The following is a 57,671-nucleotide window of genomic DNA, read 5'->3' as shown; positions in this document are numbered from 1 at the left end:
AATTAATGCTGATTTATTTGCTGCTACATTTTCTAAAATTACCTGCATCAGAGTAGCTAATAATTTATCTATTTTAATTTCTGAAGAAATAGCTAAGGATGCTTTAGTCACTGTTTCTAAATCTAATAATGCTGATGCGCTTGTCATTCTAGAATCACTGACTAATATACTAATTTGATTTTTATTAACATCAGTTTTTGCTGGAGATATGAAATTTGCTAATAACTCAGGATAGGTATTTTCTAATTGATAAATTCTGGCTTTTGCATTCCAATTACCATAGCAATAATAAGCATCTATTAAATAAGTTTTAGCAATTTTTTCTTTATGATGACTTAAATAAAATTTAGCTGCTAATTCATTTGCTAGTGCTTCCTCTTGGAGATATTTATGTTTTTTAGCTCCTATAATGGCTTGATCATAAAGTTCCATTGCTTGCCAATAATTGCCTAATACTCTAGCTTGTTCTGCTGCAACTAAATTATATTTATGTTGATAATTACTAGGTGCATATTTAGCCCAATTTAACAGTTGTTTTTGATTATTACTGACTATTTCTAAATATTCTTGTTGTAGGGTATTACTTTGATGGGGATATGCTGCTAATAAAGATAAAGAATAATAAAAATTATAATGACTAATGGTAACTTGTCCCACAACAAATTTTAAATATTCACTACCAGCAACAGAACTATTTATTGCTAATTCAGGATATCCAAAGAAATAGTAAAAGATGGTTTTGGCTAAAAACAAAGAAAATAATACAGTGGAACTTTTACTAGTTAATAGAATTGGTAATGTTTGCGCTTCCTGGAAAAATTTCCCAGAAAATTCGTGTTTATTAAGATTATCTTCGTCAATTTGGGAAAAATTCCATACTAATTGTTGCCATATATTCAACAGGATAATTGTACCTCCTTGTTGAAATTTATCTACAGTTTTCACATAAATATCTGCTTGAGAGGATACATATTCTAAATTTTCACCACTGAGAATTAAACTAATAATATAAATAGCTGAAGAATAGGAAAAATATTCTAAATCTCCAGTTTCTATTCCTGATTGTAAACCTGCTCGTAAACTGGGTATGTTCTCTCTTAATGGTTTTTTCCAAAATGCAATATTAGCATTCCACATTAATAAAACTCGACATTTAATAGTTTTAGCATCGAATTTTTCTAATAAACTTAATGCTATTTCTCCCAAACGATATCCAGTATCAATATCTGATAAAAAACCGCAAAGGATCACGCCATAATTAATATATCCATGGGCGGAAAATGAACAATTACCATATTGATTGGATAGGTGAATCATGGTAAATATAATCTGAGGAAATAAGGAAGCATCTACAAAATAACTAGCAGCAGTTAAGTTGGTTAATATTCGCATTGTGGCAATTTTGTCAGCCCCATTCATGTCTGGTAAATTGATTAATTCATCTACATTTAAGTGAGGAGGAGGTGCTTTTTCTAAGTTAAATCCTAGTAATCTAATTAAGTTTAATCCTGTATCAATTCCTAATTTTATTTGCATTTGTGCTATATAGATGGCAATTTTAATTTCTTCAACTTCGATAGTATCAATCAGTTGTTTAGTATTTTCTTTGACTATTTTAATATAATTTTCTGCCTGGGTAAAGTTGATGTTTAAATATTCTGTTTCTGTAGCTTGAATATAGAGATTTAGTGTTAGTTCATATTCATTGTTCCAGCTATCTGGAGGTAGTAGTTCTAAACCTACTTGTAAATATTTGATAGCAGCATCATAAGCTGTGGAAGATTTAGCTTTAGAACCTGCAATTAAATTTAATTTTGCTAATTCATATTTTTCTGCTTGACTATTAATTAAATTTCTACCAATATTTAATTGATTAACTATGGCCAATATATTTTCCTGTTGTGCTTGATATTGACTGTTTTTTAATAAAAGTTGACCTATTTTTAAGTGTGTTGCTAATTTCTCGTTTTCTGGAATTAAAGAATAAGCTGTTTGTTGTACTCTGTCATGTAAAAATTTGTATTCTACTAATATTGTTTGTATTTGTTGTGAATATTGATCTATATTATCTCTGTTATCTGTGAAGAATTTATAAGTTTCATTCTCTGGGAGAATAAATTGTTCTTGTAAAGCTGTCCATAATTCCTCTGATATTTCTGATGGAGATTTTTGACAAACAATAGATAGGGTAGTTAAATCAAATCTGTTGCCAATACAAGCAGCTATTTTTAATATTTCTTGTGTGCTGTGGGGTAATTTTGTTAATTGACTGGTGATAAATTTAATAATATCATCATGATGATATAATATTTTAGCTGCATTAATATCACATCGCCAATAACCTAGTTTTAAATCAAAGGTAATTAACCCATCTTCATGCAATGATTTCAATAATTGATTGATAAAAAATGGATTTCCTTTTGTGGTATTAACTATAAGTTCACTTAATGGTTGAATATCCGCTTCTGGACAAAATAGGGTATCTTTAATTAATTGTTTAATGTCAGATTCTTTTAAGGGTTCTAGGGTAATTTGATTAATAGTAATTTCAGTTTGTTTAATATCTTCTAACGCAATAGTTAAGGGATGGGTAGGGTTGACTTCGTTATCTCGATATGCTCCTATTAATAGTAGATATTTAGGTTCATTGTCTGTGATTAATAATTTGATTAGTTTTAAGGATGCAGGATCAACCCATTGTAAGTCATCTAGGAATATTACTAAAGGATGTTCTGCTTTAGCTAATACTTGAATGAATTTACTAAATAGTAAGTTAAAACGATTTTGGGAAGCATTTCCTGTCAATTCTGGTATGGGAGGTTGTTTACCAATGATATTTTCTAGTTCGGGAATAACATCAATTATGACTTGTGCTTGTTCTCTTAATGCTGATAATATTTGGTTTTTCCATTGTTCTAGTTGTGTTTTACTTTCTGTGAGTAATTGTCTCATTAAACTGCGAAAGGCTTGCAATAATGCTGAAAAAGGAATATCTTTTTGAAATTGATCATATTTACCTGAGATAAAATAACCTTGTTCCCTAATAATAGGTTGATGAATTTGATTGACTATGGTAGTTTTGCCTATACCAGAAAATCCTGTAATTAATATGAGTTGTTTATGGCCATCTCGAATATATTCAAAAACATTTAATAAGGTATGAATTTCCTCTTGTCTACCATAAATTTTATCAGGAATGATAAAGCGATCGCTGATGTCTTTTTCTGCTAATGTAAATTTAGTAATCTCCCCTTTTTCTAATAACATTTGTTGACATTTTTCTAAATCATAGCCAATTCCTGCTGCTGTTTGATATCTGTCTTCAGGATTTTTCTCCATTAATTTGATAATAATATCTGCTAAACATTTAGGTATTTGTGGATTAAGTTCTTTAGGGTTAATTGCTGCTTTTGCTAAATGACAATATACCAGTTCTAAACTATTTTTACTATTAAAAGGTAATTGTCCTGTGAGTAATTCATAAAAAGTTACTCCCAAGGAATAAAAATCTGTACGATAGTCTATACTTTTATTCATTCTTCCTGTTTGTTCTGGAGACATATAACTTAATGTTCCTTCTAAACCGTTAATGATTTTCACATTTGTATTTTCTTTAGGTAATAATGAGGAAATACTAAAATCTATGATTTTGATTTGCTGATTCTCTGGATTAATGATAATATTTTTAGGTTTAATATCTTTGTGAATTATCTTATTTTGATGTAAAACTTCTAAAATTCTCACAATATCAATCCCTATTTTAAAAAATAAGTTGATATCTAATGGATAAGTTTTCACATATTCACTTAATGATATACTGTGACAATCTTCTAAAATCAAAGCATAACTATTACTATATTCCACTAAGTCATAACATTTAATAATCCCAGGATGTTGGATTTTTTGCATAATTGCAAATTGATTTTTAACGGCAATTAAATTGCGTAACCTGGGATATTGATCATTTAAAATTTTGATAATTACGGGAGTTTTTGTTTGTTGATGATAACCACGATAAACGGTGGTTTTACTACTGACATAAATAATTTCAGTAGCTTGATAACCAGGAATAGAAATTGCACTTATATTATTTTTTAAGAAGTTTAAATTATTTTGATTCATTGGTTTAAAATGGGTATATTAAACGGTTATCTTCATAAATTGAATCATCATAATCATTACTATATCAAATATAGTGTTGCAGGCATCTTGCCTGCAAAAATTATCAAGTTACAACAATCAACAAAATTAAATGCTATCAACCTTAACACATAAATGTATTAACTCATATCTGAAAGGTGAAAGCTGACTACTGATAACTATTAACCTATTAACCAAAAGTTGTACTATTCCAACCCCACATTGAACCTTTAGCATCAGCAAATTCTATATAAATACGATTCTTTGGTACAGATAATAACTGACTAATAGTTTCACAAAAGTCAGCACTCATCGCTTTAGTTTGTTCTGGTTTCATAGTACCCACACTTTTAATTTCTACATAACAAACTGGTTCTGTATTACCTGCAAATGTCATCGCAACTTCAGATTCAAATGCAGTCATTACATAAGACTCAGGTTTACCTGTATGTTGTGCTAATTTCGCAGAAAGACTTTTCAACATAGATTCAATTTCAGTCTTTTCTGGTGCTGATACAGAAGTTTGAACTTTAATTAAAGGCATATACTCAAAATTTGGATTTTCAAAATGTCAAGATAATTACAGCACATTCTATCTACATGAGGTACACTATGAACACAGCAAGATGCCTGTGTTACAAGGGTTTTATCATTAACATCTGTATCTCATAGTAACGGAAACTGCTGTATAACTATTTTATCCTCAGATCCCTGACTTTTGGAAAAAGTCGGGGATCTTTATCTCATCTGCGCGAAATAAATGTTGATGTTCAGGATTATATAAACATGAACGGTTGTTAACAGGCAATAATGCCGGACTAATAATATATAATGTGGTTCTAATTAGCTGTTGTTGATGAGTAGTAATGGCCATTTCTGTTAAGGGAACAATAGATATTTTTTCATCTGGCCAACCGATACGATAACAAATAGCAACAGGTGTATTTTCAGGATAATGTTTTAATAGTTTATTCTGTGCTTCTTGAATATGACGCGCACTCAAGTATAAACATAAACTCGCTTGATGTGCTGCTAGACTTGTCAATTCCTCTGTATTAGGAACATGAGTACGTCCACTAATTCGTGTCAGAATAATAGTTTGTACTAAATTAGGTACAGTCAACTCTACTTTTAATTTAGCAGCAGCAGCCTGAAAAGCACTAATACCAGGAATAACTTCAAAAGGAATATTTGCATCTGCTAATAATTGCATTTGTTCATGAATAGCACTATAAAGACTAGGATCTCCTGAATGTAATCTTACCAACGATTTATGCGATCGCACACATTCAATCATTAAAGGTATAATCTCTTCCAAAGTCTTATCTGCTGTCTTAAAAATTTCCGCATCTGCACGACAAATGGCTAAAATCTCTTCAGGAATTAAAGAGTCGGCAAAAAAAATCACATCGGCACATTTTAACATCTTTTGGGCTTTAACAGTTAATAAATCAGGATCTCCAGGTCCTGCACCAACTATATAAACCCCTGGTTTTAACGAATCTTGATAGTAAATATTACCAACAGTATTAATATTTTCACTCATATTTTTCCTAATAGAACACTGATAAAACAAAGAATAGGAAACAATCAGAAAATAGTCCATAGAGAACAATTAAAAGTCTTTCCGGATCAAGTTCCCAAAAGTAGTAAACTTAGATGGTAGATGCACCCTGGTTAAGCCCTAGAGATTACTCTGGGGCATTTTTTTTGATTATAGGACTTACGCAAGTGTCAGACTAAAAAATCTGTTGTCGGGTGCGTCAGATATCAACAATTTGGTTATTTACATGATTTATAAGCTAATGTGCAGCACTCACTGTATAATTAAAAAACCTGAAGTTACAGTAGCACAAGCATCTTGCTTGTATTAATTATTCAAGTTAAAGGCACAACAGCTTACTGTCGAACCACACCCTACCAATGTGCCAGTTGCCTAAGTCCTGTATTATCTTTGCGGTTGACTATCTTTGTTTACAGAATTTGGCGCAATTACATCAGGTAAAGGATGATTAAGTACATAAAGCCAAGCTAAACCCAATAATCCTAAAAATATGCCACTAAAACTGACTAACTGAGCGATACGCACAGTACCCAACATTAAACTATCTATGCGTAAACCTTCAATCCAAATACGGCCAAAACTATAGGTAACTAAATAGACTAAAAATAAAGTACCTAGTTTCAAGCGTAGTTTTTTAGATATGGCACGAAAAAATAAAGTAATAAGTAGAGCAAATACCATTAAATTCCATAGAGACTCATAAAGAAAGGTAGGATGGAAATATTCAAAATTAGCTAAATTTGGTGGACGATGTTCCAGGGGAATATATAATTTCCAAGGTAAATTAGTAGGACGGCCAAAAGCCTCAGAATTAAAGAAATTACCCCAGCGGCCAATAGCTTGGCCAAGAATCAGAGAAGGAGCGACTAAATCAGCCAATTGCCAAAAAGAGACTTTATGAACCTTAGCAAAGATCATAGCAGCGATCGCTCCCCCAATAATAGCCCCATGAATAGCTATACCACCCTGCCAAATAGCAATAATCTTTTCAGGATGTCCTGCATATTCTGGCCATTGAAATAAAACATAATATAATCTAGCCATAGGAATAGCGCCAATGACCAGCCAAATAGACAAATCACCTAACAATTCTGGATTAACATGACGACGTTTAGCCAGATTTTGAGAAATAGCCACACCGAGTAAAACAGCAGAAGCAATTAGCAAACCATACCAACGAATAACAATCGGTCCTACTTCTACCAGAATTGGACCTGGAGAAGTAAACTGGAAAGCTAAGGGTAAAGCAGAAAAATCTAATATCATGAAAAATTACCAAAGAAAAAGGAGTTAGGAGTCAGGAGTATGATATTTTACCCAATTACCATTTTCACCTTAAAATCATCAGAATATCATCACCTAAGATAACATTGTGATTGCCATTTATCCCGGTAGCTTTGATCCCATCACCTTGGGACACCTAGACATAATTGAGCGCGGTAGCCGTCTATTTAAGCAGGTAATAGTAGCGGTACTGAGAAACCCCAACAAAACACCATTATTTACAGTAGAGAAAAGATTGGAACAAATTAGTCTATCTACACAACATTTACCTAATGTGAGGGTAGACAGTTTTGATGGTTTAACCGTAAAATATGCCCAAATACAACAAGCGCAAGTTTTACTACGGGGGTTAAGAGCAGTTTCCGATTTTGAAATTGAGTTACAAATGGCGCATACTAATAATACCTTATCTACTGAAATAGAAACAGTTTTTCTGGCAACATCTAATGAATATAGTTTTTTAAGTAGTAGTGTGGTAAAAGAAATTGCCAGATTCGGTGGTTCTGTTGATCATCTCGTTCCTCCACACATTGCCCTAGATATATACCAATGTTACAACCTCAAGTCTCTAATTTAGAATCTAACCATAATGGACATCATTTACATCCATTAGATCATGTTAATGGGCATTTCCCCCAGGAAAGTCCTCCATTCAAACCAGAGGTAGATATTCAACAAGAATTAAATAACCTCGAGGAAATGGTTTTGTCTAGTTTACACATTCCTCTCACTGGCCGTACTCTCGTAGATGAAGATAAGTTACTAGAACAACTGGAGTTTATTCGTGATTCTTTACCATTAGTATTCCAGCAAGCACAGGAAATCCTGGAGCAAAAGGAAGAAATACTCTTGCAAGCGGAAGAATATGGACAACAATTAGTAGACGTAGCCCAAGCCAAAAGAGCGCAAATCTTATCAGAAAGTGATATTATTAGACAGGCACAACGAGACGCTGATCAAATTCGGAGACAAGTACAGCAAGAGTGTGAAGCCATGATGCAAGACACCATTGCCGAAATTGAGCGTAAACGTCATGCTTGTGAAGAGGAACTAGCAGAAATTCGTCAAAATGCGATTTCTCAAGCTCAAGATATAGAAGATGGTGCTGATAAATATGCTGACACTATCTTAAGTAACCTAGAGCAAGACCTTCAAGAAATGCTAAAAATTATTAATAATGGTCGTAAGCAACTTAAAGGAGATTCAACATATAAGAATAATTCTCATAGTTATACACAAAAGAATGCTAACGGGCAGAAAAATCAGCGTAATTCCCCAAATTCCAAGAAAAAATAACTTCAAGCTATTTAGATAGTCAAATAAATAACGTCAATTGGCGGAAATAAACGAACTATTCTAAATCCTTAAAAAGCCGATAATGTCTTAGTTTTGAATGCATGACTTGTGACGACTTCCGCTTTGCGTTACTAATCTATATTTACTTAGCTATCATTGATGGTATTAGTAGTCAAAGCGGATATGGTTTTTCTATAGATAAATTGTGAATTGCTGACAAAAAAACCCTGCTCTTGGCACTTATGAAAGTGAACAGAACAAGGTTTTTCAGTGAATTTCGGGTAAGTGGGCAGTACCAGACTCGAACTGATGACATCCTGCTTGTAAGGCAGGCGCTCTACCAACTGAGCTAACCGCCCGTTTCCTTCACTTCAATTAATATAGCACAACCTTCTAAAATTTTGCAACCCCCTAAACAAAATTTTTTTGAAGAATATTTTCCGGCTCATTTGGTGCTGAGTTCAGAGTAAGATTTATACGAGGAAATGCTGATAATTCCTGACTTGTGTATTTTTGAGTTTATCCTTGAGTTGTCCCATGCCTTCTGGTCAAACGCACGATCGCATTACTATTTGGTCTGTTCCTGTAGTAGCAAGTATTACCTTAATTACTACTCGTAGTAGTAATATAACCTTGTTAGTGGCTGGGGGGTTCATGTTCGGGGGGTTGATGTTTGGACCTGACTTAGATATTTATTCCCGTCAGTTTCAACGCTGGGGTTTTTTGCGTTATATTTGGCTACCTTATCAAAAAAGTTTACGTCATAGGTCTTTTTTATCTCATGGTCCGATTATCGGCACAACTTTACGAGTTGCGTATTTAATGACTATTGTGGCATTGACAACAATATTATTATTATTAATTTGGACAAAAATAGGCAATTTTTCTTTAAACTGGGATCATGTATGGTTAAATACAAAAAAAAATATTAATGCTAATGGAATAGAATTTATATCTTTTGTAATTGGTTGTGAAATAGGAGCAATGAGTCATTCATTAAGTGATTGGATTGGTTCTAGTTACAAAAAATGGCAAAAACAGGGTTTTCAAGGATTATTAAATCAGGGTAAAATGAAAAAGCCTAAAGTTACTAATCGCAGTAATAAACCTAAACCAAAAATTACGAAAAATCGCAAATCTCGATAATTAAGGGAGTAAAAAATCCGATGGAAAATGAAACATTAATAGCATTACAAGAACTAATAGATGTAGTGGAAAAATTGCGATCGCCTGATGGTGGATGCCCTTGGGATTTAGCGCAGACTCAAGAAAGTTTGATACCATACATTATAGAAGAAGCCTATGAAGTAATAGATGCCATTCACAGTGGAGATCAAAAAGCGATCGCTGAAGAATTAGGAGATTTACTATTACAAGTAATTTTACAAGGGCAAATAGCAAAAGAGTCAGGAAATTTTTCCATTAAAGAAATTGCCCAGGGAATTTCTCACAAATTGATTCGTCGTCATCCCCATGTATTTAGTGATTTGAGAGTAGAAAACATAGAAGAAATACATGAAAATTGGGAAAAAATTAAAGCCCAAGAAAAAGGGGAAACACCAGAAACCACTAAAAAATTAACTACTAAACTTCATCGTTATCGTCGGAGTTTACCACCATTAATGGGAGCAGTAAAAATTTCTCAAAAAGCTGCTAAAGTAGGATTTGAATGGGATTGTATTGAGGATGTTTGGCAAAAATTTGAGGAAGAATTAGGGGAATTTAAACAAGCATTAGCCCAAGAAACACCAGAAAGACAAGAATCAGAATTAGGAGATTTATTATTTGCCATTATTCAAATTGCTAGATGGTATAATCTTGATCCTAATGCTGCATTAAAAGGTACAAATCAGAGATTTATTCAAAGATTAGCTAAAATGGAAGATTTCATAGATAGACCTTTTGAAGAATATACAGGAATGGAACTAGAAGCATTATGGCAAGAAGCAAAAAAGAAATTAGCCAATAGTTAGCTAAAGATACGTAGGATGCGTCAGAGGGCATAAATTTTATCAATAAACAGATTTATAATATCTGACACACCTTATAATACTAATAGTGAAAAATAAGATCCCCGACTTCTTACAAAAGTCGGGGATCTCAATCTTGAATTAATAAAACAATGTAGAGACTGTTCATGCGTATTTAATTTTTACCAGATATACAATATATCAATAAATTATCAAAATTGATTGACAATGCAGGGGTTTAGCATTGCTAAACCTCTGCAAATTTACAAGAAATTAACCTTATTTTACTAAAGTTAACACAATTCCCACCAAAGAACCCAAGATTAATCCTATACTACTTAAAGAACTAATGGCAAAACCTAGACCTCTTTTTTCTGCCGCTTGATAATACCCTCAAGCGTAGGCAATACGTCCTATAATCCAAGTAGTACCTAAAACACTACCCCAAACTGGACTAACGTAAATAGAAAATAACCACAAAGCAGGTAAGAATAAAGCCAATTGTTCTAAAGTATTTTGTTGTACTCTTAGCACTCTTTCAAAATCTACATTTCCTGTGGTTTGTGGTACAGGAATTTGATATTTATATCTTGCTCTACCAACGTTAATAGTAACGATAAAATACAAGAGTAAAGCGGAAACTGTAACTAAACTAGGATAAGGAGACATAAACAAATTTCAGGAAAATGAAAATTTTGATCGTCAAAAGTTGACAAATATATTATATAGTATAAGATACCAACCTTAAACGAGTCAAAGAAGAAAATCCCCGATTTCTGGTAGATCTGATCTATCAATTATCAGTTAATGTGAAAAATTGGGGATATATCCACTTAAAAAATATCCAGTAAATGAGTTATCAAAAATGACAGAACCATTGATTGAATTAAGGGGAATATCTAAATCTTTCGGAAAAAATAAAGTTTTAGATAATATAGATTTAAACATCTATCAAGGACAAGCATTAGGAATTATTGGACCATCAGGTACAGGAAAATCAACAATTTTAAGAATCATAGCAGGGTTATTAAAACCTGATGCGGGAGAAATTTATATCCAAGGAAAAAAACGTAATGGTTTAATAGAAGATGGTGGTGATCCTATAGGCATAGGAATGGTATTTCAACAAGCAGCATTATTTGATTCCTTAAATGTAGAGGAAAATGTGGGATTTTTACTTTATCAGAAATCGAGATTAAAGCGATCGCATATTCGAGAATTAGTTAATGAAAAATTAGAAATGGTAGGATTAAAAGGTATAGGCCATCTTTATCCATCGGAATTGTCTGGAGGCATGAGAAAAAGAGTCAGTTTTGCCCGTGCTATTATGTCTAATCCTCAAAATATTACAGATAATCCACAGGTTTTATTATATGATGAACCTACGGCTGGATTAGATCCCATTGCCTCCACAGTCATAGAAGACTTAATTCGTAATTTACAACATACCCAAGGAGTTTGTAGCACTTATGCCATAGTTACTCACCAAGATAGCACCATTCGCCGCACTGCCGATCAATTAGTATTTCTTTATCATGGCCAAGTACAATGGCAAGGTAAAATTAGTGAAATAGACGGCACACAAAACCAATTAATTAGACAATTTATGAGTGGTAGTGTCAAAGGTCCAATTCAAGTTTTAGGTTAAACAATGAATTAATAATTGATAATTGAGAGATAGAAGATTTTGCTATAATTTGACTACAAAGTTCTTATTTTGTTATTTTGTTGTAAATGATGATTCAACTGAGGGGGGAAAATGCGAGACTTTATTAATCGGTTTACATCAGCGCGGACATTGCGCGAAGGTGCAGTAGGATTATTATTAATAGTAGGACTAGGATCATTTGTGGGGATTTTCCTATGGTTAAACAGAATTAGTGTGGGGAAAAAATCCTATTATGCTACGGTAGAATTTGCCAATGCTGGAGGAATGCAAAAAGGTTCAATAGTGCGTTATCGTGGTGTGACAGTGGGTACAATTAGAAAAATTAACACAGGTTCTAACTCTGTTGATGTAGAAATTGAAATTAGTAATCCTAATTTATTAATTCCTACTAATTCAACAATTGAAGCAAATCAAAGTGGTTTAGTCAGTCAAAATATTATTGATATTACTCCTCAAGGAAATGTTACTCTTGCTCAAGATATTCCCGGACCATTAGATCAAGATTGTAATGCTAAATTAATTATTTGTAATGGCTCAAGATTAAGAGGTGTAATTGGTATTAGTGTAGATGAATTAGTGCGTCAATCAGCCAGTTTTGCTGCTCAATATAGTAATGATCAATTCTATAAAAATGTCAATAAAGCCTTAGAAAGTTCTGCTTTAGCTGCTACCAATATCGCCAATTTAACTAAGGATCTGCAAAGTTTAACTAAAACTGCCCAAGGACAGGTAGGAGTATTTTCTAGTACAGCATTAACAATACAAAAATCTACAAATCAATTAACAGCAACTAGTCAAAAAACCGCCGCACAATTAGCAACCACAGCTAAAGATTTTAGTGGAACTGCCAAACAAGCAAGTCAATTATTAAATAATTTAGATAATCTGTTAACAGCTAATCGTACATCTTTGGTAACTTCCTTAAATAATATGACAGAAGTAAGTAACCAATTGCGAGTCACAGTTAATAGTTTATCACCAGCAGTAAATCGTTTAACCCAAGGAGAAATATTAAATAATTTAGAATTACTTTCTGCCAATGCAGCAGAAGCATCAGCAAATTTAAAAGATGCTTCCAAAACTTTGAATGATCCTAAAAATATTGTATTATTACAACAAACTTTAGATGCCGCTAGAGTGACCTTTGAAAATACCCAAAAAATCACATCAGATTTAGATGAATTAACAGGAGATCCTCAATTTAGACAAAATTTATTAAGATTAGTTAATGGTTTAAGTAAATTAGTATCTTCTACCCAAGATATAGAGCAACAAACTAAAGTAGCAGTAACTTTAGACTCACTTAAAACTTCTATGAATCAGCCAGAAACAACTAAACAAGTAACCAAAAAAGTAGTAATTAGTAAATCCATGAATCCTAGTACCGAAAAACAGGATTTAGTAATAGATACATCAACTAAATCATTAAATAAAAATGTAGAGACAACGGAAATATTACCAAACCCAACTATAACCAATTATCCTAGTCCTGCCCAGGAAAAATTATTAAAACAGCTACGGGAATATAGAGATAAAAAAGAATAGGAAAGCCAAATGATTGTCCTTATTTTGTGGTGTTATTTGCAGAGTATGTGAGGTGCTAAAATGATCAAGATATTTCAAAATCTAGTAAATTTGTTTCTGAAATCTAATTGTGCCTTGTGCCAACGTTCTACCCCTCAAGAACTGTGCCCATATTGTACTAAACAACTGCAAAGTTGCCATTTAGAAAATCCGGGATATTTATGGAAACAAACATTACCGATATTTGTCTGGGGAAATTATAATGGTTCTGTAAAAAGAGCGATCGCTGCCATGAAATATGAAAATCAACCCCAAATAGCTAATATCTTTGGCAACTGGTTAGGACAAACGTGGTTATTAAATCAACCCCAAGAAACATTAAAAGAAAAATTAATTGTTATTCCTATTCCCATGCACAGCAAAAAACAAAAAGAACGAGGTTTTAACCAAGCAGAATTAATTGCCAAAAGTTTTTGTAATATCACAGGTTTAAAATTAAACTCCCAAATTTTAGAAAGAAGCAAAGAAACCCAAGCACAATTTAGTTTATCCTTTTCTGAAAGACAAAAAAACCTGGCAGATGCCTTTACAGTTAATCCAAAATATCAGCGTTCTTGTAATAAACCAGTATTATTAATAGATGATATTTATACAACCGGGGCAACTGCGAAAGCTGCTGTAAAAATACTCGAAGAAAATCATATAAAAGTCATTGGTTTAGCAGCAGTGGCAGCTCCTATTAAACAAAAGTAAATGATTTAATTGAGTAAATATAGTGAGAAATTGATGAAAATTATGCACAGAGAATTAATAGTATTTTTCAGAAAATTTGTGATTATTCCTAGTATTGTTCCTACTACATTAATGATAATTTATATGAGTATGAACATAGTATCAGCACAACCAAGGAATACAAAAGATAAATTATATAATCCTATATATAATCCTATTCCCTTACCGCAAATTTCAGAGATTACTGATAAATTAACCACTAAAGATATACCCACAGGACAAGGAGGATTTGCCCGTGATTATACAATACAATTACAAAAAGGTGATAATATAGCCATTGATTTATCATCAGAAAATTTTGATAGCATCATCACAGTTTTATCTCCTGATGGTTCAACACTAGCCGAAAATGATGACGGACCAGATGGCAGTAGTAACTCTCTGCTATTTACACGCATTATAGAAACAGGAACTTACATTGTACGAGTGCGATCTTTTGGAGAAACAGGAGTAGGAACTTTTAAATTAAAGGTAACAAAATTGTCTCCAGTAAAGTAAATTATCAAATAAATTATCAATCAAAACATGACAAATTATATGACTACAAAAACAGCAATTATTTTCGATATAGATGGAGTTATTCGTGATGTTAGTAAATCCTATCGTCGCGCCATAGCAGATACAGTAGAATACTTTACAAAGGAAAATTATCGTCCCACATCCATAGATATAGATCATCTAAAAGCCGAAGGTATTTGGAATAACGACTGGGAAGCATCCCAAGAATTAATTTATCGTTATTTTAGTACCCAGGGAAAAAACCGCACAGAAATAGAAATAAGCTATGAAGAAATAGTACATTATTTTCAAAGTCGTTATCGAGGAACAGATCAAGAAAATTGGAATGGATATATTTGTGATGAACCATTATTAGTAACAGCTAATTATTTTCAAGAACTGACACAAGCTAACATCGCTTGGGGCTTTTTTAGTGGTGCAACTCGCGGATCAGCTAATTATATATTAGAAAGAAGATTAGGGTTAAAATCGCCCACTTTAATAGCGATGGAAGACGCACCAGGAAAACCAGATCCTACGGGACTTTTTGCCACAATTAGACTATTAGAAAATGGAAATAATACCATATCTAATATTATTTATGTTGGTGATACGGTGGGAGATATGCACACCATAGAAAAAGCCAAAAAAATAGATCATTCTCGAAATTGGATAGCAGTGGGAGTATTACCCCCCCATGTTCAAGAAACAAGAGAAAGGCAAGAAAGTTATATAGAAATAATGATCAAAGCAGGTGGAAAAATAGTATTTGATAATGTAGAAAAAGTAACAGCAGAAGTAGTAGAAAAACTGATCTAGTAGCTTCAGATCCCGGACTTCTTTAAGAAGTCCGGGATCTTAATTTAATTAATTAATTAAAACTTAATTACACCCTGATCAAAAACTTGATGATCAATACCAATACCACTAATTTCTATTCTATCAGCATAAACATCATAAGCTGCAAAACTCAAATTACTAGTAGAATATCCTGTCCATTCTGAACGCCCCACAGGACGATTTCCCGCCCCAGCACCACAAATTACATAAGTTGTACCATTAATATTATTAGTTCTTTCATAATTATGTTCATGACCATTAATGTATAATTGAACTTTATATTTTTTAAACAAAGGAGTAAACATTTTCACAAAATTATTATTAGTTCCATATTGTCCTGATGAATAAATAGGATGATGACCAAAAACCACTTTCCAACGTGCTTTACTTAAACTTAATTCCTTATTTAACCAACTTAATTGATTTTTCCAATCTGCATTATTATTAGTATCTAAAGCGAAAAATTGTACTTGATTTCTAGTAAAAGTATAATAACGTCCTGTCATATTAAAACTAGGATATTTAACTTGAGGATCACCGTTTTCTGTTCTAATATCATGATTGCCTAAACAAGCATAAAATTTCACACCTTTTTTTAATAATGGTTGATAAGGACGTTCAAAAACTTCCACAATTTTCGACATTTCCCCATTATTATAAATATTATCACCAGCTAAAACTACCAAATTATAAGGATTTTTTTGATGATAAACATCCATAGCTTTAGCCACATCATATTGTCCTTTTGTACCTGTTCCCGTATCAGCTACAGACACAAAACGTAAAAGTAGACCTTTTTTGCTAGAATTAGCATTAGCGCTGGATAATTGCCAGCCAAATAAACCTGTAGTAATGGTAGTAAAACCACCTAATAATAAAAATTGACGACGGTTAATTTTCATAAATTCCCCAATCTTGAGATAATAAATAATTACATACACAGTTATTTTAGAATAAAAAACTCAGAATGACACAACCAAGACGCAGAAAACCAAGAAATAACTCAGAAACTCCACCACCAAAAAAACCACCTGTGTGGAAAATCGCCATTATTCAAGTTTTACGAGGAACTATTGGAGTTTTAGAAAATACTGTTGTTAAGTTAGAAAATGAGGAGGTTAATGTTAATCAAAAACCTGGTTTTTTACAAAGTTTATTTTCATCATGGGATAGGTTTTTAAGAACTTTTCGGTTATTTTTACCTTCTAATATATCTAATAATGTTTCTGATTCTTTATTAACAGGAATTTTTGCTTTTATCGCTATCATTATTATTAGTATTAGTGCATTTACTTTGATATCTAAACCTTCTCCTGTGGTTGCTGTGACTCCATCGGAAACTACTACTCCAGAACCGACAATAACACCAAGTCCTGAACCTACAATAACACCGGAAATAACACCAAGTCCTGAACCTACAATAACACCGGAAATAACACCAAGTCCTGAACCTACAATAACACCGGAAGCAACACCAATACCGGAAATAATTATAGAATTAACACCAGAACAAAGTTTAATTAAATCTATTGAAAGTCAGTTTTCAGAGATTACTATTACTACTAGAAATGCAGAAAAACAAAATATAAATATAGAAACTCCATTAATTGTATCTATTGAAGTTGATTTAGCAAGGAGTGATTTAACTGTCAAACTTAAAGAAGTTTGGAGTAATTTAACAGCAGTGGAACAAAATAAATTAGCAAATAAAATATTACAACGTTCTCAAGAATTGGGTTTTACTCATTTACAAATAGTTGATTTACAAGGTAATTTAATTGCACGTAGTCCAGCAGTGGGCAAGGAAATGATCATTTTTAAAAGGTAGCATAAAATGGGTATATTGTGAAATATTTGATTTATTTTGATTTATTTTGATTTATTTTGATTTATTTTAATTAATTGCATTGCGATGACTACATTTACTGTAACCATCGCAAAATATCACTTATTTGTGAATATCTACTTTCTAAATCTTGCCAATAAATCTTGACGAGATAATTGCAAAAGTAAAGGAGTAAATTCTTCTCTAGTCATGGCAATTACTTGATCAATAATTGCTGTTAATTCTGAATCAACTTCTCCAAAACGTACTTGTAGAATACTTTCAATCATAGCACGGCGTTCTCTTGCTATACCTTCTTGTCGTCCTTCTTGTCGTCCTTCTTCTACTCCTTGTTTTTTGAGTTCTTCTAATTGTTGTTGGTACATTTCTGATAGTTTCATAATTAACTCCTGATCATCTCGATCAATATCTTGTTCTTGACGTTGACGTGCGGATAACACAGCAATTAGGTTATGTACTAATTGTATGATATTACTAAGGGAAGAACTATTTTCAGATAGCACTTTTAATTCTTCCACTGCTTGTCTTTGTATTTTTCCTCTACCTAATATCCTGAGAAACAATGTTTCTGGTGTACTCGGTAGTTGATGAATAGCAATAATTACAGTTTTAAACCCTGTTCCTAAAAAATAAACTCCTGAACCCCAATTTTCTTCGTCTAAAGCACCTTTAAAACTATCAATGATGTCTAGTGATAACGTTGGTGAAAAAATCCATAAATGGGGCAATTCTATTTCATTTATTTTTGTATTATTGCGCTTTGATTGTCGTTCTAGGTCTGCATGGATGTCAAACAATTTACCTATACAACTACGAATTTCACTTTTACTAACCGGATTACGAAATGGTTCAAATATAGCAGAATTGGAATAAATGGCCATTCTGCCTAAAAGTCCTAGTGTTTCTATATTGTTTGGAGATGCGGACACTGGTGTAAATAATACATCAATTTGCCTAACTTCTGAGGTAATATCTTTACTCATATCTACTTCACCATAGGGTGTTAATAGTTCTGTAAGATATTGTTTAGCAAATTGGTCATGGATAAAACGAGTCATTCACTTGCAATTTGATATTAGGATAAAATTATTAAGTTAATCTATAATTTAACATTTTAGATTGTGATCTATCAAAAAAAATCATACTTTATTAAGCTGTTGTGCCTTTAACTTGAATAATTAATACAAGCAAGATGCTTGTGCTACTGTAACTTCACCTTTTTTAATTATACAGTGAGTGCTGCACATTAGCTTAGGACTTACGCAAGTGTCACACTAAAAAATTTGTTGTAGGGTGCGTCAGACAGTATCAATCTTGCAAATAAACAGATTTTTGATATCTGACGCACCCTACAAATGTGCCAGTTGCGTAAGTCCTGTTTATACTCGCAGTTTGTTTTCGCTTGATTAAGTTTTTGCCAAACTTAAACATGATAAGCGCTAATGACTTTTTTCTGATCACGAGTATAAATAGATTCTACTCTTGGATATTGTTCATGAATCCACCAAACCTTAACTCTGTTACCTTGTGCTGGGGCTGTTCCTGATATAGAATAACCAGCATCAATAATTAATTTTTCAAATTGATTTGTATCTAAAATCGTAGATTTAAACTTTGGTAGTCCCTGTATTTGATGCTTATTGAGGGTCATAACTACCCTGATAAGTTGTAAATATTTTGTATCCTGGTAATACTAAAGCTATACCTGCTTTGCTATGTATTGTACCTGGATATTTGTAAGGTTGATCATCAGGAACAGCGCCACCAAACCGAATATGTATTCCTGGTAGCCATAAGTATAATCCAGGAATTAACAAATCCATACTATAAGCTATTTCTCTAATTGCTTCATTGGGTTTATTGTGTATTGGTTTATTGGTTAATTTAAACTTGGTGTTGGTGATATTAAGCATAAGTTTTAATTGCCAATTATTAATAGGAATATATAAATTATTATATTGTAATTGTCTGAATCAAGATGTCCAGGATTTAAGGATTTTCAGGATTTTTATTGATATTAATAAATTGATATTGATAATTTATAGCTGTTTTCATCCCCTTGCGGGGAAATAGGTTAGGAAAGCAGAGGGAAAGTCGGATCTTACCGGCTTGCACAAGAAACAAAGTTTCCATCCCCTTACGGGGAAATAGGTCAGGAAAGGGCTACTTTCTGGAAACCTTGCGTAGCAATACTTTCAGCCTCCCATTTCTACACCACTTTTTTGATTCTCAATAAAGTGCGAAAAATCTCAACAATTTTGAGATTTTTGAGGCTGAAACCCTTACTGTGTAAGGAATCGCCACCAGTCAACGAGATTATGCGGTTTTCAAGGTTCAGGGGAGTGGTGTCGAATTGTTGATACATAATTGCTAAAAGTATCTGTTTTCCGGGCAGTTGTCAACTAGTGATCATGATTTTGATACATTTCTTAAAAATTAGTTTCCATATCAAGCTGACTGCTGAATGCTGATGGATGTGATATGATCAGGCATAATGCAGTTGATCATTTACTGAAAAAGATTACCGAAATCAAACTATTATGAAAGATATTAAAATCATAGTGGAAAGACATTCTGATGGTTATATTGCTTATCCCATAGGAGTGCAAGGGGTAGTAGTTGGTGAAGGTGATAGTTACGAAGAAGCCTTAGCTGATGTAAAATCTGCTTTAAAATTTCATATTGAAACTTTTGGTTTAGAAGTTTTAGAGTCTGATTCTCCTATTCTTGAAGTTTCCATAGTGGAGGCTGTAATATAATGCCTAAATTTCCTGTGGATGCTCCTCAAGTTAAAGTAATTAAAACTTTAGAGCAATTAGGATTTACAATAGTCAGAGAAAGAGAACATATTGCTATGATTAGGCAAAATGATGATGGTACAAGTACACCTTTAACTTTACCAAATCATAAAAAAATTAAAGGTTCAACTTTGAGAAGTATTTGTAATCAATCTGGTATTTCTCGTCAAGAATTTTTGTCTATTTATGAGACTCTTTAAGAAGATATTTCTAAAGTTCATAGCGTTTCATAATCTCATGATGTACAAAAATATCTGTATCAATTAAAGTTTTGTTTTTCACCGTTAATTTAGTCTTCTTTAGCTTCTATGTTTTAACATATCTTCAATTAGTTGTAATTCCGCATCATCTGACCATTTCCCAATAAATGAATCATTGAGAATTTCCGGTTTAGTCAGTTGTTCAATCATTGCTTTAATCAAGTCTGATATTTGACAATGATTAGTCTGAGTTAGTTGTTGTATTTTGTCATAAGTTTCTTAATCTAGTTCTATTTCTATTTTTTTCATAAGAGGTGATTTATTGGATAATAAAGTCTTTCCATTATGACATATTTGAGAAATATTTTTCCAATTTTTAATCTTATCAAACAGTTTGAGCATACGATGTTTCCATCCCCTTGCGGGGAAATAGGTTAGGAAAGCACAAACGATATATTTCCGAGGGAATTCTTTTACTGTTTCCATCCCCTTGCGGGGAAATAGGTTAGGAAAGTGGGGATAATTTTATCGTAGAGATTGGGGATAGAAAGTTTCCATCCCCTTGCGGGGAAATAGGTTAGGAAAGGGCTACCTTCTGGAAACCTTGCGTAGCAATACTTTCAGACCCCCATTTCGACACCACTTTTTTTATTCTCAATAAAGGGCGAAAAATCTCAACAATTCTGAGATTTTTGAGGCTGAAACCCTTACTGTGTAAGGAATCGCCACCAGTCAACGAGATTATGCGGTTTTCAAGGTTCAGGGGAGTGGTGTCGAATTGTTGATACATAATTGCTAGAAGTATCTGTTTTCCGGGCAGTTGTCAACTAGTGATTATGATTTTGATACATTTATTAACAATTAGTTTCCATGTCAAGCTGACTGCTGAATGCTACTGGATGTGATATGATCAGCTATAATGCAGTTAATCATTGACTGAAAATTAAAAGCGGCTAAACGAGGTGATTTAGGTGGAGGAATCAGTTACCAAGATTAAATTTCTGCCTCAGTCAAGCCGCTTAAATAATAGCTTATTTCTCCTCCTTGTCTGTTTTATGGAAATCTAGGTTGATGCTTACAAGGATGAAGCATTCCTTGGGTATAAGCCTCCGAGGGGAAGGGCATATAATTAGGATGATGGAACTGCTGGGCAACTTCATCAGCAAAGAAAGCACCCAGGCGTGTTAACTGAATTTTATCTGAATCTTCTTCCAACAATCCAAAAGACTTTAATGCCTCAATTTTTTCCCCAAATACCTCATTAAGAGAAGCCCCACCAGTGACTTGAGTAAAATAGCCTTTCCAAACACAGCGATTTTTCAAAGGAAGAATAACTGCCCAACGCGCTTGATCTTCAGGAGTTCTCACATAACCCCGATTTAAAGGTAGTTGCCCAGCAGCAACTTTGGTATAGTACTCATCAAAATCTTGGGTATTGAGTACAAAGCGATTACGGAGACTGCTAAAAGCCGTTTGCCCAAAGCCCACCTGATCGAGTAAGCCACAGCATTGGTTATCAGCATAGCAGGAGTAGTGTTCTCGTTTTTTGGTGAATACCCGTCGCAGATTTTCATGATACCCATTTTCATTGAGGATTTCGATGGCAATTTGTTTCATCATAATTGCATCTTCATTAGTGGGAATATCTTCAGGACGAACTTCGGTAACTTTTTTGATCACACCTTGGAAATCTCCGTAAGCCTCAATTTTGAGACGATAAAGCTGGATCTCCTCCACATCTAAAGTAACAGCTTGTTCCATTACTTCGATCCAATTGTCTAAATTTTGTCCAGGATAGCCAAAAATAAACTCAATATCCAGTTGATATCCCATAGCATGGCACAGGGCAATAGCTTCCAGAGCTTCCTTAGAACCATGATGGCGGTTCATTAATTTCAACACGCGATCATTGAGAGATTGAACCCCAATGGTGAGACGATCTACTCCGTAGGACTTCATCATCTCTAATCGCTGAATGCCTTCCGAGCCAATTAATGTTACAGGATCTACATCATAGTTAAACTGGCTACACTCTGAAAGATCCACGCGTTCCACAAAGAAATCAAAAAAATACTTTTGTTGTTCCAGAGTCAGATAGGTAGGTGTTCCTCCCCCAATCAAAATTGATCTAGCCTTAATTTTGTCAATCCCCAAGCGTTTCATATAAATGTCCATTTCTTTTTCCAAGGCTTGGAGATAGTAAGATTTCTCGTCATTGGATGCTCCTGTAACAACGGGATAATGACAAAAAGTGCAATGACGACGACAGAAGGGAATATGAACATAAATATCAAACATCCCATCTTCTGGCAGAGTATAATCTTTAAAGATTTCTTCCTCTGTCATTTCAGGATACATAGTAATGGGAGGATAGTGAACCGAGGGGAAAAAGTCTCCAGATTCACATAGCAACCCTGCGGCTTTTAATCGTTGGAAATCTTCTAATCTTGCTTGGGCTTTTTCCAGGATATCTCTACGACGAACTGTTGGTAAGGAATGACTATGAAGAACATTAACCATTGATTTAATCTCCTTTTCACAAGATAAAATTAAGGATTTTGAGAATTTTTAATGAGTAGCTCAGGGAGTACAAATTAAAATAATGCCGAACACTGCCACAAAATTGCCAATTAATGCTTGAGTGGTGATTTTCTCCTTGAGAAAAATGGCAGCCAGGGGTAGTACAAAAAGGGGTTCAGTAGAACTGAGTATATTGGCAATGGCAACATCAATATATTTGAGAGACACCAAGGACAACCAGAAGCCGCCAAAGGTGACAACTGCTACTGCGATTAAGAACCTGGCGATTAAAGCGCGATCCTCAAAAGGATTCATCCATTTTCCTAATCGTTGAGTAACCAAGCCAAAACCGAACATCCCCACTGTTCCTGATAGCATCCGAATAAAAGTTGCTTGAATAGCTGACAGAGAAGCCAAACCCTGTTTAGCAATAATCAGGGACACAGACATACAAATCACTGAGAGCAAACCGATGATAATTCCTCTCCATTTGAACTGGGATTTTTGAGAGTCATTGGTAATTTTGCTATGGAGTACCAGGGCAATTCCCAATAAAACTGAGACAATTCCTACCCACTGTTGAGGGGTGGGTTGTTCTTTCAGGAAAATCACCGCAAGGATAATAGTTAAGACCTCACCAAAGGTCGTTAATAAAATCAGTGAATGCGCTCCTATATCTTGCAAAGCCTCAAAAAATAACGTATCCCCGATAGAAATTCCTAACAAGCCGCTTAAAATTAGTAAAAACAAGGATTGATGGTCAACCTGATTATAGCCAGTAACCAGTAGAGCTAAAGCTAGGAAAACCACGCTGACCCCTCCTTTGGCCAGAGTCATCCCTAGGGGTGATAACTTTTCCCCCAATCGCTTAAAGAGGATTGAACCAACCGCCCATGATGCGGATGAACCCAGTGCAGCAGAGATACCAATGACTCTAAAATCCATTGCTTTCGGTCCTAGGCTTTTTTGAAGATTAAAATATATCTTTGGGGAATGAATTGATATTCTTTTTCCAGGCGAAAACCATACTGTTCTAATTGAGAAATTACCAATTCCTTGGCTATGTAAGGACCATGATAGGGCAGCGTTCCTTTTTCTACCAAGGCGTTATCCACAACTACAAAGCGACCATCTGGCTTGAGGGCTTTTTTCAGGCTATTCAAGTAGCGTTCTTGCACTTCTTGCAGGGTGACGGTATAGATAATGTGATATAGAGAACACATATAAGCCAAATCTACCTGATTTTCGGCCACGCCAATGTTATCTGCTTTTGGCAAATAGACAAAATCAATGTTATTGAGCTTGTATTTACTGGCTACCTTACTGACAAAATTAACGTGGTCTTTGACAGTGTCTATACCGAATACTTTCCCATTTGGTCCAACAGCTTCAGAAAATTTAAAGGTGTAGTATCCCGGACCACTGCCAATATCTGCAATTCGCATTCCTGGCTTGAGATTTAAAACCTGCATAATCTTGCTGGTCTTTTCCCATTCTTCTCGGCGAGGATTATTGAAGAGAATAAAGTCTTCTAGGAACGATATTCTCGACTGACCTTTAAAAGTCTTTCCATCCTCAAATTCTTTGAGTTTATACTTACGTTGAATATACTCTTTGAGGTTGGCAAAATTATTTTCAGCCCAGAAGTTAAAAAATTCTCGATGATATTTGTCCGCGAGGATTTTCTCTTTTTCACTATTAGAAGCTAACAGATATTTGGCAAACCATTGAAGGGCTGTATATTCTCCTCCATAATTTTCTAAAGGAATGATCCGATCATAAATTTTACTAGCAGCTTGGGCAGAATCATTATTGCCAGTTTCCAAGGCATTGAACAAGAATTTTCCTGCTTCAACTCCCCCTTCAGTAATATCAAAAGAATCTATACTACCCAAGTGAACTAAAGAGGTTTTGGAGTTGATCTTAATTTCTTTAATTGTCCGTGATTTTGGTTCCTGAGCATGAATAATGATGGGAGAGAGAAGTGACACTAGCAAAAAAGTTAATGACAAGATAGTTAATAAGAATTCTCGACTGATCTTTAATCGTTTAATCATGTTAGTTGGCTTGATAATTTTGAGTGATTAATTTTTCTACTTTTAAACCCGCTTGATGTAGGGTTTCCAAAGCATGGTTTAATCTGACTACAAAACGTTTTTGGGAATAAATAAGGTATTTTTCTTGAAAATCTTGTGGAGTAAAGTTTATAGTAATCACGTTAGCTCCGGCATTAAATCCCATAAGTTGACCCCCTGGCTGAATTTTCTCCAGAGCACTCACTGTAGGGATTAAGGGTGTTTTCAAGGCTATTCGATAAATGGCCATCGTATTTAATGTATAGTTCAGATTCCCATAGGGCAAGGATTCTAAGGGGGTATTCTGATTGGGTATAAATGGGGAAGAACTAACAAAATCTGGGTTAATCTCTAAGGCTAAACGAATGTCATCTACGAGCATATCGAGGGTTTGATGCGGTAATCCCACAATATTACCTGTTCCTAACTTTAAGCCAGCTTCCTGAATCCATCGGGCGCATTGCAGTCGCTTTTCTAAGGAAGTATGGGCAATTTGTTTGTATAACTCAGGGTTAGAAGACTCAAATTTTAAAATATAAGAGTTCGCTCCCAGTTCGGCAAATCTTTCATAAACGGCTTTGGGACGTTCTCCTAAACAAAGTAGGATGTTGACATTAAAACGACGTTTAATTTCGGGAATCACCTCTTCTAAAATGGGATCACATTGGGGATCTTGTCCCGCTTGTAAAAAGACTATAGGAATATGTGCTTCGGCAATTTGTTGGGCAATTGCTAAAATTTCTTCTGCAGTGAATCGGTATCGTTCTATCTGAGTGTTAACTGCTCTGATTGCACAGTAATCACAGTTTTTCTGGCAATAGTTGGAAATTTCAATCACTCCTCTAACAACTGCTTGGTTCTCTAAATGGGTTTGGCGAGTTTCTCGTGCTTTTTGCCATAACCATTGTTGTAATTCTCCCTCGGCAGTTAAAAGTTCCAATAATTCAGAATTGGTGAGATTTTTAATTTCTAAGGCATCTTTTTGAATGGTAGTCATAAATAACTTTTTCTCCTCTTTATAGTGTTATTGATTTAGTTCGCCATTAGTACCATTTAATTTAGTACCATTTAATTAATTAAGGTGAGATCGATAGTAAAAGGTTTTCCTTTTAAAATCTTTAACAATTGTTGCTGTTTTTGAGAGAGAATAGCATCAGCTTGTTTTTGGCTTTTTTGCCTGAGTTGATCCAGGCGTTTTTTATTGCTTGTCATCACCTTATTACAGCTTTGAGGACTATTCGTGGCAGGAAATTCAAACATTTTAAAAGCCTTTTGATTGGTTTCTTGACTAATCTTTCTCAGTTGATTTTGTTGATCTTCACTTAGATTTAGCAAGCTCACAGTTTCTTCTTGGTTAAGACTTTGCCATCCATATACCTGAAGCATAATTTCCTTCAAGCGGGTAAACTGACGAGGTTGTAAAATTTCGTTAAGTTGACCACTGTTTTCTTGAGATACTTGTTGAACTTCTTCAAAAAACTTCTTTTTTCTCTCGTCAGTCCATGGACGAGATTGTAAAGAGGTATATAAGCCAGTAAATTTTTGTTTCAATATTGATTCTAGCTTAGTTAATTCGGCAACTTGTAATTTCGTGATCTGAAGTTCTGTTTGTACTTGGGGTAGTCTTAGTAAAGCGAGCGAATTTATTCCTGGAGGAAAAGGAACACAGTCTGAAGTTTGAGTAGGTTTAGAGGTTGATTGAGAATTGGGGGAATTTTGGGCAAGAACAGGTTGTCCTACCATAGTGAGTGTCAAACAGGCTATGACTAAAGTTCTTAGTAAATAAGCATTCATGAATGTCACAAAATATTACAATAAATGATTCATTTTCCATCTAAAATCCTTAATGTGTAAGGAATAACCACTGGTGAACGAAATTATGCTGTTGTCAAAGTTTAGTGGGGTTTTCTCTAACCTCTAACCATTGATATATAATTGCTAATTATATTTGTACTTCCAAGTAATTGTCAAATGGTGATCATCTTTATGATACATTTCTTAAAGATTAATTTACATTTTAAACCGAATACTGAATGCCCAAAACTACTGATAAATTATTGCTGCGTTGTATTTATCAATCACACATTCACCTTAATATAAACATACCTACGTACAGTAATTTACATAATTAAAAAGTATATAAGTTAACAATAATACTTTTTATTACAGAGATTCTGTATGTTAACGATGTACCTTACACAAATGGCATCTACTGTATTAGGACTTACGCATTGACATAATCAACTAAATATGGACTATGGGTTTCGGGCATTTTAACGTGATTTTTTGATGATTTTTGAGTGATAGCTTCCCTTGCCGTGAGCATTGCTACTGATCAGAAGTTAATCGCCAAAAGCCTGAAACGACGGATTTTCGTTCATTCACATCATGGTGAATTTGTACAGTGCGTAAGTCCTATGTATATTACAGGTCAATTATCAATTAACTGATGATAGGATCTAACTAATAAATCAATCCCAGTAATAGCCGTACCTACTACCACTGCATCAGCCCCTAAATCTAAGGCTTTTTTAGCCATTTGCGGTGAAGAAATACCACCTTCACAAATCACAAAAGTATCTAGTTTTTCCACTATTTTTGTTAATAATTCCCAACCCGGAGGAGGACAATTTTTAGTAGCTGCTGTGTAACCGTAAAGGGTAGTACCGACAATATCAGCACCAGCTTCAACGGCAAATTTTGCAGCTTCAAAAGTATCTACATCCGCCATAACTGGTTTTCCTAAAGTCTCGTGAATACGGGCAATAATATCTATTAACTTTTCATCATAGGGACGGGTTCTATTAGTAGCATCTATAGCAATAATATCCGCTCCTGCTTCAGAAACAGCAGCAGCATGATAATATGAAGGAGTTATATAAACATCAGAACCAGCTATTACCTGTTTCCACAAACCAATAATCGGTACTTGTACTTTTTCCCGCACAGCGTTAATGTGATTAGGTGTATCAATTCTTACAGCAACAGCCCCATTATTGACTGCTGCTTGTGCGATCGCTGAGATAATGTAAGGATCATGTAATGGTGAATTTACTGGTGCTTGACAGGATACTATTAAACCTTTAGGTAAATTAATCATATTGATAGGAATAGAACATCAGAGAACTTAACAGAATTATACAATCACCAATCACCCATTCTTAACTTGATTTGGTATCCACACAGTAAAAACTGAACCAATACCTACAGTAGATTCTACCTCAATGCGGCCACGATGTAACTCTACCAATTGCTTAGTTAAAGCTAAACCTAAACCAGTACCTTGATAATTGCGACGATAGGGAGTATCTAACTGTTGAAACTTCTCAAATAATAAGGTTAATTTATCTTCAGGAATACCAATTCCGGTATCTTCTACTTGCCAAATTGCGGTATTATCTTCTATCCACAAACGTAAAATTACAGTACCATTTTCTGGAGTAAATTTAATAGCATTAGTTAATAAATTCCAAATAATTTGTTCCATTCTAGTAGCATCTCCTGTAAATTCATCTTGTGTAGGATTAATTTGTAAATCAAGTTCTAAAGTAATATTTTTCTCCTTAGCTTTATCTTTAACACAGCTTAATGAATTTTGGGCAACTTTAATTAATGAAAATCGTTCAATATTTAAAACTGTTTTTCCTGCTTGAATTTGTGATAAATCAAGAATATCATTAATCATCTCTAATAAATGTTCTCCACTATCATGAATAGTTTGTAAATAATTTCTCTGTCGTTGACTTAATTCTCCTAATGGCCATTTTAATAATGTGGAAGACATACCAATAACATAGGTTAAAGGAGTTAATAATTCATGGCTAATTGTGGCTAAAAATTCGCTTCTAACACGACTTGCTGCTTCTGCTGCTAATAGGGCTTCTCTTAACGCCATTGTACGTTCAATTACCCTTTGTTCTAAGGTTTCTTTTTCCTGTTTTAATATTTCCGTAGCTACTTTTAAAGATGTCATTAATTCAGTTTGATAAATAGCTATAGCTAATTGTTCAGCTATAGAAGTTAGTAACTTTATATCTCCTTGATGCCATTGTCGTGGTATATAACATTGATGGGCAATTAATAACCCCCAAAGTTTGTTTTCAAATATTATTGGTATAGCACATTTAGCCCGCACTTGAATATTTCTTAAAAATTCTAAAAGACAAGTTTCCAAAATGTAAGTTTTTTCGATATCATCTACTACTAATGTGAAATTTTGCAAATATTTATCGTAACAATATGGGAGAGGGAAAAAACAAGATTCTTGTTGAATATTCAAAACAGAAGGTATTTCTGAACCAAGAGATTCATAAATAACATAACTATTATCTTTGTCATCAAATGAATTATCAGAAATTTCCACACTTTCAACAATAATTTTTGCTGGTACAAATTTATAAATTACTAATCTATCTAATTTTAAAAATTCCCGCACTTGACTAATTGCAGTATTGATAATTACTGATAAATCTAAACTTTTTCTGATTTGGGATGTCACATGATTTAAAAGTTGTTCCTGGGCTATTTGTTTTTTGAGAATATCTTCCACAATTTGACAGGTAAAATTAGTATTTGTATTATCTACTGTATGAGTTTTCTGACTAATTGTTATCTCTGGTTGTTTGAGTAAATATTCTAACAATAATAATGTAAATTCACTTTGTAAATTAGCATCATGATTACCAATAACTTCAGAATATTGATGAAGTTTTTGACAAGTCAGAGAGTTAGTTGTAAATAATTCCGCTAATTCTGATATAAAGGAATTTATCGCTTGTAGATTAAAGGTAAAATTTACATCCAAATTCACATATAGATTATCTTGTTGACTGGGTGGTATTTTTCCTAGTAATAAAGCTGTAAATCCGTGAGATATTACCAAGATAAATCTTTTATCTTGCCAATCTCTAGGGGAAAAAACGGGAGCGAGTAAAGCATCTGTTAATACTACAGCATCCGTAATAACTAATGTAGCCATCTGTTGTAGCAATTCGCCCAGTTGATCGAATATACTTACAGGTACGGTATGAGAAAATCCCAAATCGGGAGAAATAAACATTTGGATTTTGGATTTTGAATTTTAGATTGTAGGTAAGCATTCAGCAAAAGGCTAAAAACAAAAATATCAGCCTGTAAATTTGTCTCCAGTTTGAGTTTAATCTGTTGTCCATCAATCATGATAGAATTTGGCAAAACTATGATTTGATAGAAAATCTATCTACCCATAGATGAAAGCTGATTACTCGTTACTAATAGCCCAATCTTTATGATTGTAGATTGATTATATGATCTCATATCTAAAATTTTTCAGTAATTGATGCTCTCCACTCTGTACATGAATATGGTGATTTCTGATAAAATGTAGATTGCAGAAGACTAAAAAAGGCGATAACATAAAAATATGCACCGTATAAACGCAACCGGAGGTGGATGGAATCAATCAAATGGTTTGTTTTTTTTAGAACAAACTAGCGCACCTTTAATATTTATAACGGCTGCGGATACGGATATTCAAACTTTAACTTGTGTAGTTCCTCAACTACCGCCAGAATTTCCGCAACTAAGAGTAGCTAACTTGTTACAATTGCAACAGCAAATAACGATAGATGCTTATGCAGAACAAGTATTAGAATCTGCTCAAGTAATTGTATTAAGATTGTTAGGAGGTAGTGGTTACTGGAGTTATGGTTTGGAAGTGGCACAGGAAATAGTCAGCCGATATGGTACGTCTCTTATTGTAATACCTGGTGATGATGGCTTAGATGCCGGTTTAATGTCTAAATCTACTCTAGCTGAAAACATTGTGTACCAGATTTGGCGGTACTTTCAAGAGGGAGGAGTAGAAAATTTTATCAATGGTTTGCTGTTTATTTGTGATAATTGTTTTTCCACTAAATTTAATCCTTTACCTCCTCAAATAATTCCTCGTGTTGGTTTATATAGCTATCAGCTATCAGCAGTCAGCAGTCAGCACTCAGTATTTAGTAGGGGTTTAGCAATGCTACACCCTGATTTAACAACAATAAACCCAAATAACGAACATTCTCAATCCTTACCTCGTGTCGGTATTCTTTTTTACCGTGCTCACTATTTAGCAGGTAATACTAAAGTAATGGACGCTTTATGTCATGCTATTGCAGCACAAGGATTACAACCTGTACCAGTATATGTATCTTCCTTACGTGAAAATGGAGTTTCTCAAAGTTTATATGATATATTTCAGCCAGAAAATGATGAACATATCAGCGTCTTATTAAATACTACTAGTTTTTCCTTAGCACGTTTAGAGACAGAAATTCCTGAGATTGAATTATGGGAAAAGTTGAATGTACCTGTATTTCAAGTAATTTGTAGTGGTGGTTTTCAAGAACAGTGGGAAAATAGTTTACAAGGTTTAACTCCCCGTGATATGGCTATGAATGTGGTTTTACCAGAGGTTGATGGTCGAATTATTACCCGTGCTGTGTCTTTTAAGAGTTTGCAAAGTCGCAATGATCAGTTAGAGACGGATGTAGTAGTTTATGAACCAGTGAGCGATCGCATCAACTTTATTGCTAAACTAGCAGCTAATTGGGTAAAACTTCGCCAAAAACCACCAGAGAACCGTCGTATAGCGTTAATTTTAGCCAACTATCCCAATACTAATGGACGTTTAGCTAATGGTGTGGGTTTAGATACGCCAGCTAGTTGTGTGGAAATTCTCAAAGCATTAAAATTAGCAGGTTATAAATTAGATGATATTCCATTAGATAGTGATGCACTAATTCGCAGTTTAACAGTTGGTGTCACAAATGATCCTGAAAGTAAAGATTGGAAAATAGTCAATCAAAGTTTAGAAATTACAGAATATCAAGAATATTTTGCCACTTTACCCCAAACAATTCAAGATGCAATTATTGAAAGATGGGGAATAGTGAATAAATCAGAATTTCATCAATCATCAATTCCTATTTCTGGTATTGAATTTGGTAATATTTTTGTAGGTATTCAACCATCAAGGGGCTATGATTTAGATCCCAGTTTAAATTACCACGCTCCAGACTTAGAACCAACACATCATTATTTAGCTTTTTATCATTGGATAAGAAAATGTTTTTCAGCAGATGCAATTATTCATGTAGGAAAACACGGTAATTTAGAGTGGCTTCCTGGTAAAAGTGTGGCTTTATCTAATACTTGTTATCCAGAAATAGCCATTGGACCGACTCCACATTTATATCCTTTTATTGTTAATGATCCTGGGGAGGGTTCACAAGCAAAAAGACGCTCTCAAGCTGTGATTATTGATCACTTAACTCCCCCTATGACTAGAGCAGAACTTTATGGAGCTTTACAACAGGTAGAAAATTTAATTGATGAATATTATGAAGCAGAAAGTTTAGATCCTGGTAGAATGTCCATGATCAAAAAACGCATTGAAGAAATAGTGATTCAAGAAAATCTCTACAAAGATTTAGGAATTGAAAATAGAGAAGATTTACTTTTAAACTCCCTAGATGGTTATTTGTGCGAACTCAAAGAAACACAAATACGCGATGGTTTACATATTTTTGGACAAACCCCAAAAGATAGACAACTAAGAGATTTAATAGTAGCTATATCTCGTATTCCTAACCGTCATTCTATCGGAATTACAAGAGCAATTGCTCAAGATTGGAACCTCGAATTTGATCCTTTAACAACTAATCTCAAAACCCCATTTATTCCTCCCAAAACCCTCTCTGTGTCTCCCCGTCTCTGCGTGAAAATAAAATCTTGTCATATCGTCGGAGATGTAATTCAATTATTAGAAGAAGAAGCTGCTTTTTTGGTAGGAAAAATTATAGAAAAAGAGGAGCTAACGCTCAACTACAAACCTTTAAGAGAATGTTTACAATGGATAGAATTAAAACTTTTACCTGCATTACAAAATACACCGGAGGAAATTAATAATTTATTACGCGGTTTAGAAGGTAAATATATTCCTAGTGCAGCGTCAGGCGCACCTACACGCGGTCGTCCTGAAGTTCTACCCACTGGTAAAAACTTCTATTCTGTAGATATTCGTGCTTTACCCACAGAAACGGCCTGGGATATCGGTAGAAAAGCCGCAGATGCTCTTATAGAAACCTATACCCAAGAACATGGCGAATACCCTCAAACCATCGGCTTGTCAGTGTGGGGTACTGCTACCATGCGAACTGGCGGAGATGATATTGCTCAAGCATTAGCTTTAATTGGAGTTAGACCTGTATGGGATGGAGCAGCACGCAGAGTAGTAGATTTTGAAATTTTACCATTATCTATTCTTGGCCGCCCTCGCGTAGATGTGACTTTAAGAATTTCTGGGTTTTTCCGTGATGCTTTCCCCAATTTAATTGATTTATTTTCCCAAGCAGTAACAGCAGTTGCAAATTTAGATGAACCTACAGAAGAAAATCCTATTGCGTTAGCGGTTACACAAGACACTGATTTATGGATAGAACAAGGTTTAAGTTTAGATGATGCGGTTGAGCGATCGCAATATCGTGTTTTTGGTTCTCAACCAGGAACCTATGGTACAGGTATTCAAGGTTTAATCAATTCTCAAAATTGGCAAAGTGATGAAGATTTAGCACAAGCATACATTAATTGGAGTAGTTACGCCTATTCTCAGGGAACAGGGAACCCGGAACAGGGAACAGAGAATATTGAAGTATTTAAACAACGTTTAGCACAAATGCAAATTGTTCTCCATAATCAGGATAACCGCGAACATGACATACTTGATTCTGATGACTATTATCAATTCCAAGGGGGTTTAACGGCTGCTGTACGCTCTTTACAGGGAAAAAACCCCAAAACCTACTTTGGCGATAATTCCAACACTTCTAGTCCGAAAATTCGCCAATTACAAGAAGAAATTAACAGGGTTTATCGCTCTCGTGTCATCAACCCCAAGTGGATAGCAGGAGTTATGCGTCATGGTTACAAAGGGGCGTTTGAAATGGCCGCAACGGTGGACTTTTTATTCGGGTATGATGCTACCGCCCAATGTGTCGAGGATCATATATATCAGGGTATAGTTGAAGCATATCTGGAAGATCCTGTAGTTTGCGAATTTATCCATGATCATAACCCTTGGGCTTTGCGAGATATTGCAGAAAGATTATTAGAAGCAAATCAGCGCAATTTGTGGGAAAATGTGGATCAGCAAACACTGGAAAATCTGCGAAACCTTGTGCATCAAGCGGAAGCAGCTATTGAGAGTAAATAATTATCGGCTTTCAGCTATAAACCCACTTTAGTCATCAGAAAATAATCATAAGCTAATGTGCAGCACTCACTGTATAATTAAAAAACCTAAAGTTACAGTAGCACAAGCATCTTGCTTGTATTAATTATTCAAGTTAAAAGCACAACAGCTTACTCTGGCGTTGCTGAACTCAAGTATGAAATTGAGAACTTCAAAATTTGAAACTTTGCGTCTAATGCAAGTCCTTCGCTTCGCTGATACGCGAAATAAATATCATACCCCAATTCGCAGCACATCAGTGCACGTTTTATAAGAACAGTTAATTACAGCGTGTTGTTTTTGTTTTCAAGTTCACTCTGTGACTTGCTTTCAAAAAAACAACACAAGCTAGAAATTACTAATCAAGCAAATATCATTATTTGTGATAAATTATACAACTTATTCAAAACATCACCAGACAGTGATTTTACTATGCTATAACTACAACAAATAGTGCAAAAATAGACTTTTTAGAAAAGTCGTATCAACGATACTATGGCAGATGATACCAAAAAACCATTAAGACGCATTCAGAGATATTAAAGGTGGAAAATTATAATAGGATTTAGTAAAATAAACCATATTATAAAACTCCTCCTCGAATATAAGCAGATTCCCACACTAATACAACCAAACATTGATAGTTAGAGTATGTTAGATTATGTTGTAAGTAAATAAGATCAACAGCTTAAATAGAATATGACCATATCCAACAGCACGATTATACAGGAACTAAGGATCTTTGACACTGAGGACAAATAGCATGAATCGTCATTTGACAGTCTAGCAAGTGGAAACCTTCTTTTTGTGCTGTTTTCGCCCCAATTTTCAGAATTGAGTCATTTTTAAATTCAATAGTCGAATTACAACGTACACAAATTAAATGGTGGTGATGATGGGGATAAGGTTGATTAATTTCATAGTGTTTATGACCTTCACCCAACTCCAATTCTCGCAAAATTCCCATTCTAGCCATTAGCTTGAGAGTACGGTAAATAGTGGATAAACTAATACCTTCTCCATCTTGTTCTAAGCGATGATGAAGATCCTCTGCGCTGAGATGTTCACCTTGTGGTAGGTCTTGAAAAATATGTAGAATAGTTTCGCGCTGAGGAGTTAAACGCCAACCTCGGTCGTTTAGTTCTGCCTTAAGTGAAGTAGTTGTGTAGACAGTCATACTAAATTTTCTCAACAAAGCCTATTAATTGAGAATATAACAAATTTTGCACTTTATTTGCAATAGTCATTTCTTATTGAGAATATTTACTAGTGTCTGAGGTGGAGAGTGTGAAGTTTTGGGTTTAGCTCATGCTAAACCCCTACTGACTCCTTGAACTCCTAACTTAAAGATTCTAAATAATCCCGTACTAAATTACGTCGTTTGGGTTGACGCAATTTTTGTAATGCCTTAGACTCAATTTGTCTGACTCTCTCTCTGGATAGATCCAACGCTCGACCAATTTCCGCTAATGAATAAGGATGACCGTCTGCTAACCCAAACCTCATTGCTATTACATCCCTTTCCCTACTGGTTAAGTCTGCTAATAGGTTGAGTAAATCTTTTTGTAAAGATTCTCTCATGAGCATTTCTTCCGGGGTTACGGTATCAGTTTCTAATAATTCCCCTAATTCCGTATCTTTATCTTTGCCAACTTTAGTTTCTAATGATACCGAACGCGGTACTCTTAATAAAACTTCTCGCACTTGAATGGGTGTCATTTCTAACTCAATAGCTAAGTCTTCTAACGTAGGAGTGCGACCCTTTTCCTGGGCAATTTTTCTCTGTGCTTTCTTGATTTTATTCAGTTTTTCTGTAATATGTACAGGTAAACGTATAGTTCTACTGGATGTAGCGATCGCCCTCGTAATACCCTGACGAATCCACCAGTAAGCATAGGTGCTAAATCTATACCCCTTAGTTGGATCAAATTTCTCCACTGCTCGCTCTAATCCTAAAGTACCTTCTTGTACTAAATCAAGCAGTTCTAAACCACGATTTTGATATTTTTTCGCAACAGATACTACTAGGCGTAAATTCGCCTTAATCATTTGAGATTTTGCGTGTAAACCTTCAGATTGAATTTGTTCCAATTCTTCCAATTTTAACTTAGCAATTTCCGCCCATCTTCGTTTACCTTCTGATAAAGTTGGTTTAAGATCAACTAATTTTACATCAGCCTCTTTTGCCCATCTTTCCAAAGATGGCCGATGTCCTAAAGCAGAAGCTAGACGTTCCTGCACCTCAATTAATCTTAGATAAGGAATAAGTACCTCATCTCCTTGTTTAGCTGCATTAGCTAATACAGACCGCAGCTTTAAGTACCTCTGTACTTTTTGAGCTTCTGAAACTTCTTCATCCCTTCCTAACAACCTAACTTTACCGATTTCCTGTAAATACAAACGCACTAAGTCTGTACTGCGTTTACTTACTTGAGCTTCTACGTTTGGTTCAACCGCAGTGATATCCAATTCCTGCAAATTTTCCAAAGATATATCTGATACATCAATTATATCCGTATCATCAATAATACTGATGTCAGTATCTAAAGATTGGTGAGAATTTTCACCATCATAGATAGGATTTGTATAAAAAGATGCTGCTTGCATAAATATTCATTGCTCCAGGTAATAACAGATTGCGGTTAGCTTAATTTACGATCAGTTAATCTAATATTCCGTAATTTCCGATAAAAATATCGGGACTTAGTTTTTTACTACAATTATGAAAGAAAACTTTGTACTAGTTTAAGAAAATACAATTTTAATTAATCTTGCTCCTGAATTCTATAGTTCAACTGACCGTGAATCAACCTCTTGACGAGACTACTTCTAATTTGTTATCTTGGTTAATATCACCAATTACCAAAACCATAGTAGTTATCTTTATCACTAAGTATAAAGATACTACTAATAATGACCGTGTTTATAAACTGCACAGTTATATATACAGAAGGAAAATAGTAGTTTCCTGAAAATTCGACAAAATTTGGCAAAAAATTTCCCAGTAACTTTACAGGTTAAAGGTGAGAGGTGATAGGAAAAAAGAATTGTAAATTACCATATTTGTTCTTGCAAATAATCAAACTCCGACTTAATATCTCTTAACATTAGTTCCAACAAGCCCTCTGTAGGTGTAATTTCACCTGCTAACAAACGGTATACCTGTTCTGTAATAGGTATATTAATATTTTGTTGTTTAGCAATTTCCATTAGCACTTGACAAGTATTGATACCTTCCGCCGTACCAGACAGATGAGTTAAAATTTCTGTGAGAGTTTTTCCCTGTGCTAATTGATAACCAACTTGATAATTACGACTTAGTGGACTGTTACAGGTTGCTAATAAGTCTCCTAGACCGGATAAACCATAAAATGTTTCCGTTTTGGCGTTTAAATGATTTCCTATTCGCACCATTTCGGTTAAACCACGAGTGACTAAAGCGGCTTTAGCATTAGTTCCTAACTGTAAACCATCAGAGACACCAGCAGCGATCGCCATGACATTTTTTAACGTTCCTCCCAATTCTACACCGATGGGATCAGGATTAGTATAAACCCGAAATTGTTGAGAAGAAAAAACTAATTGTACTTGTTGTGCTGCTACACTGTTTTTACTGGCTACCACTGTAGCGGCTGGTAATTTATTTTCAATTTCTTTTGATAGATTAGGACCGGATAATACTACCACAAAATGATTAGGAAATGTATTTTGCCAAATTTGCGAAGGTGTATAGGTAGTATGTGGTTCTAAACCTTTAGTAGCTGTGACAAAAATTGTATTTTCAGGTATCTGTAACGAATGAACTAAAGAAGCTACTTCTCGTACTCCCTTCATGGAAATAGCAGATAATATAATTTGAGCATTTTGTAATAGATCCTGTAAAGGTGTTGTATTTTGTCGTGACCATAAATGTACTTGATGTCCATTAATTGTAGCCAAATGTGCTAAGGCTTGTCCCCAAGCACCTGCGCCAAGAATAACTATATTTTGCATATTATTATGTATTAGTGTAGTGGGGAGTCGGGAGTCGGCGAAAAATTATTAGACAGAGGAATCCCCAGTCGGGCTATGGTTTTTAGTAATTCCCCACTCCTAACACTAGCTACGGGATAAATTCCCTGTCTAAAAGCTGAAGTTGGTTAAAAGCGACTAATTTTACTAATTCCCGACTCCCAGTTTTTAAGGTGTACCTACAGCACCAGAATATACTAAACCGCGCTGCATATCTAAAGTTAATATTGCGCCATCTTTAATTACTTGCGTTGCTTCTTTTACACCTACAATTACTGGTACACCTAAACGTAAACCAATGACTGCTGCGTGACTTGTGAGACTTTCATCCTCAGTAATAATACCACTAGCCTTGCGAATAGCATCAACAAAATCAACACCTGTACGTGATGCCACTAAAATATCACCAGGAGTAAAATTACTCACATCCATAGCATTATGAGCTACTCGTGCGCGGCCACTGACAGAACCTTGTCCTAAACCTATACCTTGTCCTAATACAGCAGTAACTACTTCCACTTTAATCAAGTCTGTAGAACCAGAAACACCTTGAAGCGTACCCGCAGTCATTACTACTAAGTCACCTTCTATTAATAACCCTTTTTCCTGAGCAACGTTAATAGCCGCTTGGAATGTTTGACCAGTGGAAGGTAATTCTAACACTAATAAGGGTTTAACACCCCAAACTAATTGTAATTGTCTGGCTACGTTGACATGGGGTGTAATGGCTAAAATAGGAGTCTTAGGCCGGAACTTAGACACATTGCGAGCAGTTGCCCCAGTTTGTGTTAAAGTCATAATGGCAGATGCCCCTAAATTTTCCGCAATTTGACCTACCGCTTGACTGATAGCATTGGGTATAGAACGTCTTTTATCTCTGGACTGACGGGAATTAGTGTTTTCTGCTTCTTCCTGTTCTATCCGTTCAGCAATTTTCGCCATCGTGGCTACAGCTTCCACAGGATAACTACCTACAGCCGTTTCATTAGATAACATTACCGCATCCGTACCATCGAGGATAGCATTAGCAACGTCTGATACTTCCGCACGAGTAGGACGAGGGTTATTTACCATACTATCTAACATTTGGGTGGCGGTAATGATGGGAATACCCAAACGGTTCGCGGTAGCAATTAGTCTTTTTTGTAATACTGGAACATCTTCGGCAGGAAGTTCTACTCCTAAGTCGCCTCGTGCTACCATTACTCCATCACATAAAGCTAGAACTGCTTCCATTTGTTCAATTGCTTCATGTTTTTCGATTTTAGCCACTACGGGAACGCTTTTTCCGGTGCTGGAAATCAGTTCTTTGATTTCTATGATATCTTGAGGATTACGCACAAAGGATAATGCTACCCAGTCTACACCTTGGTCCAGACCAAACATTAAGTCTTCTTTGTCTTTGTCTGTCATGGGTTTAATGGATAAGTAAACTCCGGGAAAGTTAACTCCTTTGCTGTTAGAAAGTTTACCCGCAACGGTAACACGACAATGTAAGTCCCCTTTTTCCCGGTTAATTTCTTCTACAACCATTTCTACTTTGCCATCATCGAGTAGTATTTTTGCACCTACGGGAACTTCTGCTGCTAAATATTCGTAAGTAACACAACTAATTTCTTCATTGCCAATTACAGGACGATTTGTTAAGGTAAAGCGATCGCCTTTCGAGACCATTATCGAACCATGTTCAAATTTACCTAAACGTATTTTTGGACCTTGTAAATCTTGCAGAATTGCTACTGGACGATTCAGTTCAAATGCTGTTTGCCGAATTAATCTAATACTACGTTGATGGTCTTCATGTGTACCATGAGAAAAATTTAACCGTAAAGTTGTTGCTCCAGCTTCTATAATAGCTTTAAGCATTTCAGGACTACTAGTAGCAGGTCCAACAGTAGCAACGATTTTAGTACGACGCAGAGAATCTCTTAATTGCATAGGGGTAGTTTTCGGGTCTATCTGGGAAATAATCTTAAAATGACTGGGATCTGTTTTTTCATTCACAGCCACGTTCAATGATCAGCAGTTAACAATAGTCAGGGGAAAGTTTACATAACTTTACTATTGATGAATATTAATTTATAATTCTTAATATTTGATCATGCAAGGAGTTAAGAATGTTGACAGTGGAGGCAAAAAAGCCACTGAGTATTCCCCCCAAAGAACTTTTATCACCTCCTGGTGATTTTAATCCTACATTATTATTGTTTATAGTTGTGGTAATAATGTTAGTTTTATCTAACTTTGGTTATTGGATGTGGGACTGGCCAGATTGGATATGCTTTAGTATTAATACATTGGCTATACACTGTTCTGGAACTATTATTCATGATGCTTGTCATCAATCAGCCCATCGTAATCCTATTATTAATGCCATTTTAGGCCATTGTAGTGCTTTAATTTTGGCCTTTGTCTTTCCAGTATTTACACGGGTACATTTACAACATCATGGTAATGTAAATCACCCTGAAGATGATCCGGATCATTATGTTTCTACAGGTGGTCCATTATGGTTAATTCCTGTAAGATTTTTGTACCATGAAATCTTCTTTTTTAAACGTAAATTATGGCGGAAGTATGAGTTACTGGAATGGTTTATTAGTAGGTTAATTATTATTGGTATTTTCTATATTTCTATCCAGCAGCATTTTTTGGGATACATTCTCAATTTTTGGTTTATTCCGGCGTTTTTGGTGGGTTTTACTTTGGGTTTCTTTTTTGATTATTTACCCCATCGTCCTTTTGTAGAACGCGATCGCTGGAAAAATGCCCGCGTATATCCTGGTAAGATATTAAATGTGTTAATCTTGGGGCAAAATTATCATTTAATTCATCATTTATGGCCTTCAATTCCTTGGTATAATTATCAACCTGCCTATTATTTAATGAAGCCTTTGTTGGATGAAAAAGGTAGTCCACAAACTACGGGTTTATGGCAGAAAAAGGACTTTCTGCAATTTATCTATGATGTTTTTATCGGGATTCGTTTTCATCATTAATTGGTTAGGGAGGAAAAAATTACTATTAAGGATAGTGCGTTACATTTCATTGACGCACTCTACAATATTTGCGTTTATCAGCGTCCATCTACGTTTAATTTTGATGTTCAATACCATAAAATTTCACTTTTGTCAAGTACCCATTTTTTGAGTAGAAAATTTTTTCTGAAATTTTTGATCAAAACTTTTTTAGTAGTGATTAAGTTTTGTATATTTTTCTAGTGTCAGTTTTTGTAAGTCTTATAAGTTAAGGGTTTTAGCAATTGACTATTGTTAAGTTTTGTAAGTTGTACAATTTGACAAAGCAAGGCTAATTCTACTCTATGTTCACCATGATACCAGATCGCTGAAAATATTGCAATAGCGTTGATAAATAAGAATATTTCTCAATTAATTATTAAAAAAATGTTAAGGAAAATTTGTTTAATGTTAGATATTTTAAAACTATTTCCTTTAATTAATAATTTTAGATTATACTTTCAGTGGTAAAGAGAGTAAATATATACTTATAATACTTCTTGCGTAAATAATGGGTTTAATAGATTTAAGATTTTATTAAATATATTGATATATAAATTAAAGTTGAATGAAAGTGGAATTATTGATGTTAGATATCTGCTTGAAAAAGATTTTGAATTTCCATAATTAAATCATTATAGAGTTTGCATAGTGAATATTTATAAGGATCATCTAAATGATAAATTTGGTAATATAAAACAAACCGAGCTAAATAAATGTTTTCCAAACCTGAGAACTAATTAAATGAGGAGTATCTTGTAAAAAAGGAGTTTAATTAATATAATATATTTATTTACAATTATATTCTACTCCTTTATTTTCTGATAATTCTAACTATTTTTATCAGGAAATTTCATCTCACATAAATCGCCTAATTGACAAATATCACAACTAGGCGATCGCGCTTGACAAACTGCCCGACCATGATATATTAATCTAATAGACCAATTTTCCCAATCTGGCTGGGGTAATAATGCCATTAAGTCTTTTTCAATAGTAATTGGTTCAGTATTTGTGGTTAATCCTAATCTTTGGGTTAATCGTTTAACATGAGTATCTACCGTCACTCCAGCATTTATTCCATAGGCATGGGCTAAAACTACATTTGCGGTTTTTCTCGCTACTCCTGGAAGTTTTAATAATTGTTCCATGGTATTAGGAACTATGGAATTAAATTCATTAACAATAATTCTACAAGCAGCTTTAATATTTTTAGCTTTATTGCGATAAAACCCTGTGGAGCGGACTATTTCTTCTAATTCTAATATATCCGCATTTGCTAAACTTTCCGCATCAGGAAAACGCCCAAATAATACTGGAGTCACTTTATTTACTCTTTCATCTGTACATTGTGCAGAAAGGATAGTTGCTACTAATAATTGTACTGGAGTTTCATAATTTAAAGAACAGGTTGCATCAGGATACAATTCTTTTAGTCGAGAGAGAATTTTTAACGCTCTTTGTTTTTGAGTTAATGATTTTTTAGTCACACTGATAGTTTTGAATTTTGAATATGATTAAGGTGCGTTAACGATAGTATAACGCACCCTACAGTTTACAGCAATTTTCAGGTACATGAACCACATTTTGATTCTGGTTTCGCGCAAAGACGCATTAGCGAAGCACTTTCAGTGCGTTAGGCGCAAAGGAATATTTCATATAAATAACTCCTGTTGTTGAGAATGAGATTCTTGCATACGGTTATTAGCTAAGTTTACATAATCAGGATTTATTTCTATTCCTAAATAATTTCTCTGTAAATTTCTAGCTGCGATACAAGTTGTACCACTACCACAAAAAGGATCAAGAACAAAATCTTCTTCTTGAGATAATAATTTAATCAATTCTTGAATAATATATAGAGGATAAACTGCTGGATGATGATTATTTTTGGTAATTTCTACTGGACTTTCAATGATGTCTTTTTTCATCGCATTTCCTAAAATTCTAATAATAGTAAAACCATTATTTTTGATTTGGTTATTTCTTCCTCCATCTTGTCCACCATAAGCTAATTTATGTACACCATGAATTTTCATCCTAAATCCTTCAATTTCTCCATTGTGTACTGCTAAAATAGCTTGATTTAATGCTTTAATTGCATTATTTTTTTGTTCTTCACTTAAATCAGAATTTTTAATTAATTCCAGATATTTTTTACCTAATTTATCCGATGGCCTACTTTTAACGCTTTTGTTAAAACTATCTAAATGTTGTAAATAATTATCTACATTCAAGTAATAATCTTTTGATTTAGCAAATATGAAAAAAGGTTCTGTAGCTTGAATTAATTTTCTTTTGTCTTGACGTGGTGTAGGATTAAGTTTTGACCATGTAATTTGATTAATCAGAAAAATATTTTTATTTTCTTGATTTTCTGTGGCTTGAATTGCAAATTTATAAGGAATTAGAGATAAACTACCGTTAATATATTTGTCTCCTAAATTAAAAACTATGATTCCAGTTTTCTTTAAAACGCGCACACATTCCCAAAAAACTGTGAGGATGTTTTTTAAATATTCTGCTTCAGTTGTTTCATTACCTATACCTAAATCACCATTACCATAATTACGTTGCTGAAAATATGGCGGTGATGTAATGATTAAATCAAAAGTATCATTTTCTATTTGTTTGAGTATAGATAAATTATCCCCAAGAATAATTTTATTTTTTAAATCTGATATTGTTTCTGATTTCATCTGATTTTATGCAACGAATAACTTTTTAGATGAGGTTTTTAAAGGTGCGTTATATTAACGCACCTACGGTTTAACTTATTGTAACAACTTTTGTACCCATTCTAATTGAAAGGTTAATTGTGTTGTTTCTTTCACTATTAAGAAAATTCCTAATCCTAATAGTAAGACTAAACCAGTTTGCATGACCCCTTCTTGAATTTTATTAGGTAAGGGTTTTCCTAATAAACCTTCAATTAACAAAAATGCTAATTGTCCACCATCTAATGCCGGTAATGGTAAAATATTAATAATTGCCAAATTAATGCTAATAATTGCGGCAAAAGATAGTAAATTACTACTATCATTAGCTGCCAATTCTGCACCAATTTTGACAATTTTTACAGGTCCAGAAACTTGTCCTACAGTTTCTTGAAAATTAGTCACTAATTGTCCAAAACCTTGAAATGTTCCCACCACTAATTGTTGAAAACGATTAGATGCTAGATTAAAAATCTCGCCTACATCTTTAGCACGACGATAGCTGGCTTTGCCATTAGCAACTAATTCAATTCCCACTACACCTTTACCTTGAGGATTAGATTGTGGTGTGATTTTCAGGGCATTTTGTTGATTTTGACGTTGAATTTTTACCTCTATTTCCTGTTGGGGATGGTTTTGAATTTCTTTCGTAATTAATGATGTTGCTTCTTTACCTGTAGGCAATTCTTGACCATTAATTGCTAGAATTATATCACCTTCTCTAATTCCTGCTTGATAGGCTACAGATTGTTCATTGACAGGTTTAACAATTACACCAGGTTGATAATTAAATTTTTCAGGTACTCCTACAATTCCTAACTGTAACGCTAACATTAAATAGGCAAAAATCAAATTAGCAATTACACCAGCACTAATGACGATCGCTCGATCAAAAATGGGACGATTTCTTAATAAATTAGGATCATTAGGCGGGATTTCACTATCTGGATCATCATCGGGAAAACCTACAAACCCCCCCAAGGGAAAAGCCCTAATGGTATATTCTGTCTGTGATCCTTGGTATTTCAGTAAAACTGGACCAAAACCCAAAGAAAAACGGTTAGCATATATGCCTTGAGAACGTGCTGCTAGGAAGTGACCTAACTCGTGTACTAAAATCAAAACTGCCAAAACGGCGATCGCTGCTAAAACTGACATAGTGAAAGTTAATCAAAATATATGAGAAAGCCTGTAACTCATCCTTTCCACCTTGCGATTTGGGGATGATATAGTCGTATGATGTCTAGCTAGTTTAATTTTAGCTTTGTGTTTATTATTTGAGCCTTGATTTTTTCTAGCATAAGTTCTGGAGAGTTTCTTTAATTTTTCTAAATTTTGACCATAATTTTTAGGATTCTTAAAAACCTCTCCAGTGCTTAATATAGACTCATTTTTTCCTTGTCTAATTTTATCAGAAAAGGATGCACGAATACAATGATTTTTGCGGGTATTTTACGGTAAATATGCTAATATTAGGCTGTGTTTATAGAGATGACTAATTTTGTAAATTTTGTAGCAAATTTACTCTTTTTTACCCCTAAATATCTTGTAAAAGTTTGTTTATGTGTGTATAATTTTGTCTATAAAATTATATATATGCAACATCTCTACATTGTTTCCCACCGGATGTCTAATAATTTAGGATTGATAATAGGAACTTTTAATTGTAGTTAACAGTCCTCTATATTTTATTTGAACATAACTAACTGTGGACTAATATTAAGAAAACTAAGCAAATAACTAAGCAAATAAAATGTCTAATACTTCTAATAAATTAGGAAAATTAGTCAAATCATCCTTAATCATACTATCTATTAGTCTAATCACTAATAATCCAGCAATTGGTGAAACCAAACAAAAATTACCGATGTTTGCTGATGTCACTATTAAACATTCATTTACACCAGATCCTTTAATAATGACAGGGATGAGCGGTGGTTCAGTACCAGCAGTTGAAATATCTGGTCAAAAGGAAACTCAACCCATTGGAACGTGCAAGGGATTTGTAGACAAAGATCCTGATCACACTTTAACGCTACAGAGCAGATTTGACTATTTAAAATTACAAGTAGAAAGTCCTGCGGATACTACAATGATCATTAAAGGACCTGGGGGAACTTGGTGTAATGATGACTTTGATCGTCAAAACCCCGGTATTGTTGGAGAATGGCTAGAAGGGACATATAAAATTTGGGTTGGTTCTTACGATAAAGATCAATATTTTCCTTATAGGTTAAAAATTACAGAAGTAAAGTAAGAATTGACATACTTACCGACCTCAAGGTGCGGTGATTCTTGACCGAACATAATGGGATACAAGCCCCGTCCTTCTAGGACGGGGCTTGTATCCCAGATTTTTGGTCAGGTAGGTACATCGTGATCTACTAGCCATCGCCTCTGGTGGGAGTAAAGCTATGGCCTATAGCAAGCAGTGCATTCCGCGCCATCCCCTTTGTCCTCCCTATTTATTAAGGGTTTTACATTAAGTTGACACCAATGAGCATTACGCTTTACCCCTACTCGATGACTCCTAAGTGCTAAATTCGAGAACGGACAAACTTCTCTAATCTATCCATACCTTTTTCAATTGTAGCCATATCTGTGGCATAGGAAAGACGAACATTGTTATCCGCACCAAAAGCTACTCCAGGAATAACTGCTACTTGTTGTTCTGCTAATAATAGATTACAAAACTCTAAGGATTTTAGTCCAGTTTTACTGATATCTGGAAATAAGTAGAAAGCACCGTCTGGTTTAGGACAACTTAACCCAGGAATACTATTAAGTCGTTTAAACATGACTTGACGACGTTTAGCAAAAGCCTGACGCATTTCCTCTACACATTCTTGAGAACTTTGTAAAGCGGCGATCGCTCCATATTGAGCAAAAGTGCAAACATTAGATGTACTATGACCTTGAATGGTACTAGCAGCCTTAATAATTTCTATAGGTCCTGCTAAATAACCCAGTCGCCAACCAGTCATAGAATAACCTTTAGCAAAACCATTACTAATTAAAGTTCTGGCGAAAATTTCCGCACCTAAAGAACCAATACTGATATGTTCTGCACCATCATACAGGATTTTCTCGTAGATTTCATCGGAAACCACTAAAATATCTGCATCAATTATTACCTGAGCTAACGCCTTAATTTCCTCCGGAGTATATACCATACCAGTGGGGTTAGAAGGCGAGTTAAGGACAAATAACTTAGTTTTTGGGGTAATTGCCTTTTTCAGTTGTTCTGGAGTGATTTTATAGCCTGTGGAGGCATCTGTGTGAACGATCACAGACTTCCCACCAGCTAATGTTACCATTTCGGGATAACTTAACCAGTAGGGAGCGGGGATAATGACTTCATCACCGGGGTCAACTAGTGCCACAATTAAATTGTAGAGAGAATGTTTACCGCCATTAGTTACAAGGACATTCTCTGATTGATAATTGAGACCATTATCTTTTTGGAGTTTTTGGGCGATCGCTTCCCTTAACCCAGGTTCACCTGCTGCAGGTCCATACTTAGTTTTAGCCTCATCCAAAGCCTTTGCGGCGGCTGCTTTGATGTGGGCTGGAGTATCAAAATCTGGTTCTCCAGCGCTAAAACTACAAACATCTATACCTTCAGCCTTCATAGACTTAGCTTTAGCGGCGATCGCTAAGGTGATCGAGGGAGTCACCTGACTTACTCTTGCTGCCAGTTTCATTCTTCTTTATTTAGCAAATCTCTATCTAGTTTAAGGGTATCCTAGAATTTGGTTTCATAACTAGTGCTAAGTTTTGATAATTGTGCAAAACTATTAGGAGTCAGAAGTCAGAATAAAGAATTTTGTCCCTTATCGCTGCACCCTGTTACCTACTAAAGACTCCCAACTCCCTCAACTTTCAAATATTTGCTTTTTCCCATATAAAACAAACCTTGTTAATCACATAGATAATTATAAACATCCTCTCACTAAGTGTGCTTCGCACTTAACAAACAAACTTTATGGAACAACTGACCAGCATTATTGTAAAATCAGTTATTTATTTGAAATTATTCCCACTATTCCCAGCATGACCGCAACTATTCCTAACCTACCCAGTGTTTACGAAGCTTTCTCCACAGAAGCTAAATGGCAAAAATTATGGGAAGAAACACAAATCTATAAAGCAGATTCTACCCATCCAGGCGAACCTTACTGTATTGTTATTCCTCCACCAAACGTTACAGGAAGTTTGCATATAGGACACGCATTTGAAAGTGCTTTGATTGATACATTAATTCGTTATCATCGGATGAAGGGGCGTAATACTCTATGGTTGCCAGGTACAGATCACGCTAGTATTGCAGTACAAACCATTTTAGAAAAACAACTCAAGGCCGAAGGGACAAACCGCGATGAAATTGGTCGGGAAAAATTTCTAGAACGCGCTTGGCAATGGAAAATAGAATCTGGAGGTACAATTGTTAATCAATTACGTCGTTTAGGTGTATCTGTAGACTGGACAAGAGAACGTTTTACCCTAGATGAAGGTTTATCAAAAGCTGTTTTAGAAGCATTTATTCAGCTATATCAAGAAGGTTTAATTTACCGCAGTAATTATTTGGTAAATTGGTGTCCATCTTCCCAGTCTGCTGTATCTGACTTAGAAGTTGAACCTAAAGAAGTCAATGGTAATTTATGGCATTTCCGTTATCCTTTAAGTGATGGTTCTGGTTATGTGGAAGTAGCTACAACCCGTCCAGAAACTATGTTAGGAGATACCGCAGTTGCAGTTAACCCGAATGATGAAAGATATAAAGATTTAATAGGTAAAACTCTAACTTTACCTATTATGAATCGAGAAATTCCTATCATTGGTGATGAATTAGTAGATGCGGCTTTTGGCACAGGTTGTGTTAAAGTTACACCAGCCCATGATCCCAATGATTTTGAAATGGGTAAACGGCATAATTTGCCATTTATTAATATTATGAATAAAAACGGCACTTTAAATGAAAATGCCGGCGAATTTCAAGGACAAGACAGATTTGTTGCGAGAAAAAATCTAGTAGCAAAATTAGAAAGTGAGGGTGTTTTAGTTAAAATAGAAGATTATAAACATACAGTACCATACAGCGATCGCGGTAAAGTTCCCGTTGAACCATTATTATCAACACAATGGTTTGTCAAGATTCGACCTTTAGCAGATCAAACTTTAGAATTTTTAGATCAGCAAAATTCCCCGGAATTTGTTCCGCAACGTTGGACAAAAGTTTATCGAGATTGGATTGTTAATTTACGCGATTGGTGTATTTCTCGTCAACTTTGGTGGGGTCATCAAATTCCCGCTTGGTATGCTATTAGTGAAACTAATAATGAAATTACCGATCATACTCCTTATTTTGTAGCGCGTAATGAAAACGAGGCTTTAGAAAAGGCGAAAATTCAATTTGGTGATGATGTTAAATTAGTACAAGATCCTGATGTTTTAGATACTTGGTTTTCTTCAGGTTTATGGCCATTTTCTACTTTAGGATGGCCAGAAAATACAGAAGATTTTCAAACTTATTATCCCAATACTACCCTAGTTACAGGTTTTGATATTATCTTTTTCTGGGTAGCACGAATGACGATGATGGCAGGACATTTTACCAAAACAATGCCTTTCAAAACTGTTTATATTCATGGTTTAGTTAGGGATGAAAATAATAAGAAAATGTCCAAGTCAGCAAATAATGGAATTGATCCTTTATTGCTAATTGATAAATATGGAACTGATGCTTTACGCTATACCTTAATTAGAGAAGTTGCTGGTGCTGGCCAAGATATTCGGTTAGAATATGATCGCAAAAAAGATGAATCAGCATCAGTAGAAGCATCTCGTAATTTTGCCAATAAATTATGGAATGCTGCTAGGTTCGTGATGATGAATTTGGATGGACAAACACCATTACAATTAGGTAAACCAGAACCTACAGAACTTTGTGATCAATGGATTATTTCCCGTTATTATCAAGTAGTAAAACAAACTAATAATTACATTGATAATTATGGTTTAGGGGAAGCAGCAAAAGGACTGTATGAGTTTATTTGGGGAGATTTTTGTGATTGGTATATTGAGTTGGTTAAGTCGAGATTACAAAAAGATGCAGATCCTACATCTCGTAAAGTTGCCCAACAAATTATCGCCTATATCTTGGAAGGAATTTTAAAGTTATTACATCCTTTCATGCCACATATAACTGAGGAAATTTGGCAAACTTTAACTCAACAACCACCAGAAAATCATCAATTTTTAGCATTACAAAGTTATGCAGCAGTAGATGAAACTTTAATAAATGCTAATTTAGAAACTCAATTTAATTTGTTAATTGAGACTATTAGAACAATTCGCAATTTACGTGCCGAAGCTGATGTTAAACCTGGGGTAAAAATTACTGCTAATTTGCAAACTGAAAATGATCAAGAAAGATGGATTTTAAATGCTGGAAAATCCTATATTCAAGATTTGGCAAAGGTGGAAAATTTAACTATTAGCAATGGTATTAATGATGATCAAATTACCATTAATGAAAGTAGTGAAGCTGAAAATAACCAACCTGAAATTAAGGAAACTGAACCTACAAACTACCGCAGAGGTTTAAAAACTATTGGGTTAATAATTGCGCTATTAATTGGGTTGAGATTACTAGTTTTTGCTGGAAATACAGCTTTAAGGATTCCCATTTTTGGTGCAGTGTTTGAAACGGTGGGTATAGCTTATTCTGGTTGGTTTGTGGTGCGTTATTTACTCAATGTGTCAGCAAGAAAAGCACTATTAGACAAGTTATGGACTAAATATTTTCCCCAGAATGAAACATCAATAGAAGTAGTAAATACCTCTGAAGTAAGTCAACCAGAAGTAACTTTAGTCATAGAACAACCAGCAGTCAAAGAAAATTCTATTGCGGGAGTTGTGGGTACAATACAGGTAGTAATACCTTTAACTGGAGTTATAGATGTTGATGTTGTACGCAACAAATTAGAGAAAAATCTGCAAAAAGTCACAGCCGAAATACAATCTTTAACAGCGAGATTAAGTAATAGTAAGTTTGTGGATAAAGCACCAGCAGATGTGGTACAAGGTGTGAGAGATGCTTTAGCGGAAGCAGAAAAACAGGCGGAAATTTTGCGCGATCGCCTCACTAGTTTAGTATAAATGATAGGTGATAGGTAATTACTCCCTGAGGGGTTTAGCATGGCTCATTGCTGTCAAATTTAGCTACATATTGCTTATTTATTTGGCTTCCACACCGGCCTGGAAATGATGGCTTGCGCCACGCCGCGCTATCATTCCCAGTGGGGCTGTGGGTTTCAATTCCTATCAGCTATCACTAGTACCGCAGCGCGAAAGTCATGCATTGAAAACCAAGACAGTATAGGCTTTTTCTCTACTGTTATATTTGATATTATTAGGTCATTTCTATATCTTAGTTATGATTAAACATAGGCAAATTCTGCTAAAACCTGTTGACAAAATTCCCAGTTTTGGCTATGATGATAGTAGGGTGGGGTTAATTATAATCATATACATGATATGAGAAATGTTCTAAGTGTAAAGTGTAAATATTGTAGTCAGTTGGGTTTTAGGCTAAAGATTGTATATTGATCTGTAAGGACTAAATCATCCATCATCGCACCAGAAAACTACTATGAAGACAGATATAAAGACAGATATGAGTTGGCAGGAAATTACTAGTTCACCTGTAATTGTGGATGCTACTCCCAACTTCTTTGGCGAAATTATCCAAGAAACTTTGGCCTTAACTCGTCGTCTATTTATTCAGTTGCAACGTCGTCCTTCTAGCCTTATAGCTGGTATTATTCAGCCAGTAATGTGGTTAGTATTATTTGGAGCATTGTTCCAAAATGCACCTAAAGGTTTATTTGCTAGTACCAGTAATTACGGACAATTTTTAGCAGCAGGTGTGATAGTATTTACTGCCTTTGCTGGAGCTTTAAATGCTGGTTTACCGGTGATGTTTGATAGGGAGTTTGGTTTTTTAAATCGTTTGTTGGTAGCACCCTTAGCTTCGCGCTTTTCTATTGTTCTTGCTTCGGCTATTTTCATTATTAGTCAAAGTTTGTTACAAGCGGCAGTTATTGTTGGTGCAGCTGCTTTTTTAGGTGCAGGTTTACCAGATATAACGGGTTTAGGAGTCATTACTTTAATTGTTTTTCTTCTGGCTTTAGGTGTGACAGCTATTTCCTTGGGTTTAGCTTTTGCTTTACCTGGCCATATTGAATTAATTGCTGTAATTTTTGTGACTAACCTGCCTTTATTATTTGCTAGTACCGCATTAGCACCATTATCCTTTATGCCAGTATGGTTACAGGTTGTAGCTACTTTAAACCCTTTAAGTTATGCCATTGAACCTATACGTTATTTATACATTCATGGGAATTGGAAATTTGATGATGTGGTTATGCAGGCTTTTTGGGGTAATGTAACTTTCCTGGGTGCTTTTTTGGTTCTATTAGGATTTGCTGTAGTAGCCTTAATTAGTATTCAGCCACAATTACGTCGCACTCTTAGTTAATGCAATGTGAGGAGTATAGGAAATTTATGAAAGCATTGTTACCATTTGGACAAGTACTAATGTTACCTTGGGCAGGTTTAGTTGTAACATCTTTATTATTGCCACAACCGAGTATTGCCAATCCTAGTCAAAATCTACTTACAGAAGGTGAAGGTAGTATCAACTCTTTATCTAATACTGCTTCTGAAATTAATATGTTTAACTTGATTCATCAGGCAAAGTTTGGTATTATTCAAGTTAATCCTGAAGAACAAGCTCAACAGTTAAATGATGAAGTATCCAAATTTAGAGCTAAACAAAATCAATTAACGGGAAATGGAGGGCAAAAACCAGTAATACAAGTTCCTGGGGCAGAAATTCAACCATCACCAAAGATTTTGCCATTAAATAAGGATAAATGATCAATAGGATGATTTAAATAAGGTTAATAACCGCGTCTAAAGCAACAAAACCCACCGAGGTGGGTTTTATTTGTGTCAATGCAATATCAATGTATTAGCTAGTAGATTGATATTAAGCACTCAATTATGACAAACCTAATGCAGATAAGATATCACTAGCATGAGTAGCAGTATTAACGGCTGTATCTACAAGTGCAATTTTACCATGAGGATCTATGATATAGGTGACACGCTTGGCATAACCACCACCATCAACATCAAAAGCTGTAATGAGAGTTTTTTCTGTGTCAACTAATAGAGGAAAATTGAGGTTGTATTTAGTGGTAAATGCTTGGTGTGCTGCTGCATCATCGGCACTAACACCTAAAACCACGATATCTTTGCTAATATATTCACTTTGAGCATCACGGAAACTGCACGCTTGTTTAGTGCAACCGGGGGTGTCATCTTTGGGGTAAAAGTAGAGAACTACGGTTTTACCTGCAAAGTCAGATAATGAAACTATATTACCATTGGTGTCTTTGGCGGTAAATGCAGGTGCATCTGTACCAACTGCTAGAGGCATAATTAATCTGATCCTGGATGATAAATTGAATGTCTTTTGTGATTCTACAATAATTAGGCTATTGTGTCAGGACTTACGCAACTGGCACATTCATTAGTAGAGTGCTTTGCTATGAGGATGTGCATAAGGTTTACGCTACGCTTGACTATAATTGGCTGACGTTCCATGGAACATCTATAGATTAGCATTTCTACCACTCTAATGATTGATTTAAACAGCTAAAGCTGGTTCTCTGGTGGACTGTTCCAACAGTTGTAAGTACAGTTGATCTAACTGACTCGCTACTCCATCCCAACTAAACTTATTATTTACCCGTCTTTTTGCTTCATGACCTAATTTTTCCTGCCATGCTGGGTTACTCAAAATTCTATCAATGGCATGACTAAAGGCTGGTACGTTTCTTGGAGGCACTAGTAAACCAGTTTCTTCATTAACTACTGTAAACTGCAACCCACCCACATCACTAGCAATTACAGGCGTACCACTAGACATAGCTTCTATTGCAACCAATCCAAAAGGCTCATAATGACTAGGTACAACACATATATCTGCTGCTGCGTAATAAGCTGGTAAAATATCCCGACTTAAACAACCGGGGAAAGATGTACATTCTACCATTCCTAACTCTTTGACTATACCTTCAATGCGATCGCGTTCTCGACCATCACTATTTCCTGGAATACTACCTCCACCAATAATTAACTGAATTTTCTTAGACTCATAAAACTTGGACTCTCTGACAGCGCGAACTAAGGTTTCTATTCCTTTACGGGGATCAAATCTTCCCACATATAACACAACTTTCGTATCAGGATCAATTCCTAATTCTGCTCGCGCTGCTATTTTCCCAATTGAACCAAATTGTCTCACATCTGTGCCACAAGGAATAATATCAATCATCCCCTTTTGTGAAACTAATGTTCTCATGTGTTCCTTTTCCTGGGGACTTGTGGCCACAATTCTTTCTGCTGTTTCTAAAACTTCTTTTTCTACCGATAGTCTTTGACTAGCTACCAAGGGAATATTTTCTATGGTGTTATATTTAATTACTCCTAAAGAATGATAGGTATGAACCTGTTTAGTTCCTTGTCTTTTCTTTAATTGCATTCCTACCCAACTAGACAACCAATAATTAGTATGAACTAACTCATACTTTAGATCATTTTCTTTCTGAAATGCCATTAATTGATCTACAAATTGTGGCAAGTATTGAAAACCAACATCCCTAGATACAAATTCCGTAGGTCCTGCCGTTAACCTAATTGTTCGACAATGAGAATTATGTTGTACTATTATTTCTTGATCAGCACTAATTCTGCGGCTAAACATATCTACCTGCCATCCTAACTCCCCTAGTGCTTCTCCCACTTGACGAACATATACGTTTTGTCCTCCTGCCTCTTCTCGACCTATTTCAATTGCTGGATCTCCATGAACTGAAATTAAGGCAATCTGTTTTTTAGTGGTATTATATTTCATAGATGTGTGTTTTAGTGATTTTCACAAAATAGAATGAATTTGTAAACTTGTAACTATGGCAATTAACTAACCTCACTTTTGTGAGATCAATTTATAATAATCATCTTATCTCTGCTCATAATTATTCCACAAGTTATTATTTATCTTTCTCTCCAGTTATATTAATATCTAATACTTTAGATAGATATTTTTAAGGTTATTTATCTATCATTCAATCAACAAAAGACTTGATCGTAGTGTAGTAATTAAACTACGACAAATTTCTAGGTAAAACCTGAAAATATAACTTTTAAAAGCTATCAACTAGTACAGTTTGGCATAAATAAACCATTCTAAATCTTTCAAAAGCCTATACTGTCTTCGCTTTGACTTTTGTACCCATGACTTCTGCCCTGCGCTACTAGGTTTTTCTAATTTTTTAACTCCTTTTTGATTTTGATTTAATTTTACTCATGAGGACGTTATCAAAACTAAGTTAAAACTTTAGTTTTGTGTTTTTAATCATTGTGATTATGAATAATCCTTACAGTGAGTACATACTGGTAAACTATAGTATTATTACCAAGGTTATAGTTTTGTTAATTTAGATACAGTTTGCTCAATAAATCAAACTTTTTTTTGAAGAAATGTAAAACGGTTAACAGTTGGCTATATTAAGCTAATGTGCAGCACTCACTGTATAATTAAAAAAACCTGAAGTTACAGTAGCACAAGCATCTTGCTTGTATTAATTATTCAAGTTAAAGGCACAACAGCTTATTGTCCTAAAATGCGCTATAATAAAAATCCTCGATTTCTATGAGCAATCGAGGATATTAATAGAATTTAATGTGTGTTAAGATTTGTTAAGTTTGCTAACTAATTAACTTTTAGTTAACCTTAATTAGTAGCTTGCGCTGCTAACATTTCTCTGAGCTTTTCTAATTCCGCAGCCCAACGAGGATCGGGGCGAATAGCTTCATTATCGGTGTGAGTAGCAGTTTCACGTGATCCACCGCCGCCGCGACGAGATTTTTTACTTTTCTCTCTACGTCCACCTTCTTTAGCACCACCAGTAGCAACAGAACCTCCACCACTGCTTTGAGTTACTGGTTTAGCGACTTGTGGTTGTGGTTGTGCTTGTTCTTCACCTTCATCACCTTTAGTACGTGGTAAAGCCTTCTCTAATTTGATGGGGTTTTCTTTAAACAGTTGACCATTGTATTTCTCAATAATTTTATCCGCTTGGTCATCATTATTTACAGTTAAAAAACCGAAACCACGACATTTGCCAGTTTTACGATCTTTGATCAGTTTAGTGGTGACAGCATCACCTTCTTCTGCGAAAATAGCCTGCAATTCTTGACGATCAATTTCTTCTTTTGGTAAGTTTCCTATGTAAAGGCGAATAGACATGAATGATATCTCCAGTATATGAGTGAACAGGGTAAAATCAAGAAAGTTTCTTGCTTATGAATGATTGTTGAATAGTGGTTAATTTTGACTATCATCAACCTGTAAACGCCAACTATTAACCTATAATTCCAAAAAGCTTCCCAGAAATCAAAAAAAGAAATTAAAACTTATTTCTAAAATTATTTCTAAAATTAATTTCTTACTTTTTGTTGTTAACCAGGTGTTAGCCCGACAGTACCATTAATAATGGTCTTGATACGTTGGCAAATTTTCGGGACTAATTTTGGAAGGATATTTCTGCCTAAGTTAGTATGAGGATGACAAAGGGGAACTTTTCCGATAACCAATATACCAATACCATAATTTATGTTTTGGCAAGTCACTAATCGGTGATTTTTTTGACAATTTTGACAAGATTGATAATAACTATTTATATGATCATCAATTATATCATTATCTATATACTTATCAAAGTATCTCCTCAAGTTCCTAGAAATATACTGCTGATTTAATAATACTTGTTTTTGGATTTTATTTGTGATATTTTTCCAGCTTTTTCTAAATTTTAATGGCTGAAGTTTTAATGGCTTAATTTTTAATATTTTTAATGATAAATGTGAAATGCTTATATACACATAATTATAGTTTATTGCTTTGGTAATCATATTCAGGCAATAAACAAATTTATTATTACATATACTACATAAATGTTTGACAGTAATGTACAAACTATCAGTCTCCATATAATAGAGATGATCAGGTTCAATTATCTGTCTAGGAACTAACTGCATTAGGCTGAAAAAGAGTGTATATACTTCTACGGGTTAAGTCTTGACGTTGGTGTTTGACTGATTGGATACTTCAGTAATACCTACTAGTTCATTGATAATTAACTAATTACGTCTATAGGATCTCAGAATTTTCATCATAGCACAATATTATGAAAATTTCCACCAAACTTGAAGACAAACTTTAAGACTTTAGCGGGGAATTTAAACGTTATTGTATTTTACCATACATAAGTGATGGATCATTGTCAATTATCAATAGATATAGCATTTCCCAGTCTAATGAGGTACACTGATTAAGATAAGGCTGTCCATCTACATAAAGGGTAAAAATGAAAGCATATTCTCTCGATTTTCGCAAAAAAAATATTTGATACATACTTGGAAAGTGGAATATCACAACGTCAATTAGCAAAAAGATTTTGTGTAAGTTTAAGTTTTGTAGAGAAATTACTAAAGCAATATAGAGAAACACAAAGTATTGCGC

At 34.6% G+C, this 57,671-nt stretch carries 46 protein-coding genes and 1 tRNA gene (1 of these 47 running past the window's edge); 18 read left to right on the top strand and 29 right to left on the bottom strand.

Annotated features, from left to right (window positions below; all coding sequences use genetic code 11):
- The 4 genes from H6F32_RS11885 to lgt form a co-directional block, all read right to left on the bottom strand.
- Nucleotides 1-4,122: the 5' portion of an ATP-binding sensor histidine kinase gene (locus tag H6F32_RS11885; RefSeq protein WP_190369545.1), read on the bottom strand. The gene continues 1,299 nt to the left of window position 1, outside the view; the window shows 4,122 of its 5,421 coding nt (coding positions 1-4,122); the start codon lies at nucleotides 4,120-4,122; its stop codon lies beyond the left edge, outside the window.
- 208 nt (nucleotides 4,123-4,330) lie between these two features.
- Nucleotides 4,331-4,684: a phenylpyruvate tautomerase MIF-related protein gene (locus H6F32_RS11880; protein WP_190369544.1), complete on the bottom strand. Its 354-nt coding sequence runs from the start codon at nucleotides 4,682-4,684 to the stop codon at nucleotides 4,331-4,333.
- Nucleotides 4,685-4,843: 159 nt separating this feature from the next.
- Nucleotides 4,844-5,686, bottom strand: coding sequence for a precorrin-4 C(11)-methyltransferase (gene cobM, locus H6F32_RS11875; protein ID WP_190369543.1), 843 nt, complete (start codon nucleotides 5,684-5,686; stop codon nucleotides 4,844-4,846).
- 402 nt (nucleotides 5,687-6,088) lie between these two features.
- A complete protein-coding gene (gene lgt / locus H6F32_RS11870; RefSeq protein ID WP_190369542.1) occupies nucleotides 6,089-6,970 on the bottom strand; it encodes a prolipoprotein diacylglyceryl transferase in 882 nt (293 codons plus the stop codon).
- Nucleotides 6,971-7,076: 106 nt separating this feature from the next.
- Between lgt and coaD the strand changes: the two genes are divergently transcribed.
- Together coaD and H6F32_RS11860 are read left to right on the top strand one after the other, a co-directional pair.
- Complete coding sequence (gene coaD / locus H6F32_RS11865; protein ID WP_190369541.1) at nucleotides 7,077-7,565, top strand: pantetheine-phosphate adenylyltransferase; 489 nt, start codon at nucleotides 7,077-7,079, stop codon at nucleotides 7,563-7,565.
- The gene (locus tag H6F32_RS11860) at nucleotides 7,538-8,284 is read left to right on the top strand and encodes a DivIVA domain-containing protein (protein WP_190369540.1); all 747 of its coding nucleotides are present in this window, start codon (nucleotides 7,538-7,540) and stop codon (nucleotides 8,282-8,284) included. The genes coaD and H6F32_RS11860 overlap by 28 nt, the downstream gene beginning before the upstream one ends.
- A 286-nt stretch (nucleotides 8,285-8,570) precedes the next feature.
- On the opposite strand, the gene H6F32_RS11855 is transcribed toward H6F32_RS11860, so the two are convergent.
- Nucleotides 8,571-8,643 (bottom strand) — tRNA-Val (locus H6F32_RS11855).
- A gap of 178 nt (nucleotides 8,644-8,821) precedes the next feature.
- On the opposite strand from H6F32_RS11855, the gene H6F32_RS11850 reads away from it, so the two are divergent.
- Both H6F32_RS11850 and mazG read left to right on the top strand, forming a co-directional pair.
- Nucleotides 8,822-9,430, top strand: coding sequence for a metal-binding protein (locus H6F32_RS11850; protein WP_190369539.1), 609 nt, complete (start codon nucleotides 8,822-8,824; stop codon nucleotides 9,428-9,430).
- A gap of 20 nt (nucleotides 9,431-9,450) precedes the next feature.
- On the top strand, nucleotides 9,451-10,257 hold the full coding sequence (mazG, locus tag H6F32_RS11845) for a nucleoside triphosphate pyrophosphohydrolase (RefSeq protein ID WP_190369538.1): 807 nt from the start codon (nucleotides 9,451-9,453) through the stop codon (nucleotides 10,255-10,257).
- A 390-nt stretch (nucleotides 10,258-10,647) separates the two neighbouring features.
- On the opposite strand, the gene H6F32_RS11840 is transcribed toward mazG, so the two are convergent.
- Nucleotides 10,648-10,923: an MAPEG family protein gene (locus tag H6F32_RS11840; RefSeq protein WP_313926629.1), complete on the bottom strand. Its 276-nt coding sequence runs from the start codon at nucleotides 10,921-10,923 to the stop codon at nucleotides 10,648-10,650.
- A gap of 196 nt (nucleotides 10,924-11,119) precedes the next feature.
- Between H6F32_RS11840 and H6F32_RS11835 the strand changes: the two genes are divergently transcribed.
- The 5 genes from H6F32_RS11835 to H6F32_RS11815 all read left to right on the top strand — a co-directional run bounded on the left by H6F32_RS11835 (nucleotide 11,120) and on the right by H6F32_RS11815 (nucleotide 15,556).
- The gene (locus H6F32_RS11835) at nucleotides 11,120-11,902 is read left to right on the top strand and encodes an ABC transporter ATP-binding protein (RefSeq protein ID WP_190369537.1); all 783 of its coding nucleotides are present in this window, start codon (nucleotides 11,120-11,122) and stop codon (nucleotides 11,900-11,902) included.
- A 111-nt stretch (nucleotides 11,903-12,013) separates the two neighbouring features.
- Nucleotides 12,014-13,468, top strand: a complete 1,455-nt coding sequence (locus H6F32_RS11830) for an MlaD family protein (RefSeq protein ID WP_190369536.1) — start codon at nucleotides 12,014-12,016, stop codon at nucleotides 13,466-13,468.
- A gap of 60 nt (nucleotides 13,469-13,528) precedes the next feature.
- On the top strand, nucleotides 13,529-14,200 hold the full coding sequence (locus tag H6F32_RS11825; protein ID WP_190369535.1) for a ComF family protein: 672 nt from the start codon (nucleotides 13,529-13,531) through the stop codon (nucleotides 14,198-14,200).
- A 129-nt stretch (nucleotides 14,201-14,329) separates the two neighbouring features.
- Nucleotides 14,330-14,737: a PPC domain-containing protein gene (locus tag H6F32_RS11820; protein ID WP_242031115.1), complete on the top strand. Its 408-nt coding sequence runs from the start codon at nucleotides 14,330-14,332 to the stop codon at nucleotides 14,735-14,737.
- A gap of 39 nt (nucleotides 14,738-14,776) precedes the next feature.
- Nucleotides 14,777-15,556: a TIGR01548 family HAD-type hydrolase gene (locus tag H6F32_RS11815; RefSeq protein ID WP_190369534.1), complete on the top strand. Its 780-nt coding sequence runs from the start codon at nucleotides 14,777-14,779 to the stop codon at nucleotides 15,554-15,556.
- A gap of 56 nt (nucleotides 15,557-15,612) precedes the next feature.
- Here the strand turns inward: H6F32_RS11815 and H6F32_RS11810 are convergent, their stop codons facing one another.
- Nucleotides 15,613-16,479, bottom strand: coding sequence for a metallophosphoesterase (locus H6F32_RS11810; protein WP_190369533.1), 867 nt, complete (start codon nucleotides 16,477-16,479; stop codon nucleotides 15,613-15,615).
- Nucleotides 16,480-16,544: 65 nt separating this feature from the next.
- On the opposite strand from H6F32_RS11810, the gene H6F32_RS11805 reads away from it, so the two are divergent.
- The gene (locus H6F32_RS11805; RefSeq protein ID WP_190369532.1) at nucleotides 16,545-17,405 is read left to right on the top strand and encodes a hypothetical protein; all 861 of its coding nucleotides are present in this window, start codon (nucleotides 16,545-16,547) and stop codon (nucleotides 17,403-17,405) included.
- A 134-nt stretch (nucleotides 17,406-17,539) separates the two neighbouring features.
- On the opposite strand, the gene H6F32_RS11800 is transcribed toward H6F32_RS11805, so the two are convergent.
- From H6F32_RS11800 to H6F32_RS11790, 3 genes are all read right to left on the bottom strand, one after another.
- A complete protein-coding gene (locus H6F32_RS11800; RefSeq protein ID WP_190369531.1) occupies nucleotides 17,540-18,481 on the bottom strand; it encodes a hypothetical protein in 942 nt (313 codons plus the stop codon).
- Between the two features lie 365 nt (nucleotides 18,482-18,846).
- Nucleotides 18,847-19,074, bottom strand: coding sequence for a hypothetical protein (locus tag H6F32_RS11795; RefSeq protein WP_190369530.1), 228 nt, complete (start codon nucleotides 19,072-19,074; stop codon nucleotides 18,847-18,849).
- Nucleotides 19,061-19,336, bottom strand: coding sequence for a hypothetical protein (locus H6F32_RS11790; protein ID WP_190369529.1), 276 nt, complete (start codon nucleotides 19,334-19,336; stop codon nucleotides 19,061-19,063). The genes H6F32_RS11795 and H6F32_RS11790 overlap by 14 nt, the downstream gene beginning before the upstream one ends.
- Nucleotides 19,337-19,963: 627 nt before the next feature.
- Between H6F32_RS11790 and H6F32_RS11785 the strand changes: the two genes are divergently transcribed.
- A complete protein-coding gene (locus tag H6F32_RS11785; protein WP_190369528.1) occupies nucleotides 19,964-20,182 on the top strand; it encodes a type II toxin-antitoxin system HicB family antitoxin in 219 nt (72 codons plus the stop codon).
- On the top strand, nucleotides 20,182-20,421 hold the full coding sequence (locus H6F32_RS11780) for a type II toxin-antitoxin system HicA family toxin (protein WP_190369527.1): 240 nt from the start codon (nucleotides 20,182-20,184) through the stop codon (nucleotides 20,419-20,421). The genes H6F32_RS11785 and H6F32_RS11780 overlap by 1 nt, the downstream gene beginning before the upstream one ends.
- 1,053 nt (nucleotides 20,422-21,474) lie before the next feature.
- On the opposite strand, the gene H6F32_RS11770 is transcribed toward H6F32_RS11780, so the two are convergent.
- The 7 genes from H6F32_RS11770 to H6F32_RS11740 all read right to left on the bottom strand — a co-directional run bounded on the left by H6F32_RS11770 (nucleotide 21,475) and on the right by H6F32_RS11740 (nucleotide 30,075).
- Nucleotides 21,475-22,941 (bottom strand): coproporphyrinogen-III oxidase family protein, encoded by a 1,467-nt coding sequence (locus H6F32_RS11770; protein WP_190369526.1) that lies wholly within the window; start codon nucleotides 22,939-22,941, stop codon nucleotides 21,475-21,477.
- 60 nt (nucleotides 22,942-23,001) lie between these two features.
- The gene (locus tag H6F32_RS11765) at nucleotides 23,002-23,886 is read right to left on the bottom strand and encodes a DMT family transporter (protein ID WP_190369525.1); all 885 of its coding nucleotides are present in this window, start codon (nucleotides 23,884-23,886) and stop codon (nucleotides 23,002-23,004) included.
- An 11-nt stretch (nucleotides 23,887-23,897) separates the two neighbouring features.
- Nucleotides 23,898-24,998 (bottom strand): class I SAM-dependent methyltransferase, encoded by a 1,101-nt coding sequence (locus tag H6F32_RS11760; protein ID WP_190369524.1) that lies wholly within the window; start codon nucleotides 24,996-24,998, stop codon nucleotides 23,898-23,900.
- A gap of 1 nt (nucleotide 24,999) precedes the next feature.
- On the bottom strand, nucleotides 25,000-26,013 hold the full coding sequence (locus H6F32_RS11755; protein WP_190369523.1) for a radical SAM protein: 1,014 nt from the start codon (nucleotides 26,011-26,013) through the stop codon (nucleotides 25,000-25,002).
- A 71-nt stretch (nucleotides 26,014-26,084) separates the two neighbouring features.
- On the bottom strand, nucleotides 26,085-26,819 hold the full coding sequence (locus tag H6F32_RS11750) for a hypothetical protein (protein WP_190369522.1): 735 nt from the start codon (nucleotides 26,817-26,819) through the stop codon (nucleotides 26,085-26,087).
- A gap of 628 nt (nucleotides 26,820-27,447) precedes the next feature.
- Nucleotides 27,448-28,116 carry an N-acetylmannosamine-6-phosphate 2-epimerase gene (locus tag H6F32_RS11745; RefSeq protein WP_190369521.1) on the bottom strand — a complete coding sequence of 223 codons (669 nt, stop codon included), beginning with the start codon at nucleotides 28,114-28,116 and terminating at the stop codon, nucleotides 27,448-27,450.
- A gap of 51 nt (nucleotides 28,117-28,167) precedes the next feature.
- The gene (locus H6F32_RS11740) at nucleotides 28,168-30,075 is read right to left on the bottom strand and encodes a GAF domain-containing sensor histidine kinase (RefSeq protein ID WP_190369520.1); all 1,908 of its coding nucleotides are present in this window, start codon (nucleotides 30,073-30,075) and stop codon (nucleotides 28,168-28,170) included.
- Between the two features lie 342 nt (nucleotides 30,076-30,417).
- Here H6F32_RS11740 and cobN point away from each other — a divergent pair, with 342 nt between their 5' ends.
- Nucleotides 30,418-34,251, top strand: coding sequence for a cobaltochelatase subunit CobN (gene cobN, locus H6F32_RS11735; protein ID WP_190369519.1), 3,834 nt, complete (start codon nucleotides 30,418-30,420; stop codon nucleotides 34,249-34,251).
- A gap of 739 nt (nucleotides 34,252-34,990) precedes the next feature.
- Here the strand turns inward: cobN and H6F32_RS11730 are convergent.
- The 4 genes from H6F32_RS11730 to pyk all read right to left on the bottom strand — a co-directional run bounded on the left by H6F32_RS11730 (nucleotide 34,991) and on the right by pyk (nucleotide 40,218).
- Complete coding sequence (locus H6F32_RS11730; protein WP_190369518.1) at nucleotides 34,991-35,446, bottom strand: Fur family transcriptional regulator; 456 nt, start codon at nucleotides 35,444-35,446, stop codon at nucleotides 34,991-34,993.
- Between the two features lie 161 nt (nucleotides 35,447-35,607).
- Nucleotides 35,608-36,876, bottom strand: coding sequence for an RNA polymerase sigma factor SigC (gene sigC / locus H6F32_RS11725; protein ID WP_190369517.1), 1,269 nt, complete (start codon nucleotides 36,874-36,876; stop codon nucleotides 35,608-35,610).
- Between the two features lie 447 nt (nucleotides 36,877-37,323).
- On the bottom strand, nucleotides 37,324-38,262 hold the full coding sequence (locus H6F32_RS11720; RefSeq protein ID WP_190369516.1) for an NAD(P)H-dependent glycerol-3-phosphate dehydrogenase: 939 nt from the start codon (nucleotides 38,260-38,262) through the stop codon (nucleotides 37,324-37,326).
- Nucleotides 38,263-38,448: 186 nt separating this feature from the next.
- Nucleotides 38,449-40,218: a pyruvate kinase gene (gene pyk / locus H6F32_RS11715; protein ID WP_190369559.1), complete on the bottom strand. Its 1,770-nt coding sequence runs from the start codon at nucleotides 40,216-40,218 to the stop codon at nucleotides 38,449-38,451.
- Nucleotides 40,219-40,397: 179 nt separating this feature from the next.
- On the opposite strand from pyk, the gene crtR reads away from it, so the two are divergent.
- Nucleotides 40,398-41,279: a beta-carotene hydroxylase gene (gene crtR, locus H6F32_RS11710; RefSeq protein ID WP_190369515.1), complete on the top strand. Its 882-nt coding sequence runs from the start codon at nucleotides 40,398-40,400 to the stop codon at nucleotides 41,277-41,279.
- Between the two features lie 848 nt (nucleotides 41,280-42,127).
- On the opposite strand, the gene nth is transcribed toward crtR, so the two are convergent.
- The 3 genes from nth to rseP form a co-directional block, all read right to left on the bottom strand.
- Complete coding sequence (gene nth / locus H6F32_RS11705) at nucleotides 42,128-42,787, bottom strand: endonuclease III (RefSeq protein WP_190369514.1); 660 nt, start codon at nucleotides 42,785-42,787, stop codon at nucleotides 42,128-42,130.
- Nucleotides 42,788-42,952: 165 nt separating this feature from the next.
- On the bottom strand, nucleotides 42,953-43,996 hold the full coding sequence (locus tag H6F32_RS11700) for a site-specific DNA-methyltransferase (protein WP_190369513.1): 1,044 nt from the start codon (nucleotides 43,994-43,996) through the stop codon (nucleotides 42,953-42,955).
- Between the two features lie 75 nt (nucleotides 43,997-44,071).
- Nucleotides 44,072-45,172 (bottom strand): RIP metalloprotease RseP, encoded by a 1,101-nt coding sequence (gene rseP / locus H6F32_RS11695; protein WP_190369512.1) that lies wholly within the window; start codon nucleotides 45,170-45,172, stop codon nucleotides 44,072-44,074.
- Between the two features lie 595 nt (nucleotides 45,173-45,767).
- Between rseP and H6F32_RS11690 the strand changes: the two genes are divergently transcribed.
- Nucleotides 45,768-46,271, top strand: a complete 504-nt coding sequence (locus tag H6F32_RS11690) for a hypothetical protein (RefSeq protein WP_190369511.1) — start codon at nucleotides 45,768-45,770, stop codon at nucleotides 46,269-46,271.
- Between the two features lie 280 nt (nucleotides 46,272-46,551).
- Here the strand turns inward: H6F32_RS11690 and H6F32_RS11685 are convergent, their stop codons facing one another.
- A complete protein-coding gene (locus H6F32_RS11685; RefSeq protein ID WP_190369510.1) occupies nucleotides 46,552-47,718 on the bottom strand; it encodes a pyridoxal phosphate-dependent aminotransferase in 1,167 nt (388 codons plus the stop codon).
- 349 nt (nucleotides 47,719-48,067) lie between these two features.
- On the opposite strand from H6F32_RS11685, the gene H6F32_RS11680 reads away from it, so the two are divergent.
- The 3 genes from H6F32_RS11680 (at nucleotide 48,068) to H6F32_RS11670 (ending at nucleotide 52,957) form a co-directional block, all read left to right on the top strand.
- Nucleotides 48,068-51,175, top strand: coding sequence for a valine--tRNA ligase (locus tag H6F32_RS11680; RefSeq protein WP_190369509.1), 3,108 nt, complete (start codon nucleotides 48,068-48,070; stop codon nucleotides 51,173-51,175).
- Between the two features lie 493 nt (nucleotides 51,176-51,668).
- On the top strand, nucleotides 51,669-52,556 hold the full coding sequence (locus H6F32_RS11675; protein ID WP_190369508.1) for an ABC transporter permease: 888 nt from the start codon (nucleotides 51,669-51,671) through the stop codon (nucleotides 52,554-52,556).
- A 26-nt stretch (nucleotides 52,557-52,582) separates the two neighbouring features.
- Nucleotides 52,583-52,957 (top strand): hypothetical protein, encoded by a 375-nt coding sequence (locus H6F32_RS11670; RefSeq protein WP_190369507.1) that lies wholly within the window; start codon nucleotides 52,583-52,585, stop codon nucleotides 52,955-52,957.
- Nucleotides 52,958-53,081: 124 nt separating this feature from the next.
- Here H6F32_RS11670 and H6F32_RS11665 read toward each other — a convergent pair whose 3' ends face one another.
- From H6F32_RS11665 to H6F32_RS11650, 4 genes are all read right to left on the bottom strand, one after another.
- Nucleotides 53,082-53,522 carry a peroxiredoxin gene (locus H6F32_RS11665; RefSeq protein ID WP_190369506.1) on the bottom strand — a complete coding sequence of 147 codons (441 nt, stop codon included), beginning with the start codon at nucleotides 53,520-53,522 and terminating at the stop codon, nucleotides 53,082-53,084.
- A 210-nt stretch (nucleotides 53,523-53,732) separates the two neighbouring features.
- Complete coding sequence (locus H6F32_RS11660; RefSeq protein ID WP_190369505.1) at nucleotides 53,733-55,001, bottom strand: glycosyltransferase family 1 protein; 1,269 nt, start codon at nucleotides 54,999-55,001, stop codon at nucleotides 53,733-53,735.
- Between the two features lie 879 nt (nucleotides 55,002-55,880).
- The gene (locus tag H6F32_RS11655) at nucleotides 55,881-56,396 is read right to left on the bottom strand and encodes an RNA-binding protein (protein WP_190369504.1); all 516 of its coding nucleotides are present in this window, start codon (nucleotides 56,394-56,396) and stop codon (nucleotides 55,881-55,883) included.
- A gap of 212 nt (nucleotides 56,397-56,608) precedes the next feature.
- Nucleotides 56,609-57,061: a hypothetical protein gene (locus H6F32_RS11650; protein ID WP_190369503.1), complete on the bottom strand. Its 453-nt coding sequence runs from the start codon at nucleotides 57,059-57,061 to the stop codon at nucleotides 56,609-56,611.
- Nucleotides 57,062-57,671 lie beyond the last annotated feature (610 nt).

Origin of the sequence: Anabaena sp. FACHB-1237, from assembly GCF_014696225.1 — a bacterium.
Taxonomy (GTDB): domain Bacteria; phylum Cyanobacteriota; class Cyanobacteriia; order Cyanobacteriales; family Nostocaceae; genus FACHB-1237.
This window is presented reverse-complemented; position numbering and strand designations above follow the sequence as displayed.

What these genes read in the sequence shown, in the direction of transcription:
- H6F32_RS11880 (WP_190369544.1), bottom strand. Translation starts at nt 4,684, where the DNA reads ATGCCTTTAATTAAAGTTCAAACTTCTGTATCAGCACCAGAAAAGACT.
- cobM (WP_190369543.1), bottom strand. Translation starts at nt 5,686, where the DNA reads ATGAGTGAAAATATTAATACTGTTGGTAATATTTACTATCAAGATTCG.
- lgt (WP_190369542.1), bottom strand. Translation starts at nt 6,970, where the DNA reads ATGATATTAGATTTTTCTGCTTTACCCTTAGCTTTCCAGTTTACTTCT.
- H6F32_RS11860 (WP_190369540.1), top strand. Translation starts at nt 7,538, where the DNA reads ATGTTACAACCTCAAGTCTCTAATTTAGAATCTAACCATAATGGACAT.
- H6F32_RS11850 (WP_190369539.1), top strand. Translation starts at nt 8,822, where the DNA reads ATGCCTTCTGGTCAAACGCACGATCGCATTACTATTTGGTCTGTTCCT.
- mazG (WP_190369538.1), top strand. Translation starts at nt 9,451, where the DNA reads ATGGAAAATGAAACATTAATAGCATTACAAGAACTAATAGATGTAGTG.
- H6F32_RS11840 (WP_313926629.1), bottom strand. Translation starts at nt 10,923, where the DNA reads ATGTCTCCTTATCCTAGTTTAGTTACAGTTTCCGCTTTACTCTTGTAT.
- H6F32_RS11835 (WP_190369537.1), top strand. Translation starts at nt 11,120, where the DNA reads ATGACAGAACCATTGATTGAATTAAGGGGAATATCTAAATCTTTCGGA.
- H6F32_RS11830 (WP_190369536.1), top strand. Translation starts at nt 12,014, where the DNA reads ATGCGAGACTTTATTAATCGGTTTACATCAGCGCGGACATTGCGCGAA.
- H6F32_RS11825 (WP_190369535.1), top strand. Translation starts at nt 13,529, where the DNA reads ATGATCAAGATATTTCAAAATCTAGTAAATTTGTTTCTGAAATCTAAT.
- H6F32_RS11820 (WP_242031115.1), top strand. Translation starts at nt 14,330, where the DNA reads ATGAACATAGTATCAGCACAACCAAGGAATACAAAAGATAAATTATAT.
- H6F32_RS11815 (WP_190369534.1), top strand. Translation starts at nt 14,777, where the DNA reads ATGACTACAAAAACAGCAATTATTTTCGATATAGATGGAGTTATTCGT.
- H6F32_RS11810 (WP_190369533.1), bottom strand. Translation starts at nt 16,479, where the DNA reads ATGAAAATTAACCGTCGTCAATTTTTATTATTAGGTGGTTTTACTACC.
- H6F32_RS11805 (WP_190369532.1), top strand. Translation starts at nt 16,545, where the DNA reads ATGACACAACCAAGACGCAGAAAACCAAGAAATAACTCAGAAACTCCA.
- H6F32_RS11800 (WP_190369531.1), bottom strand. Translation starts at nt 18,481, where the DNA reads ATGACTCGTTTTATCCATGACCAATTTGCTAAACAATATCTTACAGAA.
- H6F32_RS11795 (WP_190369530.1), bottom strand. Translation starts at nt 19,074, where the DNA reads ATGACCCTCAATAAGCATCAAATACAGGGACTACCAAAGTTTAAATCT.
- H6F32_RS11790 (WP_190369529.1), bottom strand. Translation starts at nt 19,336, where the DNA reads ATGCTTAATATCACCAACACCAAGTTTAAATTAACCAATAAACCAATA.
- H6F32_RS11785 (WP_190369528.1), top strand. Translation starts at nt 19,964, where the DNA reads ATGAAAGATATTAAAATCATAGTGGAAAGACATTCTGATGGTTATATT.
- H6F32_RS11780 (WP_190369527.1), top strand. Translation starts at nt 20,182, where the DNA reads ATGCCTAAATTTCCTGTGGATGCTCCTCAAGTTAAAGTAATTAAAACT.
- H6F32_RS11770 (WP_190369526.1), bottom strand. Translation starts at nt 22,941, where the DNA reads ATGGTTAATGTTCTTCATAGTCATTCCTTACCAACAGTTCGTCGTAGA.
- H6F32_RS11765 (WP_190369525.1), bottom strand. Translation starts at nt 23,886, where the DNA reads ATGGATTTTAGAGTCATTGGTATCTCTGCTGCACTGGGTTCATCCGCA.
- H6F32_RS11760 (WP_190369524.1), bottom strand. Translation starts at nt 24,998, where the DNA reads ATGATTAAACGATTAAAGATCAGTCGAGAATTCTTATTAACTATCTTG.
- H6F32_RS11755 (WP_190369523.1), bottom strand. Translation starts at nt 26,013, where the DNA reads ATGACTACCATTCAAAAAGATGCCTTAGAAATTAAAAATCTCACCAAT.
- H6F32_RS11745 (WP_190369521.1), bottom strand. Translation starts at nt 28,116, where the DNA reads ATGATTAATTTACCTAAAGGTTTAATAGTATCCTGTCAAGCACCAGTA.
- H6F32_RS11740 (WP_190369520.1), bottom strand. Translation starts at nt 30,075, where the DNA reads ATGTTTATTTCTCCCGATTTGGGATTTTCTCATACCGTACCTGTAAGT.
- cobN (WP_190369519.1), top strand. Translation starts at nt 30,418, where the DNA reads ATGCACCGTATAAACGCAACCGGAGGTGGATGGAATCAATCAAATGGT.
- H6F32_RS11730 (WP_190369518.1), bottom strand. Translation starts at nt 35,446, where the DNA reads ATGACTGTCTACACAACTACTTCACTTAAGGCAGAACTAAACGACCGA.
- sigC (WP_190369517.1), bottom strand. Translation starts at nt 36,876, where the DNA reads ATGCAAGCAGCATCTTTTTATACAAATCCTATCTATGATGGTGAAAAT.
- H6F32_RS11720 (WP_190369516.1), bottom strand. Translation starts at nt 38,262, where the DNA reads ATGCAAAATATAGTTATTCTTGGCGCAGGTGCTTGGGGACAAGCCTTA.
- pyk (WP_190369559.1), bottom strand. Translation starts at nt 40,218, where the DNA reads ATGCAATTAAGAGATTCTCTGCGTCGTACTAAAATCGTTGCTACTGTT.
- crtR (WP_190369515.1), top strand. Translation starts at nt 40,398, where the DNA reads ATGTTGACAGTGGAGGCAAAAAAGCCACTGAGTATTCCCCCCAAAGAA.
- H6F32_RS11700 (WP_190369513.1), bottom strand. Translation starts at nt 43,996, where the DNA reads ATGAAATCAGAAACAATATCAGATTTAAAAAATAAAATTATTCTTGGG.
- rseP (WP_190369512.1), bottom strand. Translation starts at nt 45,172, where the DNA reads ATGTCAGTTTTAGCAGCGATCGCCGTTTTGGCAGTTTTGATTTTAGTA.
- H6F32_RS11690 (WP_190369511.1), top strand. Translation starts at nt 45,768, where the DNA reads ATGTCTAATACTTCTAATAAATTAGGAAAATTAGTCAAATCATCCTTA.
- H6F32_RS11685 (WP_190369510.1), bottom strand. Translation starts at nt 47,718, where the DNA reads ATGAAACTGGCAGCAAGAGTAAGTCAGGTGACTCCCTCGATCACCTTA.
- H6F32_RS11680 (WP_190369509.1), top strand. Translation starts at nt 48,068, where the DNA reads ATGACCGCAACTATTCCTAACCTACCCAGTGTTTACGAAGCTTTCTCC.
- H6F32_RS11675 (WP_190369508.1), top strand. Translation starts at nt 51,669, where the DNA reads ATGAAGACAGATATAAAGACAGATATGAGTTGGCAGGAAATTACTAGT.
- H6F32_RS11670 (WP_190369507.1), top strand. Translation starts at nt 52,583, where the DNA reads ATGAAAGCATTGTTACCATTTGGACAAGTACTAATGTTACCTTGGGCA.
- H6F32_RS11665 (WP_190369506.1), bottom strand. Translation starts at nt 53,522, where the DNA reads ATGCCTCTAGCAGTTGGTACAGATGCACCTGCATTTACCGCCAAAGAC.
- H6F32_RS11660 (WP_190369505.1), bottom strand. Translation starts at nt 55,001, where the DNA reads ATGAAATATAATACCACTAAAAAACAGATTGCCTTAATTTCAGTTCAT.
- H6F32_RS11655 (WP_190369504.1), bottom strand. Translation starts at nt 56,396, where the DNA reads ATGTCTATTCGCCTTTACATAGGAAACTTACCAAAAGAAGAAATTGAT.
- H6F32_RS11650 (WP_190369503.1), bottom strand. Translation starts at nt 57,061, where the DNA reads ATGATTACCAAAGCAATAAACTATAATTATGTGTATATAAGCATTTCA.